Annotated in this window: 49 protein-coding genes, 1 tRNA gene and 2 pseudogenes (2 of these 52 only partly in view); 29 read left to right on the forward strand and 23 right to left on the reverse strand. The window is 68.2% G+C overall.

Going from position 1 to position 57,671, the window contains the following annotated elements; genetic code table 11:
* Positions 1-3,759, forward strand: the 3' portion of a protein-coding gene (locus ABZ348_RS25345; protein ID WP_358936724.1) for a type IIL restriction-modification enzyme MmeI. The gene continues 414 nt to the left of window position 1, outside the view; 3,759 of the gene's 4,173 nt are visible here — the last part of the coding sequence; its start codon lies off the left edge, out of view; its stop codon occupies positions 3,757-3,759.
* A gap of 61 nt (positions 3,760-3,820) precedes the next feature.
* On the opposite strand, the gene ABZ348_RS25350 is transcribed toward ABZ348_RS25345, so the two are convergent.
* Positions 3,821-4,030, reverse strand: coding sequence for a DUF397 domain-containing protein (locus tag ABZ348_RS25350; RefSeq protein ID WP_358936726.1), 210 nt, complete (start codon positions 4,028-4,030; stop codon positions 3,821-3,823).
* Complete coding sequence (locus tag ABZ348_RS25355; RefSeq protein ID WP_358936728.1) at positions 4,027-4,923, reverse strand: helix-turn-helix transcriptional regulator; 897 nt, start codon at positions 4,921-4,923, stop codon at positions 4,027-4,029. Before ABZ348_RS25355 ends, ABZ348_RS25350 begins: the two co-directional genes overlap by 4 nt.
* Positions 4,924-5,059: 136 nt before the next feature.
* On the opposite strand from ABZ348_RS25355, the gene ABZ348_RS25360 reads away from it, so the two are divergent.
* The 3 genes and pseudogenes from ABZ348_RS25360 to ABZ348_RS25370 form a co-directional block, all read left to right on the forward strand.
* Entirely contained in the window at positions 5,060-5,638 is a 579-nt protein-coding gene (locus ABZ348_RS25360; RefSeq protein WP_358936730.1) for an ATP-binding protein, read from the forward strand.
* 138 nt (positions 5,639-5,776) lie between these two features.
* The gene (locus ABZ348_RS25365) at positions 5,777-6,739 is read left to right on the forward strand and encodes a helix-turn-helix domain-containing protein (protein WP_358936731.1); all 963 of its coding nucleotides are present in this window, start codon (positions 5,777-5,779) and stop codon (positions 6,737-6,739) included.
* Between the two features lie 38 nt (positions 6,740-6,777).
* Positions 6,778-7,110: pseudogene (locus tag ABZ348_RS25370) on the forward strand (hypothetical protein); the annotation flags it as partial.
* Positions 7,111-7,235: 125 nt separating this feature from the next.
* Here the strand turns inward: ABZ348_RS25370 and ABZ348_RS25375 are convergent.
* Positions 7,236-8,423 (reverse strand): hypothetical protein, encoded by a 1,188-nt coding sequence (locus ABZ348_RS25375; protein ID WP_358936733.1) that lies wholly within the window; start codon positions 8,421-8,423, stop codon positions 7,236-7,238.
* Positions 8,420-9,052 (reverse strand): DUF4365 domain-containing protein, encoded by a 633-nt coding sequence (locus ABZ348_RS25380; protein ID WP_358936735.1) that lies wholly within the window; start codon positions 9,050-9,052, stop codon positions 8,420-8,422. The genes ABZ348_RS25375 and ABZ348_RS25380 overlap by 4 nt, the downstream gene beginning before the upstream one ends.
* Positions 9,053-9,251: 199 nt before the next feature.
* Here ABZ348_RS25380 and drmA point away from each other — a divergent pair, with 199 nt between their 5' ends.
* From drmA to ABZ348_RS25400, 4 genes are all read left to right on the forward strand, one after another.
* Positions 9,252-12,896, forward strand: coding sequence for a DISARM system helicase DrmA (gene drmA, locus ABZ348_RS25385; protein WP_358936737.1), 3,645 nt, complete (start codon positions 9,252-9,254; stop codon positions 12,894-12,896).
* A complete protein-coding gene (locus tag ABZ348_RS25390) occupies positions 12,893-14,749 on the forward strand; it encodes a DUF1998 domain-containing protein (protein WP_358936739.1) in 1,857 nt (618 codons plus the stop codon). Before drmA ends, ABZ348_RS25390 begins: the two co-directional genes overlap by 4 nt.
* Complete coding sequence (gene drmC, locus ABZ348_RS25395; protein ID WP_358936741.1) at positions 14,746-15,534, forward strand: DISARM system phospholipase D-like protein DrmC; 789 nt, start codon at positions 14,746-14,748, stop codon at positions 15,532-15,534. Before ABZ348_RS25390 ends, drmC begins: the two co-directional genes overlap by 4 nt.
* A gap of 477 nt (positions 15,535-16,011) precedes the next feature.
* Entirely contained in the window at positions 16,012-18,126 is a 2,115-nt protein-coding gene (locus ABZ348_RS25400; RefSeq protein WP_358936842.1) for a PIG-L family deacetylase, read from the forward strand.
* 122 nt (positions 18,127-18,248) lie between these two features.
* Here the strand turns inward: ABZ348_RS25400 and tuf are convergent, their stop codons facing one another.
* The 6 genes from tuf to ABZ348_RS25430 all read right to left on the reverse strand — a co-directional run bounded on the left by tuf (position 18,249) and on the right by ABZ348_RS25430 (position 24,399).
* Positions 18,249-19,442, reverse strand: coding sequence for an elongation factor Tu (gene tuf, locus ABZ348_RS25405; protein ID WP_358936742.1), 1,194 nt, complete (start codon positions 19,440-19,442; stop codon positions 18,249-18,251).
* Between the two features lie 161 nt (positions 19,443-19,603).
* Positions 19,604-21,730 (reverse strand): elongation factor G, encoded by a 2,127-nt coding sequence (gene fusA, locus ABZ348_RS25410; RefSeq protein ID WP_358936744.1) that lies wholly within the window; start codon positions 21,728-21,730, stop codon positions 19,604-19,606.
* A 38-nt stretch (positions 21,731-21,768) separates the two neighbouring features.
* Positions 21,769-22,239 (reverse strand): 30S ribosomal protein S7, encoded by a 471-nt coding sequence (gene rpsG / locus ABZ348_RS25415; protein ID WP_340474758.1) that lies wholly within the window; start codon positions 22,237-22,239, stop codon positions 21,769-21,771.
* A 2-nt stretch (positions 22,240-22,241) separates the two neighbouring features.
* Complete coding sequence (rpsL, locus tag ABZ348_RS25420; protein ID WP_003948652.1) at positions 22,242-22,613, reverse strand: 30S ribosomal protein S12; 372 nt, start codon at positions 22,611-22,613, stop codon at positions 22,242-22,244.
* Positions 22,614-22,993: 380 nt separating this feature from the next.
* Entirely contained in the window at positions 22,994-23,797 is an 804-nt protein-coding gene (locus ABZ348_RS25425) for a hypothetical protein (RefSeq protein WP_358936746.1), read from the reverse strand.
* A gap of 152 nt (positions 23,798-23,949) precedes the next feature.
* Positions 23,950-24,399, reverse strand: coding sequence for a helix-turn-helix transcriptional regulator (locus ABZ348_RS25430; protein ID WP_358936748.1), 450 nt, complete (start codon positions 24,397-24,399; stop codon positions 23,950-23,952).
* Positions 24,400-24,581: 182 nt separating this feature from the next.
* Here ABZ348_RS25430 and ABZ348_RS25435 point away from each other — a divergent pair, with 182 nt between their 5' ends.
* The 18 genes from ABZ348_RS25435 (at position 24,582) to ABZ348_RS25520 (ending at position 37,310) form a co-directional block, all read left to right on the forward strand.
* Entirely contained in the window at positions 24,582-24,881 is a 300-nt protein-coding gene (locus ABZ348_RS25435; protein WP_358936750.1) for a WhiB family transcriptional regulator, read from the forward strand.
* 375 nt (positions 24,882-25,256) lie between these two features.
* Positions 25,257-25,883: a hypothetical protein gene (locus ABZ348_RS25440; protein WP_358936752.1), complete on the forward strand. Its 627-nt coding sequence runs from the start codon at positions 25,257-25,259 to the stop codon at positions 25,881-25,883.
* Positions 25,880-26,065 carry a hypothetical protein gene (locus ABZ348_RS25445; RefSeq protein ID WP_351547899.1) on the forward strand — a complete coding sequence of 62 codons (186 nt, stop codon included), beginning with the start codon at positions 25,880-25,882 and terminating at the stop codon, positions 26,063-26,065. The genes ABZ348_RS25440 and ABZ348_RS25445 overlap by 4 nt, the downstream gene beginning before the upstream one ends.
* A gap of 220 nt (positions 26,066-26,285) precedes the next feature.
* Positions 26,286-26,708, forward strand: a complete 423-nt coding sequence (locus ABZ348_RS25450) for a hypothetical protein (RefSeq protein WP_351559966.1) — start codon at positions 26,286-26,288, stop codon at positions 26,706-26,708.
* A 96-nt stretch (positions 26,709-26,804) separates the two neighbouring features.
* Positions 26,805-27,404, forward strand: a complete 600-nt coding sequence (locus ABZ348_RS25455) for a phage tail protein (protein ID WP_358936753.1) — start codon at positions 26,805-26,807, stop codon at positions 27,402-27,404.
* 85 nt (positions 27,405-27,489) lie between these two features.
* Entirely contained in the window at positions 27,490-27,780 is a 291-nt protein-coding gene (locus ABZ348_RS25460; protein ID WP_358880958.1) for a hypothetical protein, read from the forward strand.
* Between the two features lie 65 nt (positions 27,781-27,845).
* The gene (locus ABZ348_RS25465; protein ID WP_358936754.1) at positions 27,846-28,169 is read left to right on the forward strand and encodes a hypothetical protein; all 324 of its coding nucleotides are present in this window, start codon (positions 27,846-27,848) and stop codon (positions 28,167-28,169) included.
* A gap of 31 nt (positions 28,170-28,200) precedes the next feature.
* On the forward strand, positions 28,201-29,004 hold the full coding sequence (locus tag ABZ348_RS25470) for a hypothetical protein (protein WP_358936756.1): 804 nt from the start codon (positions 28,201-28,203) through the stop codon (positions 29,002-29,004).
* A gap of 8 nt (positions 29,005-29,012) precedes the next feature.
* Positions 29,013-30,203 carry a phage tail protein gene (locus ABZ348_RS25475; RefSeq protein WP_358936758.1) on the forward strand — a complete coding sequence of 397 codons (1,191 nt, stop codon included), beginning with the start codon at positions 29,013-29,015 and terminating at the stop codon, positions 30,201-30,203.
* A complete protein-coding gene (locus tag ABZ348_RS25480) occupies positions 30,200-31,477 on the forward strand; it encodes a tape-measure protein (protein WP_358936759.1) in 1,278 nt (425 codons plus the stop codon). The genes ABZ348_RS25475 and ABZ348_RS25480 overlap by 4 nt, the downstream gene beginning before the upstream one ends.
* A 135-nt stretch (positions 31,478-31,612) precedes the next feature.
* A complete protein-coding gene (locus tag ABZ348_RS25485) occupies positions 31,613-32,527 on the forward strand; it encodes a phage tail protein (protein WP_358936761.1) in 915 nt (304 codons plus the stop codon).
* Between the two features lie 22 nt (positions 32,528-32,549).
* The gene (locus tag ABZ348_RS25490; RefSeq protein ID WP_358936763.1) at positions 32,550-33,722 is read left to right on the forward strand and encodes an H-type lectin domain-containing protein; all 1,173 of its coding nucleotides are present in this window, start codon (positions 32,550-32,552) and stop codon (positions 33,720-33,722) included.
* The gene (locus tag ABZ348_RS25495) at positions 33,719-34,825 is read left to right on the forward strand and encodes a hypothetical protein (RefSeq protein ID WP_358936765.1); all 1,107 of its coding nucleotides are present in this window, start codon (positions 33,719-33,721) and stop codon (positions 34,823-34,825) included. The genes ABZ348_RS25490 and ABZ348_RS25495 overlap by 4 nt, the downstream gene beginning before the upstream one ends.
* Complete coding sequence (locus ABZ348_RS25500; RefSeq protein ID WP_358936766.1) at positions 34,825-35,538, forward strand: hypothetical protein; 714 nt, start codon at positions 34,825-34,827, stop codon at positions 35,536-35,538. Before ABZ348_RS25495 ends, ABZ348_RS25500 begins: the two co-directional genes overlap by 1 nt.
* 28 nt (positions 35,539-35,566) lie before the next feature.
* Positions 35,567-35,713 carry a hypothetical protein gene (locus ABZ348_RS25505; RefSeq protein ID WP_358936768.1) on the forward strand — a complete coding sequence of 49 codons (147 nt, stop codon included), beginning with the start codon at positions 35,567-35,569 and terminating at the stop codon, positions 35,711-35,713.
* 16 nt (positions 35,714-35,729) lie between these two features.
* Positions 35,730-36,698: a peptidoglycan-binding protein gene (locus tag ABZ348_RS25510; protein WP_358936770.1), complete on the forward strand. Its 969-nt coding sequence runs from the start codon at positions 35,730-35,732 to the stop codon at positions 36,696-36,698.
* A gap of 119 nt (positions 36,699-36,817) precedes the next feature.
* Positions 36,818-37,057: a hypothetical protein gene (locus tag ABZ348_RS25515; protein WP_358936772.1), complete on the forward strand. Its 240-nt coding sequence runs from the start codon at positions 36,818-36,820 to the stop codon at positions 37,055-37,057.
* Complete coding sequence (locus ABZ348_RS25520; protein ID WP_358936774.1) at positions 37,044-37,310, forward strand: hypothetical protein; 267 nt, start codon at positions 37,044-37,046, stop codon at positions 37,308-37,310. Before ABZ348_RS25515 ends, ABZ348_RS25520 begins: the two co-directional genes overlap by 14 nt.
* Before the next feature lie 81 nt (positions 37,311-37,391).
* Here ABZ348_RS25520 and ABZ348_RS25525 read toward each other — a convergent pair whose 3' ends face one another.
* The 10 genes from ABZ348_RS25525 to ABZ348_RS25570 form a co-directional block, all read right to left on the reverse strand.
* On the reverse strand, positions 37,392-41,291 hold the full coding sequence (locus tag ABZ348_RS25525) for a DNA-directed RNA polymerase subunit beta' (RefSeq protein WP_358936775.1): 3,900 nt from the start codon (positions 41,289-41,291) through the stop codon (positions 37,392-37,394).
* A 129-nt stretch (positions 41,292-41,420) separates the two neighbouring features.
* A complete protein-coding gene (gene rpoB, locus ABZ348_RS25530) occupies positions 41,421-44,903 on the reverse strand; it encodes a DNA-directed RNA polymerase subunit beta (RefSeq protein ID WP_358936777.1) in 3,483 nt (1,160 codons plus the stop codon).
* A 644-nt stretch (positions 44,904-45,547) separates the two neighbouring features.
* A complete protein-coding gene (gene rplL, locus ABZ348_RS25535; protein WP_358936779.1) occupies positions 45,548-45,931 on the reverse strand; it encodes a 50S ribosomal protein L7/L12 in 384 nt (127 codons plus the stop codon).
* A 110-nt stretch (positions 45,932-46,041) separates the two neighbouring features.
* Positions 46,042-46,572, reverse strand: coding sequence for a 50S ribosomal protein L10 (gene rplJ, locus ABZ348_RS25540; RefSeq protein WP_358936781.1), 531 nt, complete (start codon positions 46,570-46,572; stop codon positions 46,042-46,044).
* Positions 46,573-47,228: 656 nt separating this feature from the next.
* Positions 47,229-48,155 (reverse strand): hypothetical protein, encoded by a 927-nt coding sequence (locus ABZ348_RS25545; protein WP_358936783.1) that lies wholly within the window; start codon positions 48,153-48,155, stop codon positions 47,229-47,231.
* A 146-nt stretch (positions 48,156-48,301) separates the two neighbouring features.
* Positions 48,302-49,024, reverse strand: a complete 723-nt coding sequence (rplA, locus tag ABZ348_RS25550) for a 50S ribosomal protein L1 (RefSeq protein WP_358936785.1) — start codon at positions 49,022-49,024, stop codon at positions 48,302-48,304.
* Between the two features lie 79 nt (positions 49,025-49,103).
* Positions 49,104-49,538, reverse strand: coding sequence for a 50S ribosomal protein L11 (rplK, locus tag ABZ348_RS25555; RefSeq protein WP_003956479.1), 435 nt, complete (start codon positions 49,536-49,538; stop codon positions 49,104-49,106).
* Between the two features lie 177 nt (positions 49,539-49,715).
* Positions 49,716-50,606: a transcription termination/antitermination protein NusG gene (nusG, locus tag ABZ348_RS25560; protein ID WP_358936787.1), complete on the reverse strand. Its 891-nt coding sequence runs from the start codon at positions 50,604-50,606 to the stop codon at positions 49,716-49,718.
* Between the two features lie 75 nt (positions 50,607-50,681).
* Positions 50,682-50,963 carry a preprotein translocase subunit SecE gene (gene secE, locus ABZ348_RS25565; RefSeq protein ID WP_329022136.1) on the reverse strand — a complete coding sequence of 94 codons (282 nt, stop codon included), beginning with the start codon at positions 50,961-50,963 and terminating at the stop codon, positions 50,682-50,684.
* 108 nt (positions 50,964-51,071) lie between these two features.
* A tRNA-Trp gene (locus ABZ348_RS25570) sits at positions 51,072-51,144 on the reverse strand.
* A 272-nt stretch (positions 51,145-51,416) separates the two neighbouring features.
* Here ABZ348_RS25570 and ABZ348_RS25575 point away from each other — a divergent pair.
* Both ABZ348_RS25575 and ABZ348_RS25580 read left to right on the forward strand, forming a co-directional pair.
* On the forward strand, positions 51,417-52,643 hold the full coding sequence (locus tag ABZ348_RS25575) for a pyridoxal phosphate-dependent aminotransferase (protein ID WP_358936789.1): 1,227 nt from the start codon (positions 51,417-51,419) through the stop codon (positions 52,641-52,643).
* A gap of 139 nt (positions 52,644-52,782) precedes the next feature.
* Entirely contained in the window at positions 52,783-53,802 is a 1,020-nt protein-coding gene (locus ABZ348_RS25580) for an adenosine deaminase (protein WP_358936790.1), read from the forward strand.
* On the opposite strand, the gene ABZ348_RS25585 is transcribed toward ABZ348_RS25580, so the two are convergent.
* The gene (locus tag ABZ348_RS25585; RefSeq protein WP_358936792.1) at positions 53,799-54,416 is read right to left on the reverse strand and encodes a TetR/AcrR family transcriptional regulator; all 618 of its coding nucleotides are present in this window, start codon (positions 54,414-54,416) and stop codon (positions 53,799-53,801) included. The two genes, ABZ348_RS25580 and ABZ348_RS25585, sit on opposite strands and share 4 nt — an antisense overlap.
* A 106-nt stretch (positions 54,417-54,522) precedes the next feature.
* On the opposite strand from ABZ348_RS25585, the gene ABZ348_RS25590 reads away from it, so the two are divergent.
* Positions 54,523-55,155: an NAD(P)H-binding protein gene (locus ABZ348_RS25590; RefSeq protein ID WP_358936794.1), complete on the forward strand. Its 633-nt coding sequence runs from the start codon at positions 54,523-54,525 to the stop codon at positions 55,153-55,155.
* A 62-nt stretch (positions 55,156-55,217) separates the two neighbouring features.
* Here ABZ348_RS25590 and ABZ348_RS25595 read toward each other — a convergent pair.
* Together ABZ348_RS25595 and ABZ348_RS25600 are read right to left on the reverse strand one after the other, a co-directional pair.
* Positions 55,218-56,270: pseudogene (locus ABZ348_RS25595) on the reverse strand (UDP-N-acetylmuramate dehydrogenase); the annotation flags it as partial.
* Positions 56,271-56,353: 83 nt separating this feature from the next.
* Positions 56,354-57,671, reverse strand: partial view of a DHA2 family efflux MFS transporter permease subunit gene (locus ABZ348_RS25600; RefSeq protein ID WP_358936796.1) — the 3' portion only. It continues 122 nt past the right edge of the window; only the last 1,318 of its 1,440 coding nucleotides appear in the window; its start codon lies off the right edge, out of view — the gene reads right to left on this strand; it ends in the stop codon at positions 56,354-56,356.

A 57,671-nucleotide genomic window follows, 5' to 3' on the forward strand; every position in this document is an offset into this window, starting at 1 on the left:
CTCACCGCCCCGCGCGGCGAGACGCCCGGTCTGGTGGACCGGGCCGCCGAACTCTGCCGGGCACGCGACGTCCCGCTCGCCCTGCTGACCAGCGGACGCCGATGGGCGCTCGTCCACGCCCGCCCGAAGGAGGCGACGACGGTCGCCGTCTTCGACGCCGACCTGTGGGGCGAGGAGCCGCTCCTCGCCCGTGCCTTCGCGACGCTGCTCACCGCGGGCCGCGCCGCCCGCCCACCGGTCGACGCGGCGGGAAAGCCGTCGGAGTCCACGGCCGCTCTGTTCGCCCGTACCGCCGATTCCCAGTCCGAGGTCACCGACACCCTGGGCCGCCAGGTCCGTGAGGCGGTCTCCCTGCTGGTCGCCGAGGTCTCCCGGCTCGACCGCGAGGCAGACGGCGAACTGCTGGCAGGTGTACCCGCAAAGCAGGTCTACGAGGGCGCGCTCACCGTCATGATGCGTCTCGTCTTCCTGCTGTACGCGGAGGAACAGCGCCTGTTGCCTTCCGGGGAGGCCCTGTACGACGAGTCGTACGCGGTCGGCCCGGTGCACGAGAGGCTTGCGGCGGCCCGCGCGAAGCAGGGCGACGAGTTGCCGGACCGGGTGACGGCGAGCTGGCCGCGCCTGCTCGCGACCTTCGCCGCGATCCACGGCGGCTCCACCCATGACCTGCTGTGGATTCCCGCCTACGGCGGCTCCCTGTTCGATCCGACCCGCTTCACCTGGCTGGTCTCCGCCAAGGTCACCGACCGGGTCGTCTACGAGATCCTGCACGCGCTTCTCACCCTGCGCGGCCGGAAGGGGATCAGGGGCGAGGAACGCCTCTCCTACAAGGGCCTGGACGTCGAGCAGATCGGCCATGTCTACGAAGGTCTGCTGGAGTACGGCTGCCGCTGGGCGGACGAGCCCTACGCGACCCTCTCCCTGGGCCGCGACCGTAAGTACGAGGCCGCGCTCCCCTTGGCCAGGCTGGAGGAGTGGTCAGCCGAGGGCACCCTGCCGGACCGGGTCGCGGACGAGACCGGCGCCAAACCGGCCGCCGTCACGGCCGCGCTCGCCAAATCGGGCAAGGTGACCGCCGAACTGGACGCGGCCTGCGGCAACGACGCTGCCCTCGCCGAACGCGCCGCCGCCTTCAGCGGTCTGTACGGACTCGATCTACGCGGCGAGCCCAAGGTGTGGCCGGCGGGCTCGGTGGTCGTGGTCCGCTCCGGCAACCGCCGTGACACCGGCACCCACTACACCCCGAAGGCCCTCGCCGAAGAGGTCGTCGAGCACACCCTCGCACCGCTCTGCTACTCCCCGGGCCCCGCCGAGGGCGCCGAGCCGGGCGTCTGGCAGGCCAAGTCCGCCGACGCACTGCTGAAGCTACGGGTCCTCGACCCGGCGATGGGCTCGGGCGCGTTCCTCGTCTCCGCCTGCCGCTACCTCTCCCAACGGGTCGTCGACGCCTGGCTCAGGGACGGACTGCCACCGGAGATCGCCCAGGACGTGGACCGGGACGACCGTGAGCAGCTGTTCCAGGTGGCCCGCCGACTGGTCGCCGGACGCTGTCTCTACGGGGTCGACCGCGACCCGATGGCAGTGGAGCTGGCGAAGCTCTCGCTCTGGCTCGTCACCCTCGCCAAGGACAAGCCGTTCTCCTTCCTGGACCACGCACTGCGCTCGGGGGACTCCCTGGTCGGCGTGACGGACGTGGAGCAGATCAAGTCCTTCCATCTGGAGTCGAAGAACCGGCAGCTCAGCGACAAGGTGTCACGCGCCCTGGACAGCACGGAGACCCTGCTCTCCCAGGCGGCACAACTCCGCCGCGACATCGAGGCATCGGCCGCCGACGACATCCGCTCGATACGCGACAAGGCCGTGAAGCTCGCGGAAGCCGAGTCACTGTCCAGGCGGCTGCGCCTGGCGGCCGACGCGGTGGTGGGCGCGGCACTGGCGGCGGAGGGCATCTCCGATGAGGAGGCGTCCGAACTGACGGGCGAGACGGCGGTGGGCGGCGCCCGGGGCCGGGCACGCTTCGCGGGCGTCAAGGAGGACGCGAAGGAACGGGCCTACCGCAACCGGCTGGAGTCGGTGGCCGGACTGGTGGTCAAGGCCCTGGAGGACGACGAGGAGGCCGACGCCAAGGCCCGGGCGATCGTGGACGGATGGCTGAAGGGAACCAGGGCGGAGACGGTACGACCGTTGCACTGGCCGCTGGAGTTTCCGGAGATCATGGGGGTGGGGGGCTCGACCGGGTTTGATGCGGTGGTGGGGAACCCGCCGTTCATTCCTGGCAAGAGAATTTCCAGCACCCTGGCGCACAGCTACAGAGAATACCTGGTAAACCGCATCGGCAATGGAGTTCGCGGAAATGCTGACCTCTGCGCCTACTTCCTTCTCCGATACCTCGCACTAGCACCAACGGGACGATCCGGGGTCATCGCAACCAATTCAATCGCCCAAAACGAATCTCGCGAAGTAGGCATTGATCAAGCAAAGGCGTCAGGCTGGAATGTCTACCGAGCGATCAAGTCTCAGCCATGGCCAGGTACGGCTGCTCTCGAAGTATCCCTCCTGTGGCTCGGCGGACAGAGGAACGGCAAAGAGATCCCCATCTTGGATGGCTGCGCAGTTCTTGGAATCACATCGGGACTCGATGCAGAATCACGCGCATCCGGAAAGCCGTATCCGCTAGCAGTAAACGAAGACAGGTGCTTCCAGGGTGTCACCTTGAGGGGGATGGGGTTCACTCTTCAACCACAACAAGCACAGGATCTAATCAAGAATGACATCCGCAACAAAGATGTGCTCTTCCCTTACATAGGGGGAGAGGATTTGAATTCTCGACCGGATTTCTCGGCCAGCCGTTGGGCTATCAATTTTCATGACTGGACAGAAGAAAGATCCCGGTCCTACGGTGACGCTTGGAATATCGTCGAATCCAAAGTAAAGGATGATCGTGAAAAAGTAGCACCAGGATCGCAGACAAAATTCTGGCATTTTTGGCGCCCACGCCCAGAAATGCGAAAAGCCATTTCCGGACTCTCGAAAGTGATCGTCGTAGTACGTCACACCAAGACGATGACTCCAGCGTTGCTACCCACTGATCAGATCTTTTCCGACGCCCTGTGCGTAGTCGCATCAGATTCCCACGCTCAACTGGCCTTGCTATCAAGCAGCATTCACGTCGGGTGGGCTATCCGATGGGGATCAAGCCTGAAAGGCGACCCTCGATACACCCCTTCAGACGTTTTTGAGACATTCCCCCATCCCGAATTGACAAACCGACTTACCGCTGCTGGGAACTCACTGGAGAATTCACAACGCACCGCCACCGGCACTCGCACTCTCGGCCTGACAAAGATCTACAATTCTGTGCATGACGAATCTGATCATTCTCCCGACATCGAGCTAGTACGCAAGGCGCATATCGAAGTCGACCAAGCCGTTGCTGAGGCATACGGTTGGGAAGATATCGACCTGAAGCACGGCTTCTACACGACCCGACAGGGTCCACGATTTACTATTGCTCCTGAGGTTCAGGTCGAGATTCTGGACCGCCTTCTAGAAATGAACCACACCCGACACGACGCCGAGGTGAGGCGCGGGATGCACACCCCCGAAGCGAAGCGGCGGAGAGCCGCTAAACGCAAGGCCGAGGCGGATGCTCGCGCTACTACGCGCAGCGCAAATTCAACTTCAGTCGCCGGGGATAGCTCAACCGCTGGCGAGGACTTCGAGGACGGGCTGTTTCCCAAGCCGGACGCCCTTTTCTGAGCCTGCCCAGCAACGTGCCCCCGCACTCGGTCGCGCCGGGTGCGGGGGTTCAGCTGAAGAGTCAGCGCTGCGAGGCGTACGTCACGAAGTCTGCCCATGCGCTGGACGCGACAGCGAGACGAGGACCTGCGATGTTCTTGGAGTCCCGGATGTGCACCGCTCCGACAGCAGTCGCGACCTCGACGCAGTCGTTGCCGTTGCTGCTGTCGCTGTAGCTGCTCTTGAACCAGATGAGCGCGTCAGGTTCCCTGGCAGAGGTCTTGCGGATCATGTGTCTCCCAGCACTTGCTCGATGAAGGCCAGCGACTCCCCTGGCGTGAGAGCCTGAGCCCGGATGATGCCATAGCGCAGCTCAAGGACCCGGAGTTGCTTGGGATCGGAGACGGGGCGACCTCCGTACTCGTCATCGGTGCGACCCACCGCTGAGCCGTCGCCGAACTTCAGCACCTGGATTTTTCCACCCGTTCCGGGGTGCTCCCAGCGTGTAGTCGGCATCACCTGGATTTCGACGTTGCGCATCTTCCCCACCTCCAACAGACGTTCGAGCTGCTGGCGTAGCAGCATTGTCCCCCCGATGGGTCGGCACAGCGTCACCTCTTCCAGGACAAAACTCAGCTCCGGGGCGGGCGATCGGTCGAAAATCGACTGCCGAGCCACGCGAGCGCCGACCATCCGATCCAACTCGTCAGCTGAGTACGCGGGGCGACGCGTCCCGAGTAGCGCCCTGGCGAACTCCTCGGTCTGCAATAACCCGTGCAGGTTGTGGTTGTTGTACGCCAGCAACTCGACCGCGCGAGCCTCCAACCTCGCCAAATCCCTCACCCGCTTCGGGTACCGCACCTCCGCCACGTCACGCTTCATCGCGGCGATCAACCCACCCGCGCTCAGGACCGCGTCCGCCCTGTCCAGATACTCGGCGCGGGGAATCCGCTTCCCGGCTTCCACCTTGTAGACGAGGTCCTCGCCGTAGCCGATCGCAACGCCGAAGTCGGCGGCCCGCATCCCGGCAGCCTCGCGGCGCAGCCTCAACTGCCGCCCCACCGTGGCGACGACGGCCGCGCCCGACTCGTCGTCGGGGTCCACCTCCCAACCCGGTTCGTCCGCCTCGTCCCTGGGCTGTTCCGTACCGTCCGTGTCCACCCGCACCCCTGCCACCTCCGACATACCGCTGTCACTGGACGCCCCCTGCCCAGAGGAACGTCTCGACAGCGTGGACAGCGCTGGACAAGCTCCGGACAGTAACCGTACGCAATCGTTTCGTCACTGGTCAGCGTAGGCAGAGGCGGCGACGCTGAGTGATGTGAACCAGCGAACTGCCCAACTGGGCTCCCCCGCCGCCCGCTTCACCGTGGTGCTCTCCCCCACCCCTCGCGGTGCCCGCCTCGCCCGCCGACTCGTCGCCGAGCGGCTGCGCTCCTGGGACCTGTCGGGGCAGGTGGCCGAAAAAGCGGCGCACATCGTCGCCGAGCTCGCCGCAAACGCCGTCACCCATGGCCGGGTGGCCGGTCGTGACTTCCTCCTCGGCCTGCACACCACAGGCGGCGACCGCCCCACCCTCCGTATCGAGGTCACCGACACCCATACGGGCCGGATTCCCGGTACGAGCCCGCTGGCCCCGGAGCCCGAGAGCGAGTCGGGGCGCGGGCTATTGCTCGTCGAGGCGTTCGCGGACCGGTGGGGCGTAAAGCTGGGCCCGGTGCCGCGCAAAACAGTGTGGGCGGAGCTCAATCTCGGACCGGATCAGTGCCCCTCACCGGAGCACGGGCGACCGGGTTCCGGTGACACGAGTGCTCTCTTTCAAGGAACAGAAGAGAAGAAAGAACCACACCCAACCCCACCCCCCTTCTCGCCGTTCGGGGAGTCTCACTCACATGAGTGAACCTCAGCAACAGGGCTGGTAATGGCGAGGGTTGAGTGATCTAGGCTCGCCACAACAACCGCAGACATACGACGGCCCCCGCCGGGACGGCAATCCCAATGCGAGGGCCTGACCACCAAGGAAGTCGACACCTTCCCGATGGATACGCAGAACCTTAGCGTGCCCTCGCCCACCCCGTCCGGGGATGCCGAGACACAGCACGACACGATTGATCACCCTGATCGCGAGCACCAGCCGTACGGTGTGACGCACGACAACACCCGTCACATCAGCCGCTTCACCATCATCGGCAACCACCTCGCCCAGCACTCCGAGTTATCCCTGCTGGCGATCGGACTGGGCGTACACATCCAGTCCCTGCCGACCGGGGCCCGGGTGGACATCAAATCGCTCACCGCCCGCTTCCCCGAAGGCGCGGCCCGGATCTCCGCAGCACTGCGCGAACTGGAAGCGGTCGGCTATCTGCGACGCGTACGGGAGCGGGTACCGGGCGGGCGGATCATCACCCGGACGGTGTCCTGCAACCAGCCCGCAGCCCGCCACCGACCGGGCACCGCCGTCAAACGAGCCTCGCCGGGCCGCACTCGCCCAGCCCCACCCCGTACCCACGGCTCTCACACCACACCCGCCAACCGGGCACCTTCCGAGCGCCCCCCAGCAGCCCGCCCACCGCGCCGCGAGCCCGTACCCCTGTCCGTACCGCAGCCCGGGTTCACCACCGGGGAGCTACTCAGGACAGCAACGGACCTCCTCGCACGCCTGCACCACACCGACCCGCGCCTACTCCTCTCCGCACGGGACACCGAGCAACTGGTCCCAGGGGTAGCGGCCTGGCTGGAACACGAGGCAAGCCCCGAAGCCGTACACCACGCACTGACCACCGGCCTACCCGCCGAGGGTCTGCGCCGACCAGCCGGACTACTGGCCCACCGCCTCACGGCAGGCCTTCCACCAGCGCCGCCCTTCCGACCACCCGGCGAAGGGCCACCCGAGCGGCACCCTCTCCAGAACTGCGATCACTGCGACCGGGCGTTCCGCGCCCCGGCCCCAGGGCGCTGCCGTGGCTGCGCCCCCACCCATACACCCGACCCACAACCGTAGGAAGCACATGGTCAGCTCACCCCACGAGGCGATGCACCGCATTGCGGGACACACCGGAAACCATCGCAGACCCCATCGTCGAGCTCACCGCACAAGGCCTGGGCAAGCGCCCGGCCGCACAACAGTGGAGGAACCTGGTGGCTGTGGACCTTTCTTTCTACAAGTCGCCTCTCTCTGAGGAAATCCGGGACGAAGGCCGGGCAGAAGGCCGGGCAGAAGACATCCTGCTCGTGCTGAAGTTGCGGCAGATCGAGCTGCCCGACGCGGCCCGCACCCGCATCACCGAGTGCGCCGACCCCGAAGTCCTGCGCCAGTGGCTCGCCCGCGCCGTCCTCGCCAGCTCAGCCGAAGAGATCTTCACCGAGGCGTAACCGTCCCGGGTGGGCCGGTCACTCCCCGTGGCCGTCCCACCCGGAGTTGATGTGCTCCGCCATCTCAGCGCGTCGTCCGGGCCCCATGGGCCGCTCCCAGCCGACCGCTGCCGTACTACCTCAGGTCATCCCTGCCCGAACGAAAAATGACTGACGCGCCGTAGTCGCACCCCTGACCCGCTCGGCTCCGTGTCACCCGTGACCGCGACCTCCAGCCGGTCGCGGAAGGCGGCCGTCGCCCGGTCGAGGTGGTCGGCATGAAGATCCACCCGAACCCTGCGCTGACGGGATTCGTCGTGGTCGAAAGAGCCATAGACCGTGGCCTCCGGCGGTTCCACATCCCGGCGCAGTCTGATCACCATCCCGCGCAACACGACACCGGACTCCTGCCCGAGCCGGGCCCGCAGGTCCTTCGCCCCCGCTTCCAGGGCTTCCACCTGTTCGGAGGCGATGCTCACCGGCGGCGAGGGCTGCTCGACCGGCATCTCCGGCGACCACGCGTAAGACAGGGAGAATCCCCTGCGTTCCTCGCCCGCGATCCTCACCAGGGCCTCGCAGAGATTGGCGGACAGACCCGCGCCGGTATAGCGCTCAAAACCGTTGAGTGAACCCCCCGACACCGCCTCCGCGGCGGCGTCCCGTGCACAGGCCACACCCGCGTACAGCATCCGGGAGACACGGCGCTGGAACGGCTCGGACGGGCCGCGTCGCAGCAGGGTGAGCTGTTCGGGAAAGTCGAGCATGCCCGGAGCGGGCGTCTGCTCGCCCGGATCGTCCAGACCGGGCAACGGCGTATGTGCGGTGATCACATAGCTGCCGACCCTCGACTGATCGAGCCGCACCGCCGCCACATGATCCTTCACCGCCTGGGGCTTCTGCGCGGGCTGCACCGCGCGTGGGGTCAGCGCCGAGGCCGCGGCGGCGGTGTGCAGCTCCTTGAGGCCGGTCAACGCGGACACCAGGTCCAACAGCGGGGCGGTACCGGAAGGGCCCGGTGGGAAGAGGCGTAGAAACTGCCAGTCCACCGGCGGTAGCCGCATCTCGCGCAGGATGTCACCGGGCCTGCGGGCCTCGACGACAGCGAGGGTCTCCAGGATGTCGCTGACCCGGCCCGCGTAGTCGCGGAAGTGCCTGCGCAGCGGCACCAGCACCTCATACGGCCGGCTTGCCTGTTCCGTGTCGGCCAGTTCCCACAGCTCACCACCGGTGTACCCACGCGCCGGTGACCAGCCCCGTCCGCGCAGATAGCGCTGCACGGCATCGGGAGCCAGGCCCGAGGCCTCGGCAAACTCCGCGTCCGTGATCACGGTCATGACGCCACCAGCATGTCCCGGTAGTCCTCATCGAAGAGACGGTGCAGGGAACCGACGGTTAGCAGATTGGCACGGGGAACGAGCACCGTGCGGGTACTCGTGGCGGGTCGGTCCATCAGAGGGTCCAGATCGTGCAGACAGACCCAGTAGGCCGCGTGCTTCAACAACAGCCGGTCATGGGTGGCGTCGGTCCAGGTCGACGCGTCAGACGGGGCGAGTACGAGAAAGAGGAAACGAGGGACCTGATACTCCCGCCCGGCCAGCCAGTTGTAGTTCTTGACCTTGAGCGGATAGTGAATGTCACCGTCGTCACCCGAAGGGGGTGATGTGCATTTGACTTGCGCCTCAATGGCCGGATATCGGCGTGTTCCCGATCTGCCGGGATGCCCCAGCTGCCAGTCCACACCGACTCGGTCACGTTCGCGACGGGCCGCGTCCAGGTTGGCGGCGGCGGCGAGCATACGAACGAACTGCTCGCCGAAATCGCCCCGATGGCCGTTGTCTCCGAGGTGAACGCCGTTCCCGATCGGGCCCGCCGACGTCATCGGCACTGGTGAATGCGGGACAGCGGGACCGGCTGGATCGCCGATGTGCTGGTGCGGGATGCCCCCGGTTCTGCTGTCCGTCATACGCCCCGCATCACCTTTGCCAGTCCCACGCGGGCGAGGGGACAACAGTCCTGCCCCTCGCTCGCGTTCGCCGCATGAGTGTTCCGATACCCGTCGCAGCGCGCAGAGTAACGAGACCGGCAACGGCGAGAAACCCAAGTGATCACTTTCCGGACGGAAGCACCTGCCGATTGTCAGCGCCCCCGCCTACGCTAACGACGTGACCCAGCAGCCTCTCTCCTCCAGCGGCCCGGCCGTGGGCCCCGCCGACCCGGTCCTCACCGCACCCACGCCCCAGGGCCTGCGCGACCGGCTCGCCGAGTTGGTCGTCCGCGACCTCCTGGGCCCCACGGGAGACGAACCGGAGGAGCTACCGGGCAACCCGCTGGACCACTACATCATCGGGCGGCTGGCCCCAGGCGGCATGAAGGACGAAGACGGTTCGGGACTGCGTACCGTCGGCAAGGAGGTCCCGCCCGAGACGATGGAGGAGACCGGCGTCCCGACCGAGACGGAGACCGAGTCCGGTGATCCCGAGCCCTCCGCTCCGAACGTACCGAGCCTGCACCCGTCCGCCCTCGGACTCACCGTCCGGGTCGACGCCGACACCGACGAACTGACCGTGGACTGCGCCTGGGCGCGGTATGAGCTGGGTGACTCAGAGATCGAGGGCAACCCCAAGCGCGTCTACCACCGGGTGCCCTGCTCCGGCACCGTCACCGTGAAGCTCTCGGACGGGCGCATCGCCGCCCAGCCGGTACACGCCCGCGACTTCCCGCACATTGTCGTCCGCGGCCGGGCCCGCCGCCACGAAGGGTCCTGGCTGGTCTCCCTGTTCCTCGTCAACGGCCAGGAGAACAAGCCGGGTTCCGGGCACTGGATGTTCCAGGCCTCACTCACGGCGACCGGAGCGCCCGGCACCGCCCCCTTCCTGCCGCGCCGATCCACCACGGCCGCCGGGGGCGACCCCACCGAACGGGCCGAGCGGCGCTCCCTCGCCATGACCTACCGCTTCTTCCCCGAATTCGCGGTCGGCCACGGCACGGGCGTCCACGCCGAGACGGACCCGACCGACGCCCGGCGGGCCGTCCGAGTGTCCACCGCCACCGCCCCCAGCTACGAGATCCCGCAGACGGACGTCCCCGACCCACAGCGCAACGAACTCGACGCGGACCTCCCCGAGCTCCTCGACCTGGTCACCGACATGCAGGCCCTGAGTACCCTCGGCTCCGGCCCGCTCCGCCAAGCGCTGCTCCCCCTGGTCGACGGCTACCGCGCCTGGATCGAACGGCTGACGGCGTCGGTCGACGATCCCGCCGAATGCCTCGACGAGTACCGCGCCGAAGCCCTGGAGAACCTCCGCCGCGCCCGGCTGGCCGCCGGCCGCATCCAAGCGGGCATCGACCTCCTACGGGACGACGAAGCAGCCCTGGAAGCATTCCGCTTCGCCAACCGCGCCATGTGGCACCAGCGGGTCCACACCCTCGCCGCGTCCGACAGACGACGAAACCTGGACCTCTCACTCGCCGACGCCGTAACGCAGGCCGACCAACCACGCAATCGCAGCTGGCGCCCCTTCCAGTTGGCATTCCTCCTGCTCAACCTGCCCTCACTCGCCGACCCCAGCCACCATGAGCGGGCGGACGACAAGACCGCGCTCGCCGACCTGCTGTGGTTCCCGACCGGTGGCGGCAAAACCGAGGCGTACCTCGGCCTGACCGCGTTCACCCTCGCCATACGGCGGCGCAAACCCGACCTCGGCGGGCTCGACGCGGAGCACGGCGTCGCCGTGATCATGCGCTACACCCTGCGGCTGCTCACGATCCAGCAGTTCCAGCGAGCCGCCGCGCTGATCTGCGCCTGCGAGGTGATCCGGCGGGAGAACCCCACTGTCTGGGGGGAGAACCCGTTCCGGATCGGCCTCTGGGTCGGCGGCAAGGTCACCCCCAACACCACCGAACAGGCCATCGACTGGGTCAAGGACCGCAAGAAGGACAGGGGTCGCGGAAGCTTCGGCCGTACCGGCTCCCCGCACCAGCTCACCAGCTGCCCCTGGTGCGGAAGCAAGATGGAAGCCGGCCGGGACATCAGCGTCGACCGGACACTGCGCCGCACGCTCATCGTCTGCCCCGACGTCTACGAATGCCCCTTCGGAACCAGCGCCTTCGGTCTCCCCGCCGATGAACAGGGACTGCCGGTCCTCGTGGTCGACGAGGAGATCTACCGCCTGCCTCCCAGCCTGGTCATCGCCACCGTCGACAAATTCGCCCAACTGCCCTGGAAGGGCGACACTCAAGCACTGTTCGGCCAGGTCTCCCGGCGCTGTACCCGACACGGATTTGTGACTCCGTCCGCCGTGGACGCCGAGTGGGAGTCCGCGACCCATCCCGCCGCGGGAGACCATCCAGCGGCGACGACGGTCAACGTCACCCGTGTCCGCCCCCCGGACCTGATCGTCCAGGACGAGCTCCATCTGATCTCCGGTCCCCTGGGCTCCCTCACCGGTCTGTACGAGACCGCCGTGGACCGGCTCTCCACCTGGGAGCCCGAACCTGGCCACAGCGTGCGGCCCAAGGTCATCGCGTCCACCGCCACCGTCCGCCGCGCCGACCGGCAGATCCTCGACCTCTTCGCCCGTAGGACGGCGGTCTTCCCCCCCTCCGGGCTCAACGCCGACGACACCTTCTTCGCCCGACGCAGGCCAACGGACAAACCCACCGACCAATCTCCCAAGCCGACCCCGGGCCGCCGCTACGTGGGCATCTGCGCCCAGGGCGTACGGACGAAGTCCGTCGCCATCCGGGTGTTCGTCGCCCAGCTCGCCGCCGCCCAGCACCTCCACGAGACCTATGGATCGAGCGAGCTGACCGACCCGTATATGACCCTCGTCGGCTACTTCAACAGCCTGCGCGATCTGGGTGGGATGCGACGACTCGTCGAAGACGACGTCTCCACACGACTCGCCCGGGCCGACCGCAGAGGGCTCGCCACCCGACGCATCGGCGAGCCAGCCGAGCTGACCAGCCGCATGGCCTCGGACGCCATCCCCGACATCCTCGAAAAGCTCGACATCCCCTTCGAACGCCGTCGCCCCAAGGGCGCGCCCCGGCCCATCGACGTACTGCTCGCGACCAACATGATCGCCGTCGGTGTGGACGTGTCCCGGCTCGGTGTCATGGTCGTCAACAACCAGCCCAAGTCGACCGCCGAGTACATCCAGGCCACCAGTCGCGTAGGGCGCAGAGCCCCGGGCCTGGTCTTCACCATCCTCAACTGGGCCCGCCCCCGCGACCTCTCGCACTACGAGACCTTCGAGTCCTTCCACGCCACCGTCTACCAGCACGTGGAAGCCCTGTCCGTCACACCGTTCGCGGAGCGGGCGGTGGAACGAGGCCTGACGGGCGTCCTCGCCTCCCTCGTGCGGAACCTCAAGCCCGACTACAACGCCAACCGCAGCGCCCAGTGGGTGGACCGACGCGGCGAAGTGGTCAGCCACGCCCTCCGCTCCCTGGAACTACGCGCCCAGGACGTGACCGAGGACCGTCGAGTCGTCGACATGGTCCGCGCCCAACTCGCCGCGCGACTCGACTACTGGGAGCGCAGGCGCAAGGCCCCGGGGGCCGTCCTCGGCTACCGCGGGGCACGACGGCAGGGCGACCTGGCACCCCTTCTCCTGGAGCCCGACGAAGGCCGCTGGCAGCTCATGACCTGCCCCACCTCATTGCGCGAGGTCGAACCACCGATCCGACTGATCCTCACCGGCGACGCAGGCACGGACACCGCCGACGAACCCGCTTACGCACCCCGCCAACAGGCCGAACCGAGCGACCCGGACACCAGTGCAGATCCCTGGGAGACCACATGACCGCCGCAGCAACCGAACCGCTCCGGGTCGGCGAACTCCGCCCCAGCCAGCTTCTGCACACCTACGGCATCGGCGCCGTCACTGACCTGCCCAACCTGTCCACCATGGTCCTCGGACTCGACCACTGGGACCAGGCACGGGCCAGACCGCTGTCCGAGGACCGCCTCCTGGCCGCCGTCCGGCGACGACTCGGCAGCCAGGTCGCCGCCCTGCGTACCCCGCCCCATCTGCCGGAGGACTTCGCCGACCCTCACGGCGACTGGACGAGAACCGGTGTCCCGGTGGGCCTCTTCCCCCGCTGGCTGCGCTGCTCGCGGGAGCGCTGCAACATCCTCTCCCCGGCCACCGGCGGCCTCTTCCAGCTCCGCCCGAACCTCTACCGCCCGGAGAAGACGCGGTACGTCCACACCAACTGCGCCGCCGACGGGCCGGATCGCCCCACCGCACTGCCGGCCCGATTTCTGGTGGCCTGCCCGGCCGGGCACATGGACGACTTCCCCTGGGACTACTTCGTCCACCGCGGGGGTGCCTCCGAAGACGGCTGCTCCCTCACTCTCACGGAGTCGGGCACCACGGGTGAGGCGGCCAACGTCTTCGTTAAGTGCGCCTGCAACAAAGTGCGTTCCATGGCGGACGCGCTCGGGCAGGCAGGGGAGCGGAATCTGCCCGCCTGCCGGGGACACCACCCTCATCTCGGCACCTTCGCCACACCCCCGTGCACGGAGCACGCGCGCACCATCGTGCTCGGCGCCACCAACAGTTGGTTCGCCTCACAGTTGCGGGTCTTCAGCATTCCCCGTGCCGAGGAACCCCTCGCCCAAGCCGTCAGGGAGCACTGGGACCTCCTCTCCCTGCTCTCCGCCGTCCCGGCCGACGCCGCCAAGATGCTGCTGCCGACCCAGACCTGCTGGCCCGAACTGGAGCAGTACGGCGCCGACGCCGTCTGGGCGGCCATCTCCCGAGAAGTGCAGGCGCGCGCGGGTGACCAGGAGGACGAGGAGGAGGACTTCGACCTGACCACCCCGGAATGGCGTGCCTTCACCCACTCCCGCGACCATTCACTGCCCGACTTCACCACCGTCCGTGAACCGCGGCTGCCTGAGGGAACCTCGTCCTGGCTGGAAAGCGTCATCCTCGTCCACCGGCTCCGCGAAGTGTCCGCCCTCACCGGATTCACCCGCATCGAAGCTCCGGAATGGCTACCCGCCGAAGAGGACCGTCCTCCCTCGGCGGCACCCCTCAGCCGGAACTCACCCACCTGGGTCCCCTGCGCCGAACTCCGCGGCGAGGGTGTGTTCCTCACCCTCAAAGAAGAACCACTCGCAAGATGGGAGCAGCGGCCAGAAGTCGTCGCCCGCTCACGGCGGCTGGAGCAGGCTCACCGTGACTGGTGCAACGCCCGTCACGTAGAACCGCGCTGGCCCGGTATCCGCTATGTGCTCCTGCACACCCTCGCGCACGTCCTGATCCGCCAGTTCGCCCTCGAATGCGGTTACGGGGCATCAGGCATCGCCGAGCGGGTCTACGCCCGCTCGGGGGCCGACCCAATGTCGGGCATCCTCCTCTACACCGCAGCCCCCGACAGCGAGGGGACTCTCGGCGGCCTCGTCTCTCTGGGCCGCCGTGAACGGCTCGGCCCCGTCATCGAACAGGCTCTTGAGGAGGCCAGGCTCTGCAGTTCCGATCCGATGTGCGCCGAACACGATCCCCGTATCCACTCTCGGCTCCATGGGGCCGCTTGCCACGCTTGCCTGTTCGCGGCGGAGACCTCGTGCGAACGCGGCAACCACTATCTCGATCGCGCACTTCTCGTGGAGACCTTGGCGGGCGACCGGGGAGCCTTTCTGCCATGAGCAGCCTTCCGCCGCCTCGGCGCAGTCAGGGTGAACTACGCAGGGAGAACGCGGCTACACAGCTCCCCGAGATCCTGGTCGCGGTCTGTTCCCGGCTGCCTGAGGAGCGTCTCACCGCCTGGCAAGAAGTGCTCAGGCAGTCGGACGGGCCGGATGACCCGCTGCTCGATCAGTTCACCAACGCACAGTTCGCGTCCGGACTGGCACGGCAGCTCGTGGAGGTCACACGGGCGTGGCGCGCCGATGCCCCGGAGCTCACCGGTGCGGCACTGGAGTTGGCCGTGGCCGCCGTACGGGCGATCCCCCGCCCCTCCCCGGTCCAGCCGGTGATCAGCGGGCCGATCGGACCTGCCACTCAGGCCCGACTGACCGGCGGAGTGGTGCTGGAAGTCATCCGCTCGGCACGCTCCTCTCTCCTCATCGCCACCTTCGCCGCCCACGGCGTCGTGGATGGCGTAGAAGAGGTCAGGAAGGCCGTGGGCCGTGGCGTCACCGTCGATCTGCTGCTTGAGGAGTCCACGGGCGCGTCGGCGGCATTCACCCGCCTGCCCGACGAAGTCCGGGTCTGGCACCGCCATAGCGCGGGGACAGGCGTGTTGCACGCAAAGCTGATCGCCGCCGACCGGCACACGGCACTCCTCGGTAGCGCCAACCTCACCGACCGGGCCTTGTCCGACAACATCGAGTTGGGGGTCGTCCTGCGCGGGACTGAGGCGGTGGGTCCGCTGGTAGACCACTTCCGGTGGCTCACCTCGCCCGGCAGCGGAGTGATGAGCCGCGTCTGAGCGCCGCACGATGAGGGCCATGCCACAACAGGCGGATCGAGACCGCAAACAGCCTGCCGCGCCGTCCGGTGAGACACCTCAGGGCAACAGAAATCAGCGCCGGGCTTCCTGCGAACTTCCAGGCCGTCGCCTCGGCCCTGACCTGTGTCCACTCTTCCCAGGCCATGGGTCCCTCCCTCTGGGTGGCCCCTCCCATGGCAACGTACGAAACAGACTCCGGGGCCAAATCGGCAACCCGCCCCGGGTTCCCCCCCTGGCCGGAATCAGGCGGAAATCACCGCAAGGGGTCCCATCACGCGCCCGTTCGAGCAACCCTCCATGTCGATAATCCGTCTAGTTGATCGCGAACGGGCCTGACCAGCCCGTTCGCACTCAGATCACACCACTGCATCGCAGACGGGGGCTTTCGCCGGCCCGCTGCGGGGGGAAGCGGACGGAGCACACACCCAAGTGAACGATGGACTCACCCCTGCCCAGATGACGCATGTCCGGACGCAGACGACCGGCCTGCGGCGCCGCAGCATCCTTGCCGCGCTCGGTGGGGCCGCAGTAGCCGCCGAGAGCCTCAGCGGCTGCTCCGTGCCGACGCCCCCACGGCCGGTCCCCGCCGCCGACTCCGCCCCCGGCATGGCCATAGCCACCTCCAACCGTGCCCAGTTGATGCAGATACTCGCCCACCCTGATGACGATCTGTACTTCATGAACCCCGACACCGAACGGCTGTTGGATGCCGGGGTCCCACTGCTGTCCGTGTATGTCAGCGCGGGGGAACACACCGGCCTCAACAAGATCCCCGGACGGCAGGACCACGGCCCTGAGGACCGCCCCGCCTACTCGTCCGCCCGGCACCAGGGCCTGCGCCAGGCGTACGCGACCCTCATCGGACTCGACAAGTTCAGCGACTGGACCAAGGGCGTCATCTCCCTCCGCGGCAACCGACTCGCCGAGATCAACACCCTCACCAACGGGAACCGCCGCGTCGAGTTGGTCTTCCTCAACCTGCCGATGCACACCAGCCGCCGCTGGATGGCGTTGCCCAGCCTGTGGCGCGACCGGGGCGTCGGCGTGCAGACCGTGGTGGCCAAGGACTCGCCCCTGCGCAAGACCGTCTCGTACGGGCACCAGGGGCTGATCGACGTACTCGTCGGGCTGATGGAGCAGTACCGGCCCACCGTCATCCAGACGCTCGACCCCGATCCGGACATCCAGCACAGTGACGAGCGCACCCGCAAGCACGACAGCGAGCAGCCCGGCTACTCCGACCACGGGGACCACACCGCCGTCGCCTGTTTCAGCTGGGCGGCGATGGTGCGATGGGTCGCGGAGGCCACAGCGGACGGTGGGCGGGTGCCCGGTTTCGTCGCCCAGGCGTTCCGCGGCTACTACAACCGGCACTGGCCCAAGAACCTGCCACCACAGGTGCTGGAGGAGAAGGCCAAGGCCCTCGCCCCCTATGGCGGGGACCCCGACTGGCCGTGCGGCAACACGGCCGGTTGCGGCGACTACAGCGTGAGCGGGGACCGTCCGCTGAGGAACAGCAAGGGATGGGTGCGCTCCACCCATCACCGCTATCTGGGTGCGCGCCCGGTCGCCACCGTGGGGCGAACCGGTCGGCTGGCCGCTTACGGAGTGCTCGGGCTGCGTGCTGTTCGTTGGCGCGAGACGGTACCGGGCAGTGGCCAGTGGGGCGCGCCCCACGATCTCGGGGGCGGGCCGCTGGCCCCCGCGCTGGGCTCGGCGGTGCTGAAGGACGGCCGACAGTTGCTGTTCGGGTTGCGGTTCTCGGCGCTCGGCGGGCGGGGCGCCGAGAACCGGCGCGAGATAGTGCTGCTGGAGGAGCGTGCCCCCGGCGCCGAGTTCCGCGCGTGGCAGGGGCTTGGCAATCCGGAGTACAACGATGACCGCGGGCGGCGCATTGGTGTTCCGGTCGCGGTGACCGCGGCGAACGGCCGGGTCCATCTATTCGTACGCACCGCGGACAAGCGGATCAGCACCCGTGTACGCGACCTGGACGGCGGCTGGAGCGGCTGGCGTGGCCTGGGCGGCGAGGAGATCCAGGACGGCCTGGCGGCCGTCGTCGATCGCGCCGGCCGGGTGCATGTCTTCGCTGCCGGCCGTGACACGGTCCACCACTGGGGGCAGGACTCCAAGAAGCAGGACGTGACCTTCCGCCCGCCCGCGACCGGAGGCCACGGTGTGCGTCTTCCCACACCTGGTGGGCCGGTCACCGCGCTTCCGGTGAGCGACGGCGGCATCCAGTTGTACTACCGGCAGCCTTCGAGTCCGCTCGTGACATCGATCCACACGGACGGGTCCAGCGAACACACCACAGCAACGGGATACGGGCCGGTGAGCGCGGCTTCCACGGTCGGCGGGCGCGTCCTCCTCGAACAGGATCTGGGCGGGCGGCCACGGCTCCGTACCGCGAAGGGCGCCCTGTCCCCGAAGCGGCCCTTCGTGACCATGGGCTCCCCCGCTCTGGTGGTGACGGACCGTGCGCCGATGGCCGTCGGGATCGGGCCGAACGCCCGCCCGTGGACGTGGCTGCCGCAGGACGCAGGCCAGGACACCCGCCAGATCAGCAGGCTCTGAGACCAGAGCAGAAAGCCGTTGGGCCGGCAAAGTCCCGCGAACGAGCGAAGAGGCCCCACACCTTGCGGTGTGGGGCCTCTTCTCGGTGCTCGTTCAGGAGCTACCAGGTCAAACCGTCAGAACTACTTGACGATCTTGGTGACCTGGCCGGCGCCCACGGTCCGGCCACCCTCACGGATGGCGAACTTCAGGCCCTCTTCCATGGCGACGGGCTGGATGAGGTTCACCGTCATGACGGTGTTGTCACCCGGCATGACCATCTCGGTGCCCTCGGGGAGGGTCACCACGCCGGTCACGTCCGTGGTACGGAAGTAGAACTGCGGGCGGTAGTTGTTGAAGAACGGGGTGTGACGGCCACCCTCGTCCTTCGACAGGATGTAGGCCTGGGCCTCAAACTCGGTGTGCGGCGTGACCGAACCGGGCTTGATGATGACCTGGCCGCGCTCGACGTCCTCGCGCTTGATGCCACGGAGGAGCAGACCGACGTTCTCGCCAGCCTGGCCCTCGTCGAGCAGCTTGCGGAACATCTCGATGCCGGTGACCGTGGTGGTGGTCTTCTCGGTCTTGATACCGACGATGTCGACGGTCTCGTTGACCTTGAGGACACCACGCTCGATACGACCGGTGACGACCGTGCCACGACCGGTGATCGTGAAGACGTCCTCGATCGGCATCAGGAACGGCTTGTCGACGTCACGCTCGGGCTGCGGGATCGACTCGTCGACGGCGGCCATCAGGTTGAGGACGGACTCGCCCCACTCCTTGTCGCCCTCAAGAGCCTTGAGCGCCGAGACCTTGACGACGGGAAGCTCGTCGCCCGGGAACTCGTACTCGGAGAGGAGCTCACGGACCTCAAGCTCAACGAGCTCCAGGATCTCCTCATCGTCCACCATGTCGGCCTTGTTCAGCGCGACGACGATGTACGGAACGCCAACCTGGCGAGCCAGGAGCACGTGCTCCTTCGTCTGCGGCATCGGGCCGTCGGTGGCGGCGACCACCAGGATGGCGCCATCCATCTGCGCCGCACCGGTGATCATGTTCTTGATGTAGTCCGCGTGACCCGGGCAGTCGACGTGCGCGTAGTGACGCGACTCCGTCTGGTACTCGACGTGCGCGATGGAGATGGTGATACCGCGCTGACGCTCCTCAGGAGCCTTGTCGATCTGGTCGAAGGCCGAGGCCTCGTTCAGGTCCGGGTACTTGTCGTGCAGCACCTTGGTAATGGCGGCCGTGAGGGTCGTCTTACCGTGGTCGATGTGACCGATGGTGCCGATGTTGACGTGCGGCTTAGTCCGCTCGAACTTCGCCTTCGCCACTGGGGTCCTCCTGGGGAGTGGTTCTGTACGCCTTACTCATCGGCGCCAGGTGATCTTTGCTGGGATGCCGGGGCCGGGGGCATTTCCTGCGAAAACTTCAGTAATCGACGGGAATGCCCCAACGGCTCCGGTGATAAGCCTAAAGCGTGTACTCGGAAGAGTTACTCGCCCTTGGCCTTCGCGATGATCTCCTCGGCGACGTTCCGCGGAACCTCGGCGTAGGAGTCGAACTGCATCGAGTAGCTTGCGCGACCCGAGGTCTTGCTGCGGAGGTCTCCGACGTAGCCGAACATCTCCGAGAGCGGCACCAGGCCCTTGACGACCCGGGCACCGGCCCGCTCCTCCATGGCCTGGATCTGGCCACGGCGGGAGTTGATGTCACCGATGACATCGCCCATGTAGTCCTCGGGCGTGGTGACCTCAACGGCCATCATCGGCTCAAGGAGCACGGGGCTCGCCTTGCGCGCGGCCTCCTTGAAGGCCTGCGAACCGGCGATCTTGAACGCGAGCTCGGAGGAGTCGACCTCGTGGTAGCCACCGTCGAGGAGCGTAAGACGCACGCCCGTCATCTCGTAGCCGGCCAGGATGCCGAACTGCATGGCCTCCTGAGCGCCCGCGTCCACCGAGGGGATGTACTCCTTGGGGATGCGGCCACCGGTGACCTTGTTGACGAACTCGTAGGACGAGTCGCCACCCTCGATCGGCTCGATCGCGATCTGCACCTTGGCGAACTGACCGGTACCACCGGTCTGCTTCTTGTGGGTGTAGTCCACGCGCTCGACGGCCTTGCGGATCGTCTCGCGGTACGCGACCTGCGGCTTGCCGACGTTCGCCTCGACGCGGAACTCACGGCGCATCCGGTCGACCAGCACCTCAAGGTGAAGCTCGCCCATACCACCGATGATGGTCTGGCCGGTCTCCTCGTTGGTGTGCACCTGGAAGGAGGGGTCCTCCTCCGCGAGACGCTGGATGGCAACACCCAGCTTCTCCTGGTCGCCCTTGGACTTGGGCTCGATCGCGACCTGAATGACCGGCGCCGGGAAGTCCATGGACTCCAGGATCACCGGGTTCTTCTCGTCCGCGAGCGTCTCACCGGTGGTGGTCTGCTTCAGGCCCATGACGGCGACGATGTCGCCCGCGCCCACCGACTCGATCTCCTCACGCTTGTTCGCGTGCATACGGTAGATCTTGCCGATGCGCTCCTTGCGGCCCTTCACGGAGTTCAGGACCGCGGTGCCCGCGTTCAGGCGGCCGGAGTAGATCCGGATGAACGTGAGCTTGCCCAGGTGCGGGTCGCTCGCGATCTTGAACGCGAGAGCCGACAGCGGCTCGTCGTCGGACGGACGGCGCTTGACGACCAGCTCCGGGTCCTTGACGTCGTGACCTTCGATGGCCTCGACGTCCAGGGGAGAGGGCAGGTAGCGCACGACCGCGTCGAGCAGGGGCTGGACGCCCTTGTTCTTGAACGCGGTGCCACAGAACACCGGAGTGATCGTGACGCCGTCGGACTTGCCGGAGGCGATGGTGATGCGACGGATCGCCGCGTACAGCTGCTCCTCGGTGGGCTCGGTGCCCTCCAGGTACAGCTCCATCAGCTCTTCGTCGTTCTCGGCGACCGTCTCCAGGAGCTTGCCGCGGTACTCCTCGGCAGCCTCGGCGTGGGTGGCCGGGATGTCGACGACGTCGTACATCTCGCCCTTGGTCGCCTCGGCGGACCAGACGAAGGCCTTCATGGTGACGAGGTCGACGACACCCTTGAAGTCCATCTCGGCGCCGATGGGCAGCTGCATGACGATCGGAACCGCACCGAGGCGGTTGCTGATCATGTCGACACAGCGGTGGAACTCGGCACCCGTGCGGTCGAGCTTGTTGACGAAGCAGATGCGCGGCACGCCGTAGCGGTCCGCCTGACGCCAGACGGTCTCGGACTGGGGCTCGACACCAGCAACACCGTCGAACACGGTGACGGCACCGTCGAGGACGCGGAGCGAACGCTCCACCTCGACGGTGAAGTCCACGTGACCCGGGGTGTCGATGATGTTGATCGTGTGATCGACCTCATCGAGCGGCCAGTGACAGGTCGTCGCGGCGGACGTGATCGTGATGCCGCGCTCCTGCTCCTGCTCCATCCAGTCCATCGTGGCTGCGCCGTCGTGGACCTCACCGATCTTGTAGCTCACACCGGTGTAAAACAGGATGCGCTCGGTGGTCGTCGTCTTGCCCGCGTCGATGTGGGCCATGATCCCAATGTTGCGGACCTTGGCCAGGTCAAGCGAAGTGGTGGCCATATGGCTCAGTCTTCTCTCGGTCTCGATGTGGGTAGCGACTACCAGCGGTAGTGCGCGAAGGCCTTGTTGGACTCGGCCATCTTGTGGGTGTCCTCACGCTTCTTGACCGAAGCGCCGAGGCCGTTGGAGGCGTCGAGCAGTTCGTTCATGAGGCGCTCGGTCATCGTCTTCTCACGACGGGCGCGGGAGTAACCCACGACCCAGCGGAGCGCGAGGGTGGCGGCGCGACCGGGCTTGACCTCGATCGGCACCTGGTAGGTGGCGCCACCGACACGGCGGGACTTGACCTCAAGAGACGGCTTGACGTTCTCAAGGGCGCGCTTCAGCGTGATGACCGGGTCGGCGCCGGTCTTCTCGCGAAGGCCCTCCATGGCGCCGTAGACGATCCGCTCGGCCGTGGAACGCTTGCCGTTCAGCAGAAGCTTGTTGATGAGCGAGGTCACCAGAGGAGAACCGTAGACCGGGTCGATGATGACCGGGCGCTTCGGGGCGGGGCCCTTACGAGGCATTCTTACTTCTCCTTCTTGGCGCCGTAGCGGCTGCGGGCCTGCTTGCGGTTCTTGACACCCTGGGTGTCGAGGGAACCGCGGATGATCTTGTAGCGAACACCCGGCAGGTCCTTCACACGGCCACCACGCACGAGCACGATGGAGTGCTCCTGCAGGTTGTGTCCCTCGCCCGGAATGTAGGCCGTGACCTCGATGCCAGAGGTCAGACGCACACGCGCGACCTTACGCAGCGCCGAGTTCGGCTTCTTCGGGGTGGTCGTGAACACACGCGTGCAGACGCCACGGCGCTGAGGAGAACCCTCAAGTGCGGGCGTCTTGTTCTTCTCGACCTTGTCCTGCCGGCCCTTCCGGACCAGCTGCTGGATCGTAGGCACTACTTCTCCGGTTTCTGTGTGCCGTTCAGTGAAACTAACCTGGAACATCTCCGACCCACGCGGTCGGGTGTGTCGAAACTGCGAGGCTCCGCCATACGACGAGAGAAGGCGCAGAATACGGTGGCCAGTGATCGGACTCGCTGTGCGGTTGAGGACACGCACAGGAGCCCAGGCACACCCCAGGCACAAGGTGAGAGCGTACCTACCGCATGGGCTGCGGTCAAAACAAATGCCCACGCACGGGAGAGCATGCCGTTCCCCGGGGAAGAGGCCGTTCGGGGGCGGGGCGCCGGGGGCCTGGGAGGGGAGCCCCGGAGCGGGCGGCTCCGGGGGTGCGGAACCGGGGGCCGCACGGGCCGGAGAGGGCGGAGGATACACCGCTACACCGGGTCACCGTCGGGCGGGGCCTCCGGTGCGTCGGGTACGTCCGGTGCGTCGGGGGGTTCGCGGTGGGGGCGGCGGGACCGCGCGGTGGGGGTGGAGGGGAAGTCGAGCCGGGGGATGGTGGGGACCTTGGACTTGCGGCTCTTGGGGGCGAGGGAGGGGGGCCGGGTGGTGGGGGTTCCGGTGTCGTCGTCCTGGCGGTGCTGGCGGCCCTCACGGTTCCGCCGGGCCTGCCGATCGTGCCGGTGGTGCCGGGCCTCGCGTATCGCGTCCTCGCCGTCCTTGGCGTCCCTGCCGTCCTTCATGTCCTTCATGTCGGACCGGGGGTGCGGGTGCCGGGGGCTGTCGCGGGCGGGGTGGTCACGGTCCGGGCCGCCGGTGGCCGTGCGGGGGTCCGGAGGGTGACCGCCGGCCGGGTCGCCCCCGGCGCCGCCGTCCGCCGGGTACCGCCCGCGCTCGTCCTGCGGAAAGGGGATGACCGCCGCCTGACCGGGGGTCCGGCCCACCAGCCGGAGGGGCCTGGCGGCAGCGGCGGCGGCACGGGCCTCCTCCAGCGCGGGGCCGTACTCGGCCACCGCGTCCCGCCACCCACTGGCGTACGCCGCTATCTCGCGCCGGTCCAGTTCCTCCCGCAGCAGCACAGCGACCTCGGCGGGGGCACGGTCCTCCAGCAGTCGGCCGAGCAGGGCGAGCAGCCCCGGAAGGTCCTCCGGGGACGCGGCGGGACGGGCAGGGACCTGTGACGCGCCGTGCCGTGCCTCGTCGCCCTCGGCCATCCGTATCTCTCGCTCGCGCCCCATCGCTGCCCATCCCGCCCACGCGATCGGAGAGCAGACCTCGGCAACACCTCTGATCCTTGGGGGCGTACGTACGGCCTGTGTGAAGGTGAAGTACAGGCCGTGACAGCTTACTGGGGGCCGAAAACGAATGCGGGACCCGTTCCGCCGCCCGGTCAGTCCTTGGCGAGAGGGGCGCGGCGGGCCGGGGCCGGGGGCAGGAACTGGCCGGCGACCCTGATGAACATCTCCCGCTGCTCATCGGGGATGCCGAGCCCGGCGGCGGCCTCCTCCAGGGTGAGTCTGCGGCCCCCCAGGGCGGCCGGCGCCGCCCCGGCGGTCGAGTCGGCCTCCAGGGGCAGGGGCAGATCGTCCTCGGTGAGCCGGCCGGAGCGGATGAGCATGTCGCGCACCGGCACGTCGAGCACATGGGCCAGCCGCCGGGTCGTCTCCAGGTCGGGCATGCTCTGCCGCTGGAGCAGCCGGGTGATGGCGGCGCGGTGGACTCCGGCCTCGTCGGCGAGCCGCGACTTGCCGCCACCCCGCGGGCTGTCGATGTCGAAGCCGCGGGCACGGATGAGCTCCTCGACCCAGGCGGCGAACTGATCCAGATCATTGGCGGTCACGGGTGGTCGCCTCCCTCCGAAGCGGACCTCAGAGTATCGCGCTTGCGCGCACAAAATTACGTGATTCCGCGCGCGCACATTGGGGATTCTGCGGAGATGGCCCCTGCCTTGATTGCGCGTGCGCGCGCAACGTGTCAGTGTGCGAAATCGCAACGACCCCCGCAGAGTCAGGAGTTGCCGTTATGCCCGTCCCCGATTCCCTGGAGTCCGCCGGCTGGCGCGCCGCCGCCGCGTGTGCGGGACTGCCCCCGCACATTGTCTTCGCCCGGCGAGAGTCGGAGGCCCGACCTGCGCTGAGAGCCTGCGAACGGTGTCCGGTGACCCGCCGCTGCGAGGAGAGCGTGGCACCGGCAACGAGCTTCTTCGACGGGGTGAGCGCGGGGCGGCTCTGGCGCAATGGGCGGGTGGTGAGGTTGCGGGGTGGGGTTGTTGCGGGCTCGCGCGCTAGTGGGGTGGGGGCGTACGGGGACGGCGGGATGTAAACCCCGGTGCGGCGAGTATTCGCTCTACGCCAGCGGCGGGTGCGGGACCCTGCGGGGCGCGTACGGCTCCTCCGGGCGCCGCTCGCGCGCCCTGCGGAACCCGGGACCCGGAACCCGAGTCCCGCAGGGCGCGCGGCCCTGTAACAGAGGGTCCGTCCTCACACTCCCCGAGAGCTGCCTCTGGGAGGTGCCCCCGGACGGGCCGGATTTGCCCGGCCCCCCCGACGAAGCCGACCGCCTTCGGCCTCGCCACCGATGGAGGCGCACCCACCAGGCCCCGCCGGGAAACCCGAGCAAACCCAGCCCCGCCGGCGATTGAGGCGCGGGGGCTCGGCGCCCGGCCGACGTACCACCAACCCGACCCCGGAGGCCCCCATGACCACCCCCACCGACGCCACCCACTGGCTCACCACCCTCACCCACCGCTTCCCCCACCTCCTCACCGAACTCTCCCCAGGCTCCTCCGGCCCCATCGGCGGAGCCGGACGAACCACCCGCACCCACGCGCCCGCGCCCCTGCGTCTCCATGTGTCCGACGCCATCCGGGACATCACCGACGGAGTCGTCGAACTCGACGAGGCCGTCCACGAACGCCTCGGCCTCGGCCGCCCCCGCAAGGCGCGGGTCCCCGAGCGCCTGGCCCGGGTCGCCGGGCTCGTCGGCCGGATGGCCGACCACCCCGACCTCGTCGCACACGTCGCCGACGAGGCCCGCCGGATGGCGGGGCGCTGCGCACGCGCGGTCGGCGACGGCGAACCGATGACCCGCCTCGGCGGACGCTGCCCCTGGTGCGACTCCGTCTCCCTGCGTGCCTTCCCCGACCGGCTCGCGGTCCTCTGCGTCAACCCCGGCTGCCGGTGCGGCTCCGCCGTCTGCGGCTGCGGGGCGGACCCCGCGTACCGCCACAGCTGGAAGGAGGGCGGCTGGGGCGCCCTGACCGGCACCGACCCGTCCGAGATCGCCGCCGCCCTGGACACCACCAGTGAAGGAGTACGCCGATGAACCCGTCCACCCCGCTGATCACCGGCGCCCTCGCCGCCACCGAGGCCGGCGTGGTGCCCGCCACCATCCGCAAGTGGGTCCAGTTAGGCCATCTGACACCCGCCGGGCGGCGCGGCCGGGCGCAGCTCTTCCGGCTGGAGGAGGTCTTCGCCGCGGAGCGCGCGACCCGTCGCAGAACCTAGGCCGAAGGTCGGACACGGAGCAGAGAAGAGGCGGTCACCCCTCCCCGGGTGGCCGCCTCTCCACGTATTCGCTGCGCGCGCGCACGAACTTGTTGCGCGTTCGCACGATCTGCGTCACAGTTGGTGCAGCGGCGGAGCTGTGCCCCCTCCCTCCAGGGCCCGGCTCCGCCGCCCGCATGTCCAGGACGAATGTCCCGAGGAACAGGAGTGACGCCTCGTCATGAACCAAGTCCCGAACAAGTTTCCCGATGTGCAGAAGATCGTCGTGGATCTCCTCACCCAGAGCCTGTCGGCGACGGCGGGCGTGACGGTGGTGGAGTCCCCGCCGGTCGGCTTCAACGGCACCACGAAGACGGTCGTCGTCTCCCGCCGGGGCGGGGCCTGGATCGACGACCTCCACCTCGACCAGCCGCTGATCGAGCTGGAGGTGTACGGGCCCACCAAGTCCGACGCCCATGTCCTGGCCAACGACGCGCGAGCCGCGCTCCTCGGCATGGCCGGCAGGGTCATCGACACCTCCGTGCCGAAGACGACGATCACCGATGTCAGCGAGGCTGACGGCCCGCGCTGGCTACCGGACTACGTCTACACGGCGGCCAACCGCTACCTCTGCATCCTGCGCCTGTTCCTGCGCACCGACTGACCCGCCGCGCCCGCGCCACCCACAGACCAGGCCTCGCCGATCCGGCGGGGCCTTTGCCGTACCCGCGGCAGCCAACCCAACACCCAAGGAGTTCCCATGGCAGGCAACAACTCTTCCGAGATCCGCGTCGCCGGCACCGGCCGTGTCCTGGTCGCGGCGGTCGGCGCCGCCGCGCCCAGCGCCTTCTCCGCCAACCCGGCGGCCGACTGGGGCGCCGCCTGGACGGACCTCGGCTACACCACCACCGACGGCGTGACCTTCGCCAAGAAGGACAAGCTCGACCCGGTGGAGACCTGGCAGGCCATCAGCCCGGCGCGGTTCGTCTACTCGGACCGCGATCTGACGCTGAAGTTCGCGATGCTCCAGTTCAACGAGGACACGCTGCCCTTCTTCATCGGCGGGTCCAAGTCGGATGTGAAGCCCGTGGGCGCCGGCACCTCCGGCATCTACAGCCTGGACATCCCGGACGGCCCGACCTTCGACGAGCGGGCGCTCGGCCTGGAGTTCACCGACGGCAAGGACATCACCTACCGCTTCGTGATCCCCCGCGGCCAGGTGACCTCCGCCGACGACGTGAAGCTGGCCCGCAAGTCGGCGGCCTCGCTCGGTGTCACCTTCACCGCGCTGTCCCAGGGCGCGACGGCGCCGCTGGCGACCTTCCTGATGAAGGACCCGGCGTACTCCGTCACCCCGTAACACCCGCCGGACCGGGGCCGGCCCTCTCCACGGGCCGGCCCCGCCCCCGCCCGCTCCCCCGCTACCACCACCTGGAGGCACACCCATGGCACGCTTCGACGTCAACGCAGCCCGCGCCCAGCGCCTGGAGTCCGTCGGCACGACCTGGTCGTTCGACCTGGACAAGGACACCTTCGAACTGCCCACCGAGCTGAGCCGCGCGACCGCGAGGGCGCTGCGCGAGCTGGACGACAACGATGTGGACGGGCTGCTGTCGCTGCTCATGGGCGAGAAGCAGTTCGCGCGCTTCGAGAAGCACGACATCACCATGCAGGACATCGCGGCGATCCTGGACGCCTACGGCAAGGAGACCGGGCTCGGCCTGGGGGAAGACTGAGCCTCGTCGAGTTCACCGATGAACACGCCGAGGCCCTCGAAGCCGATCTGCTGCGCCACTACGGCGTGGACCTCCTCGACTGGCACCGCGGACGGCTGTCCTCCCGCAGGCTGTCGGTGCTGATCGAGCACCTGCCGCGGGACAGCTCGGTGAACCGTGCGCTGCACGGGGAGGCGGTGGAGTGGTCGGTGACCGATCACTTGCTGGCGGCGGTGGTGGATCATCTGGCCGCCGCGAACTGGCTCTTCACCAGCGTCCACTCCGACGACCCGCCCGACCCCCCGGACCCGGTCCCGAGGCCGGGCTCCGCCCCCTCCGAAGAGCCCGAGGCCGAACCGGACTCCCCGCCCGCGAGCGCGGACCTGGCCCGTTTCTTCGGTATGGGCTGACCTCGGTACAGAGCCCTACTGCGAGGTGAACATGGCCACGGACAAGCCCGCGACACAGAAAGCACTCGACGCAGTCGACGGAAGACTGGTCACGGTCGAGTCATTCAAAGGCAAGTTCACGATCACACCTGAACTGGTCTCCAGCAGCATTGTGCAGAACAACAAGGACATCGTCACCCTCAAGGAAAAATTCGAGGACGACAGGAACCGGGTCACGACGTCCATCGGGAAGCTTACAAAGTCCTATGTCGCGACATCGAAGACCTATGCGACGTGGACGCACACGGATGCCCTTTTCTCCACGACGAAGGCAGATCTATCGGCCACCCGAAACTACGCCACGGCAGCCGCCGCAGGAGCAACCGCCGCCTTCGCCGGATTGGCTGTAGGCATAACCATGTTCAAGATCGACGAACGTGGAATAACCATCCTGGGCGCCACACGCAAATGGGAATTCAAAGGTTGGAGGAAAACATTCTTCGACTGGCTTGACGAGAAGATGCAGAACAGCGAGCAGCGCGCGGAAGCGCAAGCCCTACGGAGACGCAACGACCTCGTCGACCATTACGCCACACGGCGCCATCTCCTCGATCACTACGACACCCAGTACAGAATCCTCCAGAACCGGAACTGGGCGGCTGACGTCAACAAGATCGACCGGATGGGCAGGAGCGCACAGTCCGCGCGGACCAACATACGCACCCAGCTGGGCGCGAGCCCGGCACCAAGCCTCCGCTCTCCCGCCGGCGGCGGCAACCCGGACCCCAGGGCCGTGGCCAATGAGGTCAGAGTGCTCCGCAGCACTCTGAATCAGCTCATCTCAGCACTCGCCTAAGGGGACTCATGTCGCTCACTTCCGCTGCCGGAAAGGCCACAGGTTCCCTCCGGCAACTCAAAACCCAGGCCGACACCGCCGCCACCTCCACCCAGAGCGTCGGCCGCGCCGCCACCACCGGAAAGACCGGGCTCGACAAGCTCCGCTCCTCCGCGCAGTCCTCCGCCCGGGAACTCAAAACCCTTCAGCAGAACGCCGACCGTGCCGAGAAGTCCGTCGCCAGGGCCGGCCGGGCCGGGCAGACCGGTGGCACCCAGATCGGGAAGTTCAAGGGCGGCGCCGACAACGCCGCTAAGGGGATGAACGGCCTCAACACCTCCATGAAGGGCAATATCATCGCCCGGCTCCTGGAGCTGTTCGCCCCGCTCATCGAAAAGGTCGTCAGCATGGCGACCCAGTCGAAAACCATGCAGAAGGTGCTCAAAACCGCCTCCGACGCGGTCAAGAAGGTCATTGAGACCGTCATCAAGGCCATCGGTCCGATCATGAAGGGCATCGGCACGCTCTTCAAGAACGTCTGGAACGGCATCAAGAAGGCGGTCTCCACCGTCGTCGACGCCGTCTCCAAGGTCGTCTCGAAGACCTTCAACGGCATCAAGAAGGTCATCTCCGGCGTCATGGACACCGTCAAGTCCGTGATCTCCAAGGTGTGGGGCGGGATCAAGAAGATCATCAACCCGGTCATCGACTGGGTCCGCAAGGACATCCCCAAGGCGTTCACCCACGTCAAAGAGAAGCTCTCCTCCATCTGGAGCGGCCTCAAGACCATCGCATCCAAGGCGTTCGACGCCGTCAAGGGCGCGGTCAGGACCCCGATCAACGGCGTCATCGACCTGATCAACTCCGCGATCGGCAAGCTCAACGGCATCAAGGTGAAGATCCCCGGCTGGGTCCCGGGCGTCGGCGGGAAGACCTTCGGGGTCAGCCTCCCCCGAATTCCCCGGCTCGCCGAGGGCGGCGTCGTCACCCCCCGTACCGGCGGTGTCCCGGCGATCATCGCGGAGGCCGGCGAGGCCGAGGCCGTGCTCCCGCTCTCCAAGCTGGACCGGCTGCTGCGGCACACCGCCGCCCGAACCCGGGCCCGGACCGTCGCCACCGGTACCGCCGGATTCCATATCGAGCACTACTACGCCGCCCCCTCCACCGATGTGAAGGACACGGCGAAGGCGCTGATGTTCCTCGCGAAGGCTCGCGGATGAGCGCCCTCGCCCTGCGCCCGGTCGACCCGGTGGGGGATCTGCTCGCCGGGATGGTCCGGCCGCTGAACCAGCTCCGCGACCAGGTGAAACAGGCGACCCAGGGCGCCCGGTCGGCGGTGAACGGCATCCGTACGGCCTCCGGGAGCGTGGAGCGGATCAAGAGCGCGGGCGACTTGGCCCGGGGCGCGGTCAGCGGGCTGCGGGCCGGGGCCACCGCCTCCGTACGCCCGGTCGGTGCCGTCGGCACCAGCGCCACCAAGGCCGCGCCCGGGCTCCGTACCCAGGAGCGCTCGGCCAGGTCGTCCAGCGGCGCGGCGGCGGCGCTGGCCGGCGGGCTGGGCGGTCTCATCTCCATCACCGAACTGCTCGGCGCGGCGGGCGTCACCATAGGCCCGCTGATGACCGTGCTCGGCGGCGGCCTGATGGTCGGGGCCGTCGCCGTCACCAGCATCAACGTCACCATGCGGGCCAACCCGATCGGCTTTGTCGTCGGGCTGCTGGTGCCGATCACCGCCTATCTCATCGAGCTGGCCGTCAACTCCGAGACCGGGCAGCGGATCATCAAGCAGGTCTTCGACCACGCACTGAGGATCGTCAAGCAGATCGCCTCCCACCTCCTCCCGGTGGTCAGGATCTACGGGACTCTCGTCGCCACGGCGTTCGGCGTCGTCCGCAGCGTCCTGACCGGCGATGTGAGCGGCATCGGCCGGAACATCGGCAAGGCCTTCCCCGCCGTCCGCGACGGTGTCCGGAAGGCGACCGACGCGGTGAGCGGGATCATGCGGCGCGCCTGGGATGGGCTGAAGGGCGCGGTCAGGCCGGTGGTCGACTGGATCACCAAGGACATCCCGTCCGCCTTCACCCGGGTGAAGAAGGCCACCACCGACACCCTCGGCGGCATCGGCCAGTTCGTCACGACCGGACTCCAGGCCATCGTCTCGGTGCTCAAGGGCCCGATCGAGGGGCTGATCTCCTTCGCCAACTGGGTCATCGACGGGCTCAACAGCCTCAGCTTCAACATCCTCGGCAAGAAGTTCGGCATCCACTTCGACAAGATCCCGATGCTCGCCGAGGGCGGTGTGGTGATGCCGCCCAGCGGCTCACGGCCCGGCTCGGTCACCCCGCTGGGCTCTGTCGACGCACTGCGCGCGGCCGAGCGCGGCAGCCGGGTGCCGGAGCCGCGCCGGGTGCGGCTCGAAACCTTCCGGGAGCCGGCCGGAAGCAGCGCGTACGCGGTCGCCGAGGATCTCCTCTTCCTCGCCCGCGCCGCCTGAGCCCGCGCGCCGCGTGCCGCGCGCCGCGTGCCGCGTGCTCCGTGTGCCCGCTCGTGCCCCGCGCCCCGTACACGCGCCGCGCCGTGAGCCCGCGCCCCACGGCTCGTACCGCCCCCGCCCGAGAAAGGCGACCCCATGACCGACACCACCTCACCACCCGGCTCACTGATCGGCCTCGACGGCCAGATCCAGTGGGCCGGACTGCTGCTCGGCCCCGGCACCCCCTTCCAGATCGACCGGGACGGCCTCACCGGCTGGGCCGACCTCCCCTCCCTCGACAGTTCCGACGCCGACCGGCCCACCGCCCACGGCGCCTGGCCCGGCGCCCGCTGGGCCAGGCCCCGGTCCGTCTCCGCCGGGATCTGGCTGCTGCCGGAGGCCGGCGCCGGCGCCGCGCCCGGGGCCCCGGCGGACTTGCTCGACACCTTCATCCGCGCCTTCGGCACCGGCTCCGCCGACGCTGAACAGTGGCTGGCCGTACGGCTGCACGGCCGCACCACCGCCGTCCGCGCCCGGGTCACCCAGCGCACCGTCCCCACCGACCGGCGTTTCGCGACCGGCGGTGCCACCAGGGTCTCCGTCCAGTGGACCGCGACCGACCCGCGCCGCTACGAGCCCGAGGCCCGGACGGTCTCGCTGGGGCTCCCCCGCCGGGGCACCGGCACGACCTATCCGTTCACCTACCCGGTGGACTACGGAACCCCCGGCTCTGGCGGCTCGGGCTCCGCCGTCAACAGCGGGACGACCGAGACCTGCCCGATGGTCGAGTTCACCGGCCCGGTGCGGCGGCCCCATCTGCTCAACCACACCACCGGGCGCTCCCTGGAGTACGACATCGTCCTCGGCCCCGGTGAACGGCTGACCGTCGACACGCGCGAGGGCACGGTGCTGATCGGGCCGCGCGCCTCCCGGCTCCACACGGCCACGGCCGTCAGCAGCCCGGAGCAGTCCTTCGTCCTCCCGCCCGGTGAGAACCGGCTCGACTTCCGCGCCCTGGACGGCGACCCCACCACATCCGCCCAGCTCACCTGGCGCGCGGCCCACCTCTGACAGCTCTGAGGAGAAGAAGACCATGACCGTACGTGTAGGACGACTCACCAGCGGAATGACCCCCGAGGACCACCGGCTGGCCGCCTCCACCGCCATGGCACCGGCGGGCGCCCTCGCCACCACCGGCGGCTGCCTGCCGGGCGGCCTCGACCTGGCCCCGGTCCCCGGCTCGGCCCTCCAGGCGACGCTGTCGGCGGGCCGGCTGTGGGTGCAGGGCACGAACGGAGCGGCGCAGGGCGGATACTCCGTCACCATCGACGCCCCGGTGTCGCTGACCTTCGGCGCGGGACACGCGACCTACAGCAGGATCGACTCCGTGGTCGTCAGGGTCGCCGACCCGTCCCACGACAGCACGGTGACCGTCTTCGGCGGCGAGGTCCTCGTCGTCCAGGGCTCCCCGGCCGGCACCCCCACGGCCCCCACCGTCCCTCCCAACAGCCAGAAGCTGTATGACGTCGTGGTGGGGAAGGAGAGCGTCGGACTGGACTGGGTCACGGGGGTCCTGGACCGGCGCCGCTACACCGCCGCGCTCGGCGGCATCGTGCCGCCCGGCTCGGGTGTCGCCTTCAGCGGCAGCCACAACGGGCAGTACCGGGACAACGACGGCGTACTGGAGCGGTGGAACGGCACCGCCTGGGAGCCGATCCTGCGGCTCGGCACCAGTGGGCAGCTCCAGCTCGGGGATGTCCGCGTCTACCGGGACGGCGGGACGGCCGCCGCGACCAACGCCATCGTGCGCGCCTACCGGCCGGCGAACGAGGATGCCATCTCGGTACGGAGCGCGGTGGGCGACACGGCTTCCCGGCTTCTGGTCAAGGGGGACGGCGCCATCCAGTGGGGTGCGGGAGGCTCGACGCCCACCGATGTCCAGCTGTCCCGCACCGCACCCGGCGCCCTGAGAGTCAATGGTGACCTGGTGGTCCGCACCCACAAGGCGCACTACGGCGAGAGCGGAACCGCCTACTTCAACTTCGCCGGCGTCCGCGCGCATGCGATGACCATCACCTTCGGCACTCCCTTCCCCACCGCTCCGAGGGTCTACACCAACATCAATTCGGGGCACGCGGCAGCCGAGATGTGGAGCAGCCGCGCCCACACCGTCACGGCCACCGGCTTCCAGCTCTACGTCTACAACCCGAGCGGGACGTGGTCGTGGTCGAACATGCCGGTCTACTGGTCGGCCTTCGCCGCATGACCGCGACCGGCCCCTACCGCGCGCTCTTCTGCGATCTGCGCACCGACCGCCCCATCGACATCCTCCCCCTGCGGGATGTGACGATCGACGACTACATCGGCCGCCCCGGCTCCCTCTCCGGAACCCTGCCCGTGCCCAACCCCGAACTCGCCGACCGGGTCCGGCAGATCGAGGAGGGCAGGACCGCCGTCTACCTGGAGCGCGACGGCGATCTGTGGTGGGGCGGCATCGTATGGACCACCACCCTCAGCGCCGACGAGAAGGGCGGACTCTCGCTCGCCGTCCAGGCCGCGACCTTCGACTCCTACGCCGCCCGGCGCCGTATCCGGGCCGATCTCACCTATGTCCAGCAGGACCAGCTGGAGATCGCCCGGAGGCTCTGGCAGCACATCCAGTCCCGCCAGGGCGGGAACATCGGTGTCAGCTTCGGCACCGAACTGTCGGGTGTGCCGCGCGACATGACATGGCGGGACGGCGACGAGACCCCGCTGGACGAGGCGGTCAAGCAGCTCGCCGAGGCGGAGAACGGCTTCGAGCACCACATCTCCGTCCACCGCGACCCGATCACCGGCGACCGGGTGAAGCTGCTGCGGCTCGGCCACCCCAAGCTGCGCAACGGCTCCACCGATCTCGTGCTGGACCGGCCGGGGGCGGTGCTGCGCTACGCCTTCCCCCGGGACGCGACCCGGGGCGGCAGCACCGCCCGGGCCCGGGGCGCCGCCGCCAACAGCGACCAGAGCCAGGAGAGCCGGCCCGCGCTGTCCCGGGAGCACGTCGCCCAGGACCTGATCGACAACGGGTACCCGCGCGTGGACCTCTCGTCGGACCACTCGTCCGTCACCTCCGTGAAGGCGCTGGACTCCCTGGCCGCGGCACAGCTCGCCGAGGCCAGGGGGGCCGTGGTCATCCCCGAGGTGACCATCCGGCTCGACGACCGCGACCTGGTGCCCCCGATGCTCCTGGGCCGCACCGTGCGGCTGCGGATCACCGACGAATGGCACCCGGACGGGCTCGACGCCCGCTTCCGGATCATCGGGATCAAGGTCGCCCCACCACAGCGCGGACGCCCGGAGACCGCCGAACTGTTTCTGGAGGCCGGCTGATGACCGCTCTGCCCGAGGACCTCATCGATCTGATCCAGGAGCTCCAGCGCAAGGTGCAACGGCTCTCCACCGCCGTCGCCGCCCGCCCCGCGCTCAACGAGATCACCAACGGGGACGTCACCATCAGCGGCGGCGGCAGTCTGCTGGTGACCAAGCCCGACAAAAGCGTCCTGCTGCACATCGGCGCCATCGGGGCCGCCGGGGAGAACCCCAGGGAACAGGGCGTACGCGTCCTCCGCACGGACGGCTCGGAGGCTCTGACCGTCTCGGGGAAGCCCACCCAGGCCGTGAACATCCGGGACCGCTTCGACAGCATCGTCCTCGCCGACGACACCCGGTCGGGCGGCCTCGCCCGCCCCTACATCCCCATCCCCCTCTACCCGTCCCCGATCAGGATCACCTCGACCACCTGGACCCGGGTGCTCCAGGGGGGCATGTACCTCCAGCACCCGAGGATCGCGGTCGGTGTGTGGATCCAGGCCGACGCGAACACCACTGTCGAGGCGAGAGTCCGCTACCTCACCGCGAACGGCACGGCCGTGGAGATCGGCGACAGTGTCGGGGTGAGCGGGGGCAGCCACTCACAGGAGGTCTCCGGCCCGCACGGCCAGGCCCCCTACACCTGGAGCAACCTCCAGGTCGAGGGCCGGGTGGTGACCGGGACCGGTGGGGGCGCGGTGGGCGTGCTGTACGCCGAGGGCCGCCAGTCCTGACCTCCCGTACCCGAGAAGGAGCCCCCGCGTGTCCAACGATGTGATCGTCTCCCCCGGCGGCGAGCTGCTGCTCCCGCCGGCCCCCGAACCGAACATCCCCCCTCCGGGCCCGCCTTCCGCACCCTCGGCCCAGCCTCCCGACGAGCACCATGCCGCCCCGCCCCCGCCCGTCTGACGGAAGGACGACCTCCATGGCCACCCCCCTCACCCCCGCCCGGCTGCTCGCCGCGCTCCGGGCCGAGGGTGTGACCGTCGTCGAGCACGGCGGCTGGCGCACCCACCACCGCAACCACGCCGGCGCCTGGGGTCCCGTGAACGGGGTGATGATCCACCACACCGTCACCCGGGGCACCGGCTCCTCCGTACGGCTCTGCTACGACGGGTACGCCGCGCTGCCCGGGCCGCTCTGCCACGGGGTGATCGCCAAGGACGGCACCGTCCATCTCGTCGGCGCCGGACGCGCCAACCACGCCGGCGGGGGCGACCCCGCTGTCCTCGCGGCGGTGATCGCCGAGAAGTACGGCGACCGGCCGCCCGCCCCGGCGGAACACCAGGGCAGCGCGGGAGCCGTCGACGGCAACGCCCGCTTCTACGGCTTCGAGTGCGTCAACCTGGGCGACGGCGCCGACCCCTGGCCCGACGCCCAGCTCGATGCAGTCGAGCGGGCGTCGGCCGCGCTCTGCCGGGCCCACGGCTGGGGCGCCAGGAGCGTCATCGGGCACCGGGAGTGGTCCGACCGGAAGGTCGACCCGCGCGGATTCACCATGCCGGAGCTGCGCCGGCGGATAGCCGGGCGGCTCGGCGGGCCGCCCGCGCAGGAGAAGCCCCCCACCCAGGAGAGACCTCCCGCGCAGGAGAGCCCGGAGCCAGGCGTACCGGAGCCGGGGAAACCGGGGAAGCCCCGTCTCCAGCCCTTCCCCGGGGCGGGCTTCTTCACCGCCCGGACCAGCTCCCCCGTGATCACCGCGATGGGGCGGCGGCTGGTCGCCGAGGGGTGCTCCGCCTACACCTCGGGCCCCGGCCCGCGCTGGAGCGAGGCCGACCGGCGCTCCTACGCGAAATGGCAGCGGAAGCTGGGCTTCCGGGGCGCCGACGCGGACGGGCTGCCGGGCCACGCCTCCTGGACCGCCCTGAGGGTCCCGTACCCCGAGAAGCGCTGAGGGACCACCGGGAGGCGCCGGGAGCACCCGGGACCACTGACGCCACCGGCACCATCACCAAAACCCACCGAAACTCATAGAAGCCCGCCAATCCCCGCCGAGCAGAGGAGACCGGAGAAGTGTCCGAAGCCGCCAAGCGCACGGCGCGCACCGTCCTCCAGAGCGCCATCGGCATCGCCGTCGCGCTCCCCGCGATCGTGGACGCCTCAGGGCTGCCGGCCGCCCTGCCCTGGGTGGCCGGAGCCCTGGCCGTCGCCGCCGCTGTGACCAGGGTGATGGCCCTGCACTCCGTACAGCGGCTGCTGCCGTCCTGGCTCCGCAGCGAACCGTCCACAGGAGCCGCCGATGGCCGAGTCTGAGCCGAAGAGCGCCCCCGTCATCGTCGCCGTGGAGCTGGAACGGCTGCACGGCACGCTGGAGGCCGGGTTCGCCCGGGTCGACGGCTCGCTCGCGCTGCTGGTGCAGCGGAGCGACCAGACCGACAAACACCTCGCGGACATGGAGTCCCGCATCGACGCGCTGGAGCGCGCCCGCTGGCCGCTGGCCAGTATCGCCGCGCTCACCGCCAGTGTCGGACTGATGCTCGCCGTCTGGGAGCTGGCCGGGCGCTGACTCCCCCGGCCCCGTCCGATACGCCGAAAGGGCGGTCACCCCGATACGGGGTGACCGCCCTTTCGCTGTTCTCGCTATCGCTTACTGGTTGTACGGACCGTAGTCGTAGTCCTCCAGCGGCACGGCCTGGCCGGAGCCGGAGCCGAACGGCGAGTAGTCGATGTCGTCGTAGCCGACGGCCGAGTACATCGCGGCCTTGGCCTCCTCGGTGGGCTCCACCCGGATGTTGCGGTAGCGGGCGAGGCCCGTACCGGCCGGGATGAGCTTACCGATGATGACGTTCTCCTTGAGGCCGATCAGGGAGTCCGACTTGGCGTTGATCGCCGCATCGGTCAGGACCCTGGTCGTCTCCTGGAAGGACGCCGCGGACAGCCACGACTCGGTGGCGAGCGAAGCCTTGGTGATACCCATCAGCTGCGGGCGACCGGAAGCGGGGTGACCGCCCTCGGTGACCACACGACGGTTCTCCGTCTCGAACTTCGAACGCTCGACCAGCTCGCCGGGCAGCAGCTCGGCATCGCCGGACTCGATGATCGTCACGCGGCGCAGCATCTGCCGGATGATGATCTCGATGTGCTTGTCGTGGATCGACACGCCCTGCGAGTTGTAGACCTTCTGCACCTCGCCGACCAGGTGGACCTGAACGGCCCGCTGGCCGAGGATGCGCAGCACGTCGTGCGGGTTGGTGGCACCGAAGGTCAGTGCCTGGCCCACCTCGACGTGGTCGCCCTCGCGCACCAGGACCTTGGCACGCTTCGAGATCGGGAACGCCGTCTCGTCGCTGCCGTCGTCCGGGGTGACGACGATCTTCTTGGTCTTCTCGGTCTCCTCGATGCGGATGCGGCCGGCCGCCTCCGAGATCGGGGCGACACCCTTGGGCGTACGGGCTTCGAAGAGCTCGACGACACGCGGCAGACCCTGGGTGATGTCGTCACCTGCCACACCACCGGTGTGGAAGGTACGCATCGTCAGCTGGGTACCGGGCTCACCGATGGACTGGGCGGCGATGATGCCGACCGCCTCACCGATGTCGACCAGCTTGCCGGTGGCGAGCGAACGGCCGTAGCAGTACGCACAGGTGCCGACGGCAGACTCACAGGTCAGGACCGACCGGGTCTTGACCTCCTCGACGCCAGCGGCGACGAGGGCGTCGATCAGGACATCACCGAGGTCGACGTTGGCAGGCGCGATGACCTTGCCGTCGACGACGACGTCCTCGGCGAGCATCCGCGCGTACACCGACGTCTCGACGTCGTCGGTCTTGCGCAGCCGGCCCTCGAGGTCCTTGGTGGCGATCCGCAGCTTGAGGCCGCGGTCGGTGCCGCAGTCCTCTTCGCGGATGATGACGTCCTGCGAGACGTCCACCAGACGACGGGTGAGGTAACCCGAGTCGGCGGTACGCAGGGCGGTGTCGGCCAGACCCTTACGGGCACCGTGGGTGGAGATGAAGTACTCCAGCACGGACAGGCCCTCGCGGAAGGACGCCTTGATGGGACGGGGAATCGTCTCGTTCTTGGCGTTCGACACCAGACCACGCATACCGGCGATCTGACGCATCTGCATCATGTTTCCACGAGCACCCGAGTTGACCATCATGAAGATGGGGTTGGTCTTCGGGAAGTTCGCGTTCATCGCCTCGGCGACCTCGTTGGTCGCCAGGGTCCAGATCTTGATGAGCTCGTTGGTGCGCTCTTCCTTGGTGATCAGACCGCGCTCGTACTGCTTCTGGACCTTCTCGTCCTGGGCCTCGTACGAGGCGACGATTTCCTTCTTCGCCTCGGGCACGACGACATCGGAGATGGCGACGGTGACACCGGAACGGGTCGCCCAGAAGAAGCCGGCCGCCTTCAGGTTGTCGAGCGTCGCCGCCACGATGACCTTGGGGTAGCGCTCGGCGAGGTCGTTGACGATCTCCGAGAGCTGCTTCTTGCCGACCGAGTAGTCGACGAAGGGGTAGTCCTCGGGCAGCAGCTCGTTGAACAGCGCACGACCGAGGGTCGTCCGCAGCCGGAAGCTGTCTCCCTGCTGCCAGTCGGGCTCGCCCTCTTCACGGGCCGGCGGGGTCCAGCCGCGCGGCGGGATGGTGCCCACCGGGAAGCGGATGTCGACCTTCGCCTGCAGGGACAGCTCACGGGCGTCGAACGCCATGATCGCCTCTGCGGTGGAGCCGAAGAACCGGCCCTCGCCCTTGACCTCGCGCTCCTCTTCGTCCGTGGTGAGGAAGAAGAGGCCGAGCACCATGTCCTGGGTGGGCATGGTGACCGGACGGCCGTCGGCCGGCTTGAGGATGTTGTTGGAGGACAGCATCAGGATGCGGGCCTCGGCCTGCGCCTCCGCGGAGAGCGGCAGGTGGACGGCCATCTGGTCACCGTCGAAGTCCGCGTTGAACGCGGTGCAGACGAGCGGGTGGATCTGGATGGCCTTGCCCTCGACCAGCTGCGGCTCGAAGGCCTGGATGCCGAGGCGGTGCAGCGTGGGCGCACGGTTCAGCAGCACCGGGTGCTCGGCGATGACCTCTTCGAGGACGTCGTACACCACGGTGCGACCGCGCTCGACCATGCGCTTGGCCGACTTGATGTTCTGCGCGTGGTTCAGGTCCACCAGGCGCTTCATCACGAACGGCTTGAAGAGCTCCAGCGCCATGGCCTTGGGCAGACCACACTGGTGCAGCTTCAGCTGCGGGCCGACGACGATCACGGAACGCGCCGAGTAGTCGACTCGCTTGCCGAGCAGGTTCTGACGGAATCGACCCTGCTTGCCCTTGAGCATGTCGCTCAGGGACTTCAGCGGACGGTTACCGGGACCGGTGACCGGGCGACCACGACGGCCATTGTCGAACAGCGCGTCAACGGCCTCCTGGAGCATCCGCTTCTCGTTGTTCACGATGATCTCGGGGGCACCGAGGTCGAGCAGACGCTTCAGACGGTTGTTCCGGTTGATCACCCGGCGGTACAGGTCGTTCAGGTCGGAGGTCGCGAAGCGGCCACCGTCCAGCTGCACCATCGGACGCAGGTCCGGCGGGATGACCGGGACGCAGTCCAGCACCATGCCCTTGGGGCTGTTGCTGGTCTGGAGGAACGCGGAGACGACCTTGAGGCGCTTGAGCGCACGGGTCTTCTTCTGGCCCTTGCCGGTGCGGATGATCTCGCGGAGGCGCTCGGCCTCCTCGTCGAGGTCGAAGGACTCCAGGCGCTTCTGCAGCGCGGCGGCACCCATCGAACCGTCGAAGTAGGTCCCGAAGCGGTCGCGCAGCTCGCGGTAGAGCAGCTCGTCGCCCTCCAGGTCCTGGACCTTGAGGTTCTTGAAGCGGTTCCACACCTCGTCGAGGCGGTCGATCTCGCGCTGGGCGCGGTCGCGGAGCTGCTTCATCTCACGCTCGGCGCCTTCGCGCACCTTGCGGCGCACGTCGGCCTTGGCGCCCTCGGCCTCAAGCTCGGCCAGGTCGGTCTCAAGCTTCTTGGCGCGGGCTTCGAGGTCGGCGTCGCGACGGTTCTCGACCTGCTGGCGCTCGACGGAGACGTGAGCCTCCAACGAGGGCAGATCGCGGGTGCGACGCTCCTCGTCCACGAACGTGATCATGTACGCGGCGAAGTAGATGACCTTTTCCAGGTCCTTCGGCGCGAGGTCCAGCAGGTAGCCCAGGCGTGAGGGAACGCCCTTGAAGTACCAGATGTGGGTTACGGGTGCGGCGAGCTCAATGTGGCCCATCCGCTCGCGGCGCACCTTGGCGCGCGTGACTTCGACGCCACAGCGCTCACAGATGATGCCCTTGAAGCGGACACGCTTGTACTTACCGCAGTAGCACTCCCAGTCCCGGGTCGGACCGAAGATCTTCTCGCAGAAGAGTCCGTCCTTCTCGGGCTTGAGCGTGCGGTAGTTGATCGTCTCGGGCTTCTTGACCTCGCCGTGCGACCACTGGCGGATGTCGTCAGCGGTGGCCAGGCCGATCCGAAGCTCGTCGAAGAAGTTGACGTCGAGCACTATGCGTCAATCCCTCTCAGGGTTGTGTCTCAAGGTGGTCTGTACGGGTCCGTGGGAATTCCCCCCACGGCAGAGTCCTAGGGGGAGGCGGCCGGGACCTCTCTTACGAGAAGGTCCCGGCCGGACCCGTCAGACCTCTTCGACGCTGCTGGGCTCGCGCCGTGACAGGTCGATGCCGAGCTCTTCCGCAGCGCGGAAGACGTCCTCGTCGGTGTCGCGCATCTCGATGGACATGCCGTCCGAGGACAGCACCTCCACGTTGAGGCACAGGGACTGCATCTCCTTGATGAGCACCTTGAAGGACTCAGGGATGCCGGGCTCGGGGATGTTCTCGCCCTTGACGATGGCCTCGTAGACCTTCACGCGACCGGTGACGTCGTCGGACTTGATGGTCAGCAGCTCCTGGAGGGCGTACGCGGCGCCATAAGCCTCCAGCGCCCACACCTCCATCTCTCCGAACCGCTGGCCACCGAACTGGGCCTTACCACCCAGCGGCTGCTGAGTGATCATGGAGTACGGGCCGGTCGAACGGGCGTGGAGCTTGTCGTCGACCAGGTGGTGGAGCTTGAGGATGTACATGTACCCGATGGAGATCGGGTCCGGGAACGGCTCGCCGGAGCGGCCGTCGAACAGCCTCGCCTTGCCGGACGGGAGGACCATGCGGTCGCCGTCGCGGTTGGGGATCGTGGACTCGAAGAGACCGGAGATCTCGTCTTCCCGGGCGCCGTCGAAGACCGGAGTCGCGACATTGGTGCCGGCGGCGACGTCGTCGGCGCCGATCGCCTTCAGCCGCTCCATCCACTCCTCGTTGCCCTCGACCTTCCAGCCCTGGCTGGCGAGCCAGCCGAGGTGGATTTCGAGGACCTGTCCCGGGTTCATTCGGGACGGGACACCGAGGGGGTTGAGGATGATGTCGACCGGGGTGCCGTCCTCCAGGAACGGCATGTCCTCGATCGGCAGGATCTTGGAGATGACGCCCTTGTTGCCGTGACGGCCGGCGAGCTTGTCACCATCGGTGATCTTGCGCTTCTGGGCCACGTAGACGCGGACCAGCTGGTTCACGCCCGGAGGAAGCTCGTCGCCCTCCTCGCGGTCGAAGACGCGTACGCCGATGACCTTGCCGATCTCGCCGTGGGGCACCTTCAGCGAGGTGTCACGGACCTCACGGGCCTTCTCGCCGAAGATCGCGCGCAGCAGGCGCTCCTCCGGGGTCAGCTCGGTCTCGCCCTTGGGCGTGACCTTGCCGACCAGGATGTCTCCCGCGACGACCTCGGCACCGATGCGGATGATGCCGCGCTCGTCGAGGTCGGCGAGGACCTCTTCGGAGACGTTCGGGATGTCCCGGGTGATCTCCTCGGGGCCCAGCTTGGTGTCACGGGCGTCGACCTCGTGCTCCTCGATGTGGATCGAGGAGAGGACGTCGTCCTGGACGAGGCGCTGCGACAGGATGATCGCGTCCTCGTAGTTGTGGCCTTCCCACGGCATGAACGCCACGAGGAGGTTCTTGCCGAGCGCCATCTCGCCCTGCTCGGTCGCCGGGCCGTCGGCGAGGACCTGGGCCTCGATGACCCGGTCGCCCTCGGAGACGATGACCTTCTGGTTGACAGAAGTGCCCTGGTTGGAGCGGGAGAACTTGGCCACCCGGTAGGTGGTGTAGGTGCCGTCGTCGTTGGCGACGGTGATGTAGTCCGCGGAGACCTCCTGGACCACACCGTCCTTCTCCGCCTTGATGACGTCACCGGCGTCGACCGCGCAGCGGTACTCCATGCCGGTTCCGACCAGCGGCGACTCGGCCGTGATCAGCGGAACGGCCTGACGCATCATGTTCGCGCCCATGAGGGCACGGTTGGCGTCGTCGTGCTCCAGGAAGGGGATCATGGCGGTCGCGACCGACACCATCTGGCGCGGCGAGACGTCCATGTAGTCGACCTCGGCCGGCGGGACGTAGTCGACCTCGCCACCACGGCGGCGGACCAGCACGCGCGCCTCGGTGAAGCGCATCTCGTCGGAGATGGTCGCGTTCGCCTGGGCGATGACGAAGCGGTCCTCTTCGTCGGCGGTCAGGTAGTCGACCTCGTCGGTGACCTGGCCGTCGACGACCTTGCGGTACGGGGTCTCGACGAAACCGAACGCATTGACCCGGCCGTAGGACGCGAGCGAGCCGATCAGACCGATGTTCGGGCCTTCAGGCGTCTCGATCGGACACATGCGGCCGTAGTGCGAGGGGTGCACGTCACGGACCTCGAAGCCGGCCCGCTCACGCGAGAGACCACCCGGGCCAAGCGCCGACAGACGGCGCTTGTGGGTGAGACCCGACAGCGGGTTGTTCTGGTCCATGAACTGCGACAGCTGGCTGGTGCCGAAGAACTCCTTGATGGAGGCGACGACGGGCCGGATGTTGATCAGCGTCTGCGGGGTGATCGCTTCGACGTCCTGGGTCGTCATGCGCTCACGCACGACGCGCTCCATACGCGCCAGACCCGTACGGACCTGGTTCTGGATCAGCTCGCCGACGTTGCGCAGACGGCGGTTGCCGAAGTGGTCGATGTCGTCGGTCTCGACGACGATCTGTGTGCCGGACTCGCCGACCGTCTCGGTCTCACCGGCGTGCAGCTTGACCAGGTACTTGATGGTCGCGATGACGTCGTCGGTGGTGAGCACGCCGGCATCCAGCGGCTCGTCGGCCCCGAGCTTCTTGTTGACCTTGTAACGGCCGACCTTGGCCAGGTCGTAGCGCTTCGGGTTGAAGTAGAGGTTCTCCAGGAGCGTCTGGGCGGCCTCACGGGTGGGCGGCTCGCCCGGACGGAGCTTGCGGTAGATGTCGAGCAGCGCGTCGTCCTGGCCCTGCGTGTGGTCCTTCTCCAGGGTGGCGCGCATCGACTCGTACTCGCCGAACTCCTGGAGGATCTGCTCGGTCGTCCAACCGAGGGCCTTGAGGAGGACGGTCACGGACTGCTTGCGCTTGCGGTCGATGCGGACACCGACCATGTCGCGCTTGTCGATCTCCATCTCCAGCCAGGCACCCCGGGACGGGATGATCTTGGCGGTGAAGATGTCCTTGTCGGACGTCTTGTCGATGGAGGAGTCGAAGTAGACACCCGGCGAGCGCACCAGCTGGGACACCACGACACGCTCGGTGCCGTTGATGACGAAGGTGCCCTTGTTGGTCATGAGCGGGAAGTCGCCCATGAAGACCGTCTGGGACTTGATCTCGCCGGTCTCGTTGTTGGTGAACTCGGCGGTGACGAAGAGCGGCGCGGCGAACGTGAAGTCGCGCTCCTTGCACTCGTCGATCGAGTTCTTGGGAGGCTCGAAGCGGTGGTCCCGGAAGGTCAGCGACATCGACCCACTGAAGTCCTCGATCGGAGAGATCTCCTCGAAGATCTCCTCCAGACCGGACTTGGTGGGGACGTCCTGTCCACTCTCAAGAGCCGCCTCGACCCGAGCCTTCCAGGCGGCATTGCCGAGCAGCCAGTCAAAACTCTCGGTCTGGAGCGCGAGAAGGTTCGGAACCTCAAGAGGCTCCTTGATCTTTGCAAAGGAGATGCGCAGCGGGGCAGTGCTGGCGCCGTTGTTCGTATTCGCGGTCGAGGCGTTGCGCGAGGCGGCCAAGAGGGGGTCCTTCCGAGGGCTCGGACTCACTACGCGCGTACCGGTCCCAAGCGAGGCACAGAGATGGAAGTCCCAGGTCAGGGATGGATCAATCCGTAGTGCTCATGCGAGGGGATGCCCCTGGTGACGGGCAGGGGGCAGTTAACAGGCAGCGCAAAGGGTCAGTGTAGCCACTTGGCACACTGATGTCCAGTCCGGATATTCAGGACCCTCGTTGTTCTCAACTCCGCGCTACTTCGCGCCGTACGGCGCACATCGATACTGCCCACTCGGCCGCCGATCCATGCCTCGGATACGGATCGTTGTGGCGGCGCGTCCTGAGAATTGCGCGCTGCGTGCGGTTCGTCAAGGCCCCCTCCCCCCGGCTGGCTGCTGGGATCGTCACTGACCAGGGGCTGACCTGGGCCTGAGGCGCACGGTGAAGATCACCATACTCGGCGGCGCCAGAAGTGCAACGCAGCCCCCGCGGTACGCCGAAGGGCGACCACCCGGTTGGGTGATCGCCCTTGGCTGAGCTCCTCGTGCCCCTCCCGGGTCCTGGAAGGACCGGGAGGTACGGCGTGTCGCGGGACGTATCAGTGGAACTGACCGCACTGTGACACGGAACTCACAGAGTCACTGGGTGACGCTGAGGTGATGCGGGGTCACTTGACCTCGACGGAGGCGCCGGCGCCCTTGAGGGACTCGGCGGCCTTCTCAGCGGCCTCCTTGGCGACCTTCTCCAGGACGGGCTTCGGGGCGCCGTCCACGAGGTCCTTGGCCTCCTTCAGACCCAGGGAGGTCAGCTCACGCACGACCTTGATGACCTGGATCTTCTTCTCGCCGGCACCGGTGAGGATGACGTCGAACTCGTCCTGCTCCTCGACGGCCTCGGCGGCGGCAGCAGCGCCACCGGCGGCGGCAACGGCGACCGGGGCAGCGGCGGTGACGTCGAACTTCTCCTCGAACGCCTTCACGAAGCCGGCGAGCTCAAGGAGGGTCATCTCCTCGAACTGGGCAAGCAGGTCGTCCTGGGTGAGCTTCGCCATGATGGGCGATCCCTTCACTAAATCGGCGTGTGCCGGATGTATATGACGGCGGGCGTTCGGCCCGCTGCGATCAGCGCATGGAAACAGCGCTGATCAATGCGCGAGCCGAGTTACTCGGCACCGCCCTGCTCGGCCTGCTTGGCACGAAGCGCCTCCGCGGTGCGGACGAACTTCGAGGGAAGCGCCTGGAAGAGCGCGGCAGCCTGGGACTGCTTGCCCTTCATGGCGCCCGCCAGCTTGGCGAGCAGAACCTCGCGGGACTCGAGGTCCGCAAGCTTCTTGATCTCATCGGCGGACATCGCCTTGCCATCAAGGACACCGCCCTTGATGATCAGGTTGGGGTTGTCCTTGGCGAAGTCACGAAGACCCTTCGCCGACTCCACCGGGTCACCGGTGACGAAGGCAACCGCCGTCGGACCGTTGAACAGGTCGTCGAGCGTGTCGATCCCGGCCTCGTTGGCCGCAATCTTGGTCAGCGTGTTCTTCACCACGGCGTACTGGGCGTTCTCACCGAGTGAGCGGCGCAGCTGCTTGAGCTGTGCCACGGTGAGACCCCGGTACTCGGTCAGCACGGCGGCGTTCGAGCCGCGGAACTGGTCCGCCAGCTCGGCTACCGCGGCAGCCTTGTCGGGCCTTGCCATGAGCATCGGCCTCCTTCCGGGTGATGAGGACCGCGCGGACCCGAAGGAGGAGACTGTGCAAAACGAAACGCCCCGGCGCAGGCGCACGGGGCTGAGCTCAACCGAATGGAATCCGGGAGCTTGACACTGTGTCACCTGCGCAGGCCGTCCGCAGCTAGCGGATTCCTTCGGTCGCCGCACCCTCAGAAGAGCACGCGGCAACGACCAGCGGTCTTTGGCTTCTGGGGAAGAGTACGTGAGCGGCTCCGCGAGAAGCAAATCGCCCCGTACGGCCTGGTCAGGTGGGGTGTGCCCGACAAGCGATAGAGCGCCGGGGCATCGATCCGATCCGGCGCGACCGGCCGTGAACGAGCCCGGCGGGTCCTCGGAGAGGGACCGTGGAGCGACTTCCAGCCGCCTGTACGGGCGCTCTGGGCCCCCACCCACCCCAGAGGCATCACCAGCCTCACTGAGGACAGCTGAGCCGCTCCAGGGGATCCGGGCCCGAACCGCGCGGGGCGACGCGCCAGCGGGGCCGGTGCGGCGCTCACCACCCCGCGACGGGAATGAGCGGCGCCGCTTCCGGGGCCGATGGCCCCCAGGCCCAGCGCCCCCGTCGGGCCGACCCGGTCGACGACCGGGAGGACTCCCCGACAGGGCGCCCGGCGGGAGAGGTTCTAGCTCTGGGCGGAGCCCTCGTCGAGCTTCTCCAGCTCCTTCATCTCCTTGCTGAGGTCACCGAGCTCCTTGAAGAGCTCCATCAGGTCCGCGGTCTCGCTCGCCGGCGGAGCCTTCACCGACGCCTTGGTGCCGTAGTCGGAGTAGTCGGCGCTGGTGACGAGCTTGCCCTTGCCCTCGGGGAAGTTCATCGTGACGTTCATCCGGACCGGATAGTCATCATCGTTCACCCAGACCTCGGTCTCGAAGCCCTTCATCTTGGACTTCTTCATCTTCGCCAGGAGGTCGTCCCGCTCCTTCTTCCCCAGCAGGTCGAGCTTCGACTTCATCATCTCTTCGAAGGTGAGCGTGCCCTTGTAGTGCTGGGTCTCCACGCCGTCGATCTTCTCCGTGCCGACCTTCTTCACGTTCGGCGAATCCAGCAGGAGCGCCAGCTGCTGGGCCGGGTCCTGGTTCATGTCCTCCATGCCCCCGGTCATCTGCTTCTGCAGCTCGGGGTCGCCGGACATGTCGGCGATCGCGCCGAAGTCCATCTTCATCCAGCGCTTGCCATCCATCTCCTTGGCGGACTTGGCGCCCATGTCCACGTAGATGACGTCGTCGACCATGACCATGCGCGACTTCCCGGGCGCGTCGGCGATGTCCTCCATGCCGGTCACGGTCATGTCCATCAGCACCGGGTCCCAGCCGACGACGCCGGACATCTGCATGTCGAGCTTCTCGCCACCGGCCGTGCCGTCGGAGCCCTTCATGGTGATGTCGACCTTCGCCGACTTCGCCGCCGCGGTGTTCTTGTGCGCGGCGGTGAGCACCTGCGCAACGGAACGTTCCTTCGTGCCCGACTCACTGCCACAACCGGCCACACCGGCGATGACGGCGACCGCCGTCAGCGACATGCCCGCGCGCTTCCATGCGGTCTTGCCCATGCCCCACCCCTTGAAGATTCTTTACGAATGTTTGAACGGTAACCGAAGCCTCTGACAGCGGCGCAACAGAAAAACCGGCCCCCTCACCTCGTAAGAGGCTTGGGGACCGGCTTTCGTTGTACGGAAACCCGCGACTGCTGTGTGGATCACACAGCGGCCGGGTCCTCCTCGACGAGGAGGTTGCGGGTGCGGTTGGAGTCCAGCGGAATGCCGGGGCCCATGGTGGTGGTCAGGGTCGCCTTCTTGATGTAGCGGCCCTTGGCGGCGGACGGCTTGAGACGGAGGATCTCCTCCAGCGCCGCGGCGTAGTTCTCGACCAGCTTCGTCTCGTCGAAGGAGACCTTGCCGATGATGAAGTGGAGGTTCGAGTGCTTGTCGACGCGGAACTCGATCTTGCCGCCCTTGATGTCCGTCACAGCCTTGACGACATCGGGGGTGACGGTGCCGGTCTTCGGGTTCGGCATCAGACCACGCGGACCGAGCACACGGCCGAGGCGGCCGACCTTGCCCATGAGGTCCGGGGTGGCGACGACGGCGTCGAAGTCCAGACGGCCCTTCGCAACCTCGTCGATCAGTTCGTCGGCGCCGACGATGTCGGCGCCCGCGGCACGCGCGGCCTCGGCACGGTCACCGGTCGCGAAGACCAGGACCCGGGCGGTCTTGCCGGTGCCGTGCGGAAGGTTCACGGTGCCACGGACCATCTGGTCCGCCTTGCGCGGGTCGACACCCAGACGCATGGCGACCTCGACAGTCGCGTCGAACTTGATGGAGGTGGTGTCCTTGGCCAGACGGACGGCCTCAAGCGGGGCGTACACGCGCTCCCGGCTGATCTTGGCGTCCGCAGCGCGGAGAGACTTGCTGCGCTTCACTTCAGCTCCTGTGTTTCAGGGTGTGGAGTTGTGGTGCGGACCAGCGCTTGGCCCTACCACAGAGGTCAGACGGGGGCTGTCAGCCCTCGACCGTGATGCCCATGGAACGGGCGGTGCCGGCGATGATCTTCTCGGCGGCGTCGAGGTCGTTGGCGTTCAGGTCGGGCATCTTGGTGGTGGCGATGTCACGGACCTGGTCGCGCGTCAGCTTGGCGACCTTGGTCTTGTGCGGCTCGCCGGAGCCCTTGTCCACACCCGCGGCCTTGAGGATCAGCTTGGCGGCCGGCGGAGTCTTGGTCACGAAGGTGAAGGAACGGTCTTCGTAGACCGTGATCTCCACCGGCACGACCATGCCACGCTGCGACTCGGTCGCGGCGTTGTAGGCCTTGCAGAACTCCATGATGTTGACGCCGTGCTGACCCAGGGCGGGGCCGACCGGCGGAGCCGGGTTGGCCGCGCCGGCCTGGATCTGGAGCTTGATAAGCCCCGTGACCTTCTTCTTCTTGGGAGGCATTGCTCTCTCCGGGTCCTAGTGAGAGTTTCCAGCACTCCACCCGATCATCCGGATGGAGGCATACCGCACAACGATAACGGGTATAGGTGCGCGGTTAAAAACCGACAGGTCAGAACGGCCACGAGGGCTGTTCTGACCTGGTCGGAAGCTATTGCGTACGCAGTGAGCGGCGTACGGCTAGTTCTTCTGGATCTGGTCGAAGCTCAGCTCGACCGGCGTCTCACGGCCGAAGATCTCGACCAGGCCCTTGACCTTCTTCGAGTCAGCGTTGATCTCGTTGATGGTCGCCTGGAGCGTGGCGAACGGACCGTCGGTGACGGTGACCGAGTCGCCGACCTCGAAGTCCAGCACCTGGACCTCGACGCGACGGGCGGGAGCGGCCTTGCCCTCGGCCTCGGCAGCCTCGCGGGCCGCCTTCTCCTCCGCCTCGGGGGCGAGCATCTTGACGATCTCGTCCAGCGTCAGCGGGTACGGGTCGTAGGCGTTGCCCACGAAGCCGGTGACTCCGGGGGTGTTGCGGACGACGCCCCAAGACTCGTTGGTGAGGTCCATGCGGACCAGGACGTAACCGGGAAGCTTGTTCTGGCGGACGTTCTTGCGCTCGCCGTTCTTGATCTGGACGATCTCTTCCTCGGGCACTTCGGCCTGGTAGATGAACTCCTCGACGTTCAGCGAGACGGCACGCTGCTCCAGGTTCGCCTTCACGCGCTTCTCGTAGCCGGCGTAGGTGTGGATGACGTACCACTCGCCGGGCAGGAGACGCAGTTCGTCGCGGAGCGCGGCGATCGGATCGACCGGGGCCTCGGGCTCGGCCTCGGCGCTCGCGGTGTCGTCAGCGTCGCCCTCTGCTTCGGCTTCGGCAGCCTCATCAGAGTCGACAGTGTCGACAGCGTCGTCGGCGTCGTCGTGCACAGCAGCCTCTTCGGCCGGCTCACCGGCCGCTGCGTCGGCAGCCTCGGCCTGGTCCTCGTCGGCCGCCTCAACGATGTCGAGCTCGTCCTCTGAGGACTCGGCGGATTCGAAGCTCTCGCCCGGCTCGACGGCCTCGTTCAGGTTCGGGTCAGACACGGTGGCTGCTTCTTTCTGGATACAGATGGGTGGAACGTACGAAAGGCTGCCGCCATGCCGACGCCCTCCGTGGGATCAGCCGAAGACGTACTTGACGGCTTCCTGGAACCCATAGTCCATCACGGTCACCAGACCGATCATGATGACAACGAAGACAATCACCACTGTGGTGTACGTCGTCAGCTGGTTGCGCGTCGGCCAGACGACCTTGCGCAGCTCGGCGACGATCTGCCGGTAGAAGAGCGCGAGACGGCCCAGAGGGCCCTTCTTTCCACGCTTACCGCCCTTGCGGGACTTCTTCTGAGGCGCTTCGTCCTCGGCATCAGGCGTGTCGATGGAGCCCACGGCGTCCGTCACTTTCTTTCACCTGATTCCGGGTCGTGGCCGTGCCGCACCCGGTGGAGCCACACGGCGGTTCATCTATTGCACGTACATGCGCACACAGCCTGGCGAAGGCTTGTGTAGCAGGGCCGGAGGGACTTGAACCCCCAACCGCTGGTTTTGGAGACCAGTGCTCTACCAATTGAGCTACGACCCTTTGTGGCTTCCCCAACCTACCGTATCCAAGGACGTGGTCGGTTCGGGCCAACGACGAGTGAGTGTACGTGGTCGTCGGCCCGACGTCGAACAGATAGCGTCCCAGCGCTCCTTGCGTCCCTCTTGTACCGACCTCGTCGCCGACTTGTACCGGTCTCGTACCGACGCGGCGCTGCCCCGGCGGGTCGACCGTCACCGACCCGGGCGACGCCGGGTGTCCGCGGGACGAAACACTTGTGCCGGACACAATTGCCGTCTGGGACCATGGACCTCATGAGCGCTGCAACCTCTCCCACCGAGCGCCGGGTCTCCGCGCGCATCGCCGCGATCTCCGAATCCGCGACCCTCGCCGTCGACGCCAAGGCAAAGGCCCTCAAGGCCGCCGGACGCCCGGTGATCGGCTTCGGTGCCGGTGAGCCCGACTTCCCGACGCCCGACTACATCGTCGAGGCCGCGGTCGAAGCCTGCCGAATCCCGAAGTTCCACCGCTACACCCCGGCGGGCGGCCTGCCGGAGCTGAAGAAGGCCATCGCGGAGAAGACCCTGCGGGACTCCGGCTACGAGGTCGACCCGGCGCAGATCCTGGTGACCAACGGCGGGAAGCAGGCGATCTACGAGGCGTTCGCCGCGATCTTGGACCCGGGTGACGAGGTCATCGTGCCCGCCCCCTACTGGACCACCTACCCCGAGTCGATCCGGCTCGCGGGTGGCGTGCCGGTGGACGTCGTCGCCGACGAGACCACCGGCTACCGGGTCTCGGTCGAGCAGCTGGAAGCCGCGCGCACCGAACGTACGAAGGTGGTCCTCTTCGTCTCCCCGTCCAACCCGACCGGCGCCGTCTACAGCCGCGAGGACACCGAGGCGATCGGCCGCTGGGCCGTGGAGCACGGGCTGTGGGTGCTCACCGACGAGATCTACGAGCACCTGGTGTACGGGGACGCGGCCTTCACCTCCCTGCCCGCGGTGGTGCCCGAGCTGCGCGACAAGTGCATCGTCGTCAACGGCGTCGCCAAGACGTACGCGATGACCGGCTGGCGCGTGGGGTGGGTCGTGGGCCCGAAGGACGTGGTGAAGGCCGCGACCAACCTCCAGTCGCACGCCACGTCCAACGTCTCCAACGTGGCGCAGGCCGCTGCCCTGGCCGCCGTGTCCGGGAACCTGGACGCGGTCGCCCAGATGCGCGAGGCCTTCGACCGCCGCCGCCGGACCATCGTCCGGATGCTCAACGAGATCGACGGCGTCGTCTGCCCCGAGCCGGAGGGCGCCTTCTATGTGTATCCCTCCGTGAAGGCCCTGCTCGGCAAGGACATCCGCGGCAAGCGCCCGCAGTCCTCGGTGGAGCTGGCCGCGTTGATCCTGGACGAGGTCGAGGTCGCCGTGGTCCCGGGTGAGGCGTTCGGCACCCCCGGTTATCTGCGCCTTTCCTATGCGCTGGGCGACGAGGACCTCGCCGAGGGCGTCTCGCGCATCCAGAAGCTGCTGGCCGAGGCCACCGACTGACGGTTCGGGCCGCTACCGCCCCTCCGGATCGGCTCCTGCCCTGGGTGACGCCCATGGCAGGAGCCGATTCTTCGTTCGGGCAAGACCCGATCAGGGAATCCGGTTACCTCTCGGCGTGGCGGTGCGGCAAGATCTTGGAATGGACCATGTACGTGACGTCAGCCGGCTCCCCAAAGCCCATCTCCATCTGCACTTCACCGGCTCGATGCGGCCCTCCACCATGCTCGAACTGGCTGATAAGTACGGCGTCCATCTGCCTGACGCCCTGACCGGGGGCGAGCCTCCGAAGCTGCGCGCCACCGATGAGCGCGGCTGGTTCCGCTTCCAACGCCTCTATGACATCGCGCGCTCGTGCCTGCGGGCTCCCGAAGACATCCAGCGGCTGGTGCGGGAGGCCGCGGAGGAGGACGTCAGGGATGGTTCCGGTTGGCTGGAAATACAGGTCGATCCGACGTCGTACGCGCCGCTCCTCGGTGGGTTGATCCCCGCCCTGGAGATCATCCTGGACGCGGTGGACCGTGCAGCCCGCGAGACCGGTCTGGGGATGCGGGTGCTGGTCGCCGCGAACCGCATGAAGCACCCGCTGGAGGCCCGAACGCTGGCCCGGCTCGCCGTGCGGTACGCCGACCAGGGGGTCGTGGGCTTCGGGCTGTCCAACGACGAGCGCCGGGGCATGGCCAGGGACTTCGACCGTGCGTTCGCCATCGCCCGTACCGGAGGTCTGCTGGCTGCGCCGCACGGCGGGGAACTGAGCGGCCCATCGTCGGTGCGGGACTGCCTGGACGACCTCGACGCGTCCCGGATCGGCCACGGGGTGCGTGCGGCGGAGGATCCCCGGCTGCTGCGGCAACTCGCCGACCGCGGGGTGACCTGTGAGGTCTGCCCCTCGTCGAACGTGGCCCTGGGCGTGTACGAGAAACCCGAGGACGTGCCGTTGCGGACGCTGTTCGACGCCGGAGTGCCGATGGCGCTCGGCGCGGACGACCCGCTGCTGTTCGGTTCCCGGCTGGCGGCCCAGTACGACTTCGCGCGCAAGCACCACGGTTTCACGGACGAGGAGTTGGCGGAGTTGGCCCGGCAGTCCGTGCGGGGGTCCGCGGCTCCCGTAGACGTCCGGGCACAGTTGCTGGCCGGGATCGACGACTGGTTGGCCGGCTAGGGAGTGTCTTTCGTCCCGGGCGGGCGGATGCCGCTCAGCAGCGTACGGGCGAGGTCCGCGGCGAACCGGTCGAGCGGGGGCGCGGCCACTCCGCCCGGGGCGCTGTCGTAGGCGAAGGCCAGGTGGGCGCAGGCGCCGAGCAGGAGTGAGGCGGCGGCGTAGGTGTCGGCGTCCGCGGCGATGCGCCCGACCTCCTGCTCGGCCCGCAGATACCGGTCGAGGCCCTGGATGGGCTTGTGGGGTCCGGTGCCCAGGGCACGCAGTGCGGCTTCGTGGCGGGCCTTGAGTCGGGGGTCCGCGTAGAGCGATGCCGCGATCGGAACGGTCTGGGCGTAGAACCGGGCCGCCTGTCGGGCCACTTCGGCGAGATTGCCTTCGAGGCTTCCGGCACCCGGGCTGGCGGTGAGATCGCCCAGGAGCGGCCCCAGTTTCGGCAGTCGCTCGTCGAGGACAGCGATGAACAGTTCCTCCTTGCTGGCGAAGCTCTTGTAGAGGGCGGCCTCCGAGCAGGCCGCCGCCTTGGCGATCTCCTTCGTGGTGGTGCGGGCCAGCCCCAGGCTGAGCATCAGGTCGTACGCGGCGTCGAGGATGCGGGCACGTGCCGGCTTCTGCATGGTCTTCGGGTCCTCTGACTGATTTCGATCCTGCACTTGACTAGTGAGTGAGTACTTACCCACTCTAGGGGGTGAGTGAACACTTACCCCCTTGGAGGCGTGCCCGATGAGATACACCGTTTTCGGAGCGACGGGCGGAGTCGGTCGGGAGATCGTCACCCAGGCGCTGGCCGCCGGCCACGAGGTGACGGCCGTGGTCCGCGATCCGTCCCGCTTCACCGTCACCGACCCGGGCCTCACGGTGTTCACGGCCGACGGGTTGCAGCCCGAGGCCCTGCGGTCGGCCGTTGCGGGCCGGGACGCCGTGCTCTCGGGCCTGGGCGCGCGCAGCCGGGCGGACGCGGGGATCGCCACGACCCTGACCCGCTCGGTACTGGCCGCGATGGAGACGGAGGGCACCCGTCGGCTGGTGGTGGTGAGCGCGTCGCCCCTCGGCGGGCCCCCGGAAGGGGCGGGCCTCGTCGACCGGGCGACCACGCGCGTGGTCTCCGCCGTGTTCAAGGACATCTATCGGGATCTGCGGGCCATGGAGGAGGCATTGGCCCACAGCGCCACCGACTGGACCGCCGTGCGCCCGCCCATGCTCCTGGACAAGCCGCTGACCGGCGTCTACCGCACGGCGATCGGGAGCAACCCGCGCGCCGCCCGGACCATCGGCCGGGCGGACGTGGCCCATGCGATGCTCGCGCAGGTGTCCCGGGGCGAGACGGTGGGACGGACCGTGGGAGTGGCGTACTAGAGCGTGTCGCGCGGGACGCGCCGCCGGCCGGGCTCGGGCAGCCCGGCGCCCTCGTCGGAGCCGAGGCTGACGCCGACGGTCACCGGCTCGTTGACGAGGGTGATCCCGAAGGCGTCCTCCACTCCGGCGACGACCTCGCGGGCGAGGGCGAGCAGATCGTCGGTGGTGGCCGCGCCCCGGTTGGTGAGCGCGAGGGTGTGCTTGGTCGAGATGCGGGCCGGGCCGCTGCCGTACCCCTTGGTGAAGCCGGCGCGGTCGATCAGCCAGGCCGCTGAGGTCTTGGTGCGTCCGTCGCCGGCGGGATAGGCGGGCGGGGCGACCTCGTCCCCGAGGCGTTCGCGGACGCGGTCGAGGAAGGCCGTGTACTGCGCGGCGCTCAGGATCGGATTGGTGAAGAAGGACCCCGCCGACCAGGTGTCGTGGTCCTCGGGGTCAAGGACCATGCCCTTGCCCGCGCGCAGCTTCAGCACCGCGCGCCGGGCCTCGGCGAGATCGGCGCGCTCGCCAGCCTCGACACCAAGGAGCCGGGCCGTCTCCGCGTACCGAATGGGAGCGGAGAGCCCGCCGGTCTCCTCCAGTCGGAAGCGGACCCTCAGCACGACGTAGCGGTCGGGGTGTTCCTTAAAGCGGCTGTGGCGGTAGGAGAAGGCGCATTCGGTGTTGGTGAGGGTGACCGTACGGTCCTCGTGCCGGTCGTAGGCGACGACCTCGGTGATGGTGGAGGAGACCTCCTGGCCGTACGCGCCGACGTTCTGGATCGGGGTCGCGCCGGCGGAACCGGGGATGCCGGCCAGGCATTCGATGCCGGCCAGACCCTCGGAGACGGTGCGGGTCACCGCATCCGTCCAGATCTCGCCCGCGGCGAGCTCCAGTTCGGGGCCGTCGAGTCGGAACCCGCGGGTGGCGATGCGCAGGGCCGTTCCCTCGAAGCCCTTGTCCCCGATGACCAGATTGCTGCCGCCACCGATGATCAGCAGCGGGGTGCCGGTGGTGTCCGCTTCCCTGACGGCCGCGACCACCTCGTCATCCGTGGTGGCCGTCAGGAGCCGGGTGGCGGGGCCGCCGAGCCGGAAGGTGGTCAGGGGGGCGAGGGGGGCATCGTGGAGTTCCTGCACGGGACCAGGGTACGGGCCCGGCGTGCGCCTTCCGGGGGTGCGGCTCCCTGTGGCAGGAGCCGCGCCCCCGGAGACGCGGCGGGTCAGACGGTGGCCGTCGGGCGGGCCGGTGTACGGGCCGACGGGATCCCGTCCTGGGTGGAGTTCGTCCGTCCGTCCATTAGGAACGCGGCGACCGCACCGATGGCCACGGCACCGGCACCGATCCAGAGCGCCGGCACAATGCCGTCCGTGAACGTCCACGGAGTGCCGTAGCCGCCTTGCGCGGCGAACACCGCTCCCAGGGATGCGACGCCCAGCGCTCCGCCGACCTCCCGGAGGGCGTTGTTGGCTCCGGACGCCATGCCCTGTTCGGCGGGCTGCACGCTGGACATGACCAGACTGGCGGCGGGTGCGAAGAAGAGCGCCATGCCGAAGCCGCCGACGATCTGTGCGGGCAACATGGCCGCGTACGACATCCCGGGTTCCAGGACCAGTGCGAAGAGTGCGAGGCCGAGCGACTGGAAGGTGAGGCTCGCGATGACGATGGGCCGGCCGCCGATCCGGTCCGAGAAGTACCCGGCGAGCGGTGCGACGAGGAGCGGCATCCCGGTCCACGGCAGCATCCGCAGGCCGGCCTCGGTGGGCGAGTAGCCGAGGACGCTCTGCATGTACTGGCTGAGGAGGAAGATCGATCCGAACATCCCCAGGAACATCAACAGGCTCGCCGCGTTGACCCCGGCGAACGTCCGGTCGCGGAACAGTCGCATCGGGAGCATGGGGTGTCGGCTGACGCTGCCGTGGCGGACGAACGCCAGCAGGAGTGCGGTGCCCACGGTCGCGCTGGTGAGGACTCCGGCGCTGGTCCAGCCGTCCGTGTGCCCGTTGACCAGGGCGTAGACGACTCCGAACAGACCGCCGCTCACCAGCAGGGTGCCGGGGACGTCGAGCCGGGGGTCAGGTGCGTGGGACTCCTTCAGCCGTAGCCGGGCGAGAGGCAGGAGGACCAGGCCGATCGGCACATTGAGCCAGAAGATCCACTGCCAGGAGATGTGTTCGGTGAGACTGCCGCCGATGAGCGGGCCGCTGGCCACCGCCACCCCCGTCACCGCGCCCAGGACGCCCAGGGCCGCGCCCCGCCGTGCGGGCGGGACGGCGACCGTGAGCAGGGTGAGGGCCAGCGGCATCATGATCGCGGCGCCGACGCCCTGCACCGCGCGGGCGGCGATCAGGGAGTCGATACCGGGGGCGAGGGCGGCTCCGGCGGAAGCCGCGGTGAAGATCGACAGTCCGATGGTGAAGAGCCGGCGGCGGCCGAATCGGTCACCGAGCGCCGCCCCGAACAGCAGCAGCACGGCGAAGGTGAGGGTGTAGGCGCTCACCGTCCATTCCAGGTCCGCCAGCGCCCCGCCGAGGTCTTCG

The sequence above is a fragment of the Streptomyces sp. NPDC005963 genome, assembly GCF_040638655.1.
In the GTDB taxonomy this organism is placed as follows: domain Bacteria; phylum Actinomycetota; class Actinomycetes; order Streptomycetales; family Streptomycetaceae; genus Streptomyces.

Excerpts from the sequence above, each read along its gene's own strand:
- ABZ348_RS25460 (WP_358880958.1), top strand. The coding sequence starts at position 27,490 with ATGGCACGCTTCGACGTCAACGCAGCCCGCGCCCAGCGCCTGGAGTCC.
- ABZ348_RS25545 (WP_358936783.1), bottom strand. The coding sequence starts at position 48,155 with ATGGGCAAGACCGCATGGAAGCGCGCGGGCATGTCGCTGACGGCGGTC.
- ABZ348_RS25355 (WP_358936728.1), bottom strand. The coding sequence starts at position 4,923 with ATGTCGGAGGTGGCAGGGGTGCGGGTGGACACGGACGGTACGGAACAG.
- ABZ348_RS25495 (WP_358936765.1), top strand. The coding sequence starts at position 33,719 with ATGACCGCGACCGGCCCCTACCGCGCGCTCTTCTGCGATCTGCGCACC.
- ABZ348_RS25480 (WP_358936759.1), top strand. The coding sequence starts at position 30,200 with ATGAGCGCCCTCGCCCTGCGCCCGGTCGACCCGGTGGGGGATCTGCTC.
- ABZ348_RS25440 (WP_358936752.1), top strand. The coding sequence starts at position 25,257 with ATGACCACCCCCACCGACGCCACCCACTGGCTCACCACCCTCACCCAC.
- rplK (WP_003956479.1), bottom strand. The coding sequence starts at position 49,538 with ATGCCTCCCAAGAAGAAGAAGGTCACGGGGCTTATCAAGCTCCAGATC.
- ABZ348_RS25490 (WP_358936763.1), top strand. The coding sequence starts at position 32,550 with ATGACCGTACGTGTAGGACGACTCACCAGCGGAATGACCCCCGAGGAC.
- rplJ (WP_358936781.1), bottom strand. The coding sequence starts at position 46,572 with ATGGCAAGGCCCGACAAGGCTGCCGCGGTAGCCGAGCTGGCGGACCAG.
- ABZ348_RS25400 (WP_358936842.1), top strand. The coding sequence starts at position 16,012 with ATGACGCATGTCCGGACGCAGACGACCGGCCTGCGGCGCCGCAGCATC.
- ABZ348_RS25450 (WP_351559966.1), top strand. The coding sequence starts at position 26,286 with ATGAACCAAGTCCCGAACAAGTTTCCCGATGTGCAGAAGATCGTCGTG.
- ABZ348_RS25470 (WP_358936756.1), top strand. The coding sequence starts at position 28,201 with ATGGCCACGGACAAGCCCGCGACACAGAAAGCACTCGACGCAGTCGAC.
- rplL (WP_358936779.1), bottom strand. The coding sequence starts at position 45,931 with ATGGCGAAGCTCACCCAGGACGACCTGCTTGCCCAGTTCGAGGAGATG.
- ABZ348_RS25485 (WP_358936761.1), top strand. The coding sequence starts at position 31,613 with ATGACCGACACCACCTCACCACCCGGCTCACTGATCGGCCTCGACGGC.
- rpsG (WP_340474758.1), bottom strand. The coding sequence starts at position 22,239 with ATGCCTCGTAAGGGCCCCGCCCCGAAGCGCCCGGTCATCATCGACCCG.
- drmC (WP_358936741.1), top strand. The coding sequence starts at position 14,746 with ATGAGCAGCCTTCCGCCGCCTCGGCGCAGTCAGGGTGAACTACGCAGG.
- ABZ348_RS25425 (WP_358936746.1), bottom strand. The coding sequence starts at position 23,797 with ATGGGGCGCGAGCGAGAGATACGGATGGCCGAGGGCGACGAGGCACGG.
- ABZ348_RS25445 (WP_351547899.1), top strand. The coding sequence starts at position 25,880 with ATGAACCCGTCCACCCCGCTGATCACCGGCGCCCTCGCCGCCACCGAG.
- ABZ348_RS25365 (WP_358936731.1), top strand. The coding sequence starts at position 5,777 with ATGGATACGCAGAACCTTAGCGTGCCCTCGCCCACCCCGTCCGGGGAT.
- ABZ348_RS25475 (WP_358936758.1), top strand. The coding sequence starts at position 29,013 with ATGTCGCTCACTTCCGCTGCCGGAAAGGCCACAGGTTCCCTCCGGCAA.
- ABZ348_RS25590 (WP_358936794.1), top strand. The coding sequence starts at position 54,523 with ATGAGATACACCGTTTTCGGAGCGACGGGCGGAGTCGGTCGGGAGATC.
- ABZ348_RS25585 (WP_358936792.1), bottom strand. The coding sequence starts at position 54,416 with ATGCAGAAGCCGGCACGTGCCCGCATCCTCGACGCCGCGTACGACCTG.
- ABZ348_RS25380 (WP_358936735.1), bottom strand. The coding sequence starts at position 9,052 with ATGACGGACAGCAGAACCGGGGGCATCCCGCACCAGCACATCGGCGAT.
- ABZ348_RS25375 (WP_358936733.1), bottom strand. The coding sequence starts at position 8,423 with ATGACCGTGATCACGGACGCGGAGTTTGCCGAGGCCTCGGGCCTGGCT.
- fusA (WP_358936744.1), bottom strand. The coding sequence starts at position 21,730 with ATGGCCACCACTTCGCTTGACCTGGCCAAGGTCCGCAACATTGGGATC.
- ABZ348_RS25510 (WP_358936770.1), top strand. The coding sequence starts at position 35,730 with ATGGCCACCCCCCTCACCCCCGCCCGGCTGCTCGCCGCGCTCCGGGCC.
- ABZ348_RS25575 (WP_358936789.1), top strand. The coding sequence starts at position 51,417 with ATGAGCGCTGCAACCTCTCCCACCGAGCGCCGGGTCTCCGCGCGCATC.
- ABZ348_RS25390 (WP_358936739.1), top strand. The coding sequence starts at position 12,893 with ATGACCGCCGCAGCAACCGAACCGCTCCGGGTCGGCGAACTCCGCCCC.
- ABZ348_RS25435 (WP_358936750.1), top strand. The coding sequence starts at position 24,582 with ATGCCCGTCCCCGATTCCCTGGAGTCCGCCGGCTGGCGCGCCGCCGCC.
- ABZ348_RS25580 (WP_358936790.1), top strand. The coding sequence starts at position 52,783 with ATGGACCATGTACGTGACGTCAGCCGGCTCCCCAAAGCCCATCTCCAT.
- ABZ348_RS25350 (WP_358936726.1), bottom strand. The coding sequence starts at position 4,030 with ATGATCCGCAAGACCTCTGCCAGGGAACCTGACGCGCTCATCTGGTTC.
- ABZ348_RS25520 (WP_358936774.1), top strand. The coding sequence starts at position 37,044 with ATGGCCGAGTCTGAGCCGAAGAGCGCCCCCGTCATCGTCGCCGTGGAG.
- ABZ348_RS25500 (WP_358936766.1), top strand. The coding sequence starts at position 34,825 with ATGACCGCTCTGCCCGAGGACCTCATCGATCTGATCCAGGAGCTCCAG.
- ABZ348_RS25455 (WP_358936753.1), top strand. The coding sequence starts at position 26,805 with ATGGCAGGCAACAACTCTTCCGAGATCCGCGTCGCCGGCACCGGCCGT.